We start from the raw sequence: 56,347 nt of genomic DNA on the forward strand, positions 1-56,347 counted from the left end.
GAGAAGTGACCGTTAGTGGCGACGGCCATCGATGTACCGGCACGTCCCCTCCCGCCGGATCCCGGCTGCGGGTGCAGGATCCAGCCCCTCCGGCGTTTGAGGAGCGGGGTCCGGGGCGGAGCCCCAGGGGCCAACCTTTCGGGTGCCGTGCAAGATTTCAGCCCCGGCCGGCAAAAGTTCAGCCCCTCCGGCGTTTGAGGAGCGGGGTCTGGGGCGGAGCCCCGGGTACGGGACGGGTAGGGGCGGAGGGGGCGAAGGAAGGCTGGGGGGTTCGGCGGGTCAGGGCTGGGGGGCCAGGTGGGGTGGGAAGCCGCCGGTGGCCACCGGGCCCCAGCGGGTGGGCGTGACCCGGATGATCGACTTGGCCTGCTTCAGCATCGCCGCGCGATATTCGGCCCAGTCGGGATGCTCCCCGGCGATGTTCCGGTAGTACTCGACAAGGGGCTCGACGGACTCGGGGGAGTCGATCACCTCGGCGGTGCCCTCGACCTGGACCCAGGGCCCGTTCCACTCGTCACTCAGGACGATCAGACTGACCCGCTCGTCCCGCTTGGCGTTCCGCGTCTTGGCACGCTCGGGATACGTCGAGACGACGATGCGTCCCGCGTCGTCGACACCACAGGTCAGCGGAGAGCCCTGCGGACCGCCGTCGGCACGCCGGGTGAGCAGGATCGCCCGGTGGCGGGGGCGCACGAAGTCCAGCAACTCGTCGAGGGAGACAGAGGTGTTCGTCGCGATATTGGGTGCCATGCGATCAGCGTAGGGCGCGTGCCCCGCGAACGCCCGCGGGCCGGGCCGGTGGGCGGCACCCGACCTCGGCAAAGCGGCTAAAGTGCTCTTCGTCCTGTGCTCGCAGTCGGGAATGTGCTGCGGAGCTCTCCTGCGCATGGCCGTATGGCCGTGCATGCCGAAGAGGTTCGTGGTGGCCGCGTCTGATTTTTCTGAATTGTCCCGTTCCGATACGGGTTTTGAGCTTGCCGAGGGTCTCACGGCCGCCGCTCAGCAGCTGCACGAGACATCGAGTCCCCACGCCACCCTGCGCACCGCGGTCCGGCTGGCCGTGCGCATCCTGCCCGGCGTCGAGTACGCCGGCATCTCCGTCATCGAGCCCCCCAAGGCCGACCGGCAGACGCTGGCCTGGACGGACGAGGTCGTCCGCTCCGCCGACGCGCTGAACGCGGGCCAGGAGCATCCCCCGTACTGGAGCCGGCTGTGGACGGCTCCGGTGGCCCGCATCGAGGACAGCGCCGCCGCGGACGGGGACGGGGACCGCGCGCTCTCGGACCTCGGCCTGCGGTCGGTGCTGTCGATGCGGCTGCGTGCCGACCGGCGCCGGCTGACCGTCCTGACCGCGTACGCGCGCGCTCCCCGCGCCTTCGACGAGTCGGCGACCCGGATAGGTCGGCTGTTCACCGCGCACGTCGGCATCGCGCTCGACTCGGCGACCCTGCGCGAACAGCTCACCGAGGCGATGCGCACCCGGGATCTGATCGGGCAGGCCACGGGCATCCTCATGGAGCGGCTCGACATCGACGCGTCCGAGGCGTTCGACAGCCTCGTGCGCACCTCCCAGCGGGAGAACGTCAAGCTCCGTGACCTGGCCCGACGGATCGTCGACACGGGCGAGGGCGAGTGAGCCGGGCTCAGAGGGCCGGCAGCGACTCGCCCTGGACGGCCTGGATGTCGAGCTCCACCCTCAGGGTCGTGCCGATGGCGGAGATGCCCGCCTGGACGATCTGGTTGTAGTGCAGGGCGAAGTCCTCGCGGTGGAGTTCGGCGGTCGCCCGGAACGCGGCGCGGGTGCCGCCCCAGGGATCGCCGCCGGTGCCGAGGTAGGCGAGGTCGAGGTCGACGGGACGTACGACACCGTGCAGGGTGAGCTCGCCGTGCACGGTCCAGCGGTCGGAGCCGGCCGGTGTCAGACCCGTCGAGCGGTACGTGATCACGGGGTACTTCTCGGCGTCCAGGAAGTCCGCCGACCTCAGGTGCCCGTCGCGCATGCCGTTGCCGGTGTCGATGGAGGCCGCCGTGATCGTCGCCTCGACCCGCGAGGCGGTCACGTCACCCGGGGCTATCTCGATGCGGCCCGTGAACTCCGTGAAGCGGCCGTGCACGCTGGAGATCCCCAGGTGCTGGGCGACCGCGCCCACGGAGGAGTGCGCGGGGTCGACGGTCCAGGGACCGGGCGGGGGCAGTTCGGTGCCGCCCCGGCGGGCCAGCGTCACCCGGCCGACCTCGGCACGCCCCGCCGCCGTGACGATGGCCCCGGAGGCGGCGGGCGCGTAGCCGAGCGCGGTCACGATCACCGTGTACGCGCCCGGGGCGAGGCTCGTCGTGTCGCGCACGGCCCCGTCGGTGTCCGCCTCGGCCCGCAGCACCTGCGCGCCGGTCGAGTCGGTCACCGTGACCACCGCGTGCGACACGGCCCATCCGTCCCGTGTGCGGATCTGCGCGGTCAGTCCCATGGCAGTAGCTCCTTGCGATGAACCAGTGAAAAGGGACCGGCCCGTGGGGGCGCACCTCCGCTCAGAGTGCGCGCATCCCACGGGCCGGGGCTCGGACTACTCGCCGGGGTGGGCGAGTTCGATGTCGTGGCCGTCCACTCCACGGCCGCCGACGGTCAGGGCGGTCGCCACCGGCGGGTAGCCCGCCGCGATGACGGTGTACTCGCCGCCGTCCAGATCGGTGAAGGCGTACGCCCCGTCGCCGCCGGTCCTGGCCGTGCCGACCACGTTCCCGGCCGCGTCGACGAGCGTCACGCGGGCGTCCGGCAGCGGGCCGTGCGGGGCCCGTACGACACCCTGGACCTGGGCGCCCGAGTCGAGGTCGACCTCGATGCGGGTGACCCCGGTGCCGCCGACCTCGACGGGCAGCGCCCGCGGCCGGTGGCCCGCGGCGTTCACCGCGACCGTCACGACGCCGGGCACCAGCTCGGCGAAGGCGAACTCGCCCTGCTCACCGGTGGTTCCGGTGGCCAGTACGTCACCGCGCACGTCGGTCACGACGACCATCGCGTCCTTGACCGGGGACGCGCCCTCGGAGGCCCGGACGACGCCGCTGAGCCCGCTGGTGCCGCTCAGCAGGATGTCGTAAGCGAGCGGCTCGTCGTGCACGACGATCGTCGAGGCCTGCGGCTGGAAGCCGTCGGCGGAGGCGATCAGGACGTACGAGCCCACACCGGGCGCGTCGAGGGTGTAGGAGCCGTCGGCCTGCGCGACCGAGCGGCCGAGCTGGCGTCCCGCCGGTGAGATCAGCGTGACTGCGGCCTGCGGGACCGGCGCGCTCTCGGTGCCGCGGACCTGGCCGTGCACCCGGATGCCGCCGGACGCCGGCCGGGGGTCGCCCTCCCGCGTCGCGGTGGCGACGGCGGCGAGCTGCCGGGCGCTTTCGGGCGCGGCTTCGGAGGCGGTGTCGACGGTGCTGACGGCCGGGGCGAGCGCGGCGGTCGCCGCGGCCTCGACGGCCTCGGCGACGGGCGTCTCGGTGACCGGCTCGCCGGACTTCTCCGCGGTGGCCTGGGCCAGCGCGCCGGACGTCCGCAGCGGAACCTCCTTGATGAACAGCACGATGAGGAAGGCGATCAGCGCCATGCCGGCGGCGATCAGGAAGACGTCCGCGATGCCGTGGCCGTACGCGCTCTCCATGACGGTGCGCAGCGGAGCCGGCAGCTTGTCCATGTCCGGGATGCTGGAGCTGGAGTCCGAACCGGAGGCGAGGGCCGCGTACTTGGGGCCGAGGTCGGTCAGCCCGTCCTTCACGTAGTCGGTGATCCGGGTGGCCATGACCGCGCCGAGCGCGGAGACGCCGATCGCACCGCCGAGGGACCGGAAGAACGTCACGGTGGAGCTCGCCGCGCCGAGGTCGGAGGGCGCCACCTGGTTCTGCGTGGAGAGCACCAGGTTCTGCATCATCATGCCGATGCCGAGGCCCAGCAGCGCCATGAAGATCGCGATGTGCCAGTAGGCCGTGTCGTAGCGGATGGTGCCGAGCAGGCCGAGGCCCGCGGTGACCAGGAAGCCGCCGGAGACGAGCCAGTACTTCCACCGGCCGGTCTTGGTGATGATCTGGCCGGAGACCGTGGAGGAGACGAACAGGCCGCCGATCATCGGGATCGTCATGACGCCCGACATCGTGGGGGACTTGTCCCGCGCCAGCTGGAAGTACTGGCTGAAGAAGACGGTGCCGGTGAACATGGCGACGCCGACGAACAGCGACGCGAGGGAGGAGAGGGTGATGGTGCGGTTGCGGAACAGCCGCAGCGGGATGATCGGCTCGCTCGCCCTGGACTCGACCAGGACGAACAGCACACCGAGCAGGATCGCGCCGCCGACCATCGTGTACGTCTGCCACGAGATCCAGTCGTACTTGTCACCCGCGAAGGTGACCCAGAGCAGCAGCAGGGAGACCGCGGCGGAGATGAAGAACGCGCCGCCCCAGTCGACCTTCACGTCCCGCTTCACGACGGGCAGGTGCAGGGTCTTCTGCAGCACGATCAGCGCGATGACCGCGAACGGCACACCGACGTAGAAGCACCAGCGCCAGCCGAGCCAGCTCGTGTCGGTGATGACACCGCCGAGCAGCGGACCGCCCACGGTTGCGACGGCGAACGTCGCACCCAGGTAGCCGGAGTAGCGCCCGCGCTCACGCGGGGAGATCATCGCGGCCATCACGATCTGCGCCAGGGCGGACAGGCCGCCGACGCCGATGCCCTGCACGACACGGCAGGCGATCAGCATGCCGGCGTTCTGCGAGAGGCCGGCCGCGGCCGAGCCCAGCACATAGATGACGAGCGCGATCTGGACGAGCGCCTTCTTGCTGTACAGGTCGGACAGCTTGCCCCACAGGGGCGTGGCCGCGGTCATGGAGAGCAGCGCGGCGGTGACGACCCAGGTGTACGCGGACTGGCCGCCACCCAGGTCCCCGATGATCTCGGGGAGCGCGTTGGAGACGATCGTCGACGACAGGATCGCGACGAACATGCCGAGCAGCAGCCCGGAGAGCGCCTCCATGATCTGCCGGTGCGTCATCGGAGCGCCGTCGGCGCCTCCGTGCTTGGCGTGAGAGCCCCGCACACCGGCTGGTGTGGTCGTTGCCATGGGCTTCCTTTTCTTACGTATTTACGCGGGTGTACGGGTGGTCGGTTCTGATACGTCTGTCGCGTACGGGGGAGGGTGCGCGGGCGTCCGTTGCGGGGAGCGGCAGTCGCCGAAGCTCTCGCGCAGCCGGCCCATGAGATCGATGAGCAGCCCGACCTCGTCGTCGGACCAGTGGCTCAGCCGGTCGGAGAGCAGGCGTGACGTCCGCAGGGACAGCTCGTCGAGCTGGGCGTGCCCGGCCGCGGTGAGGCACAGGATCCGCGAGCGCTTGTCCGCCGGGTCGGGGGACCGTTCGATCCAGCCGCGGTCGGCGACGTGCGCGACATGGCGGCTGGTCACCGACATGTCCACGGACAGCAGCTCCGCGAGCCTGCTCATCCGCATCTCGCCGTACCGGCCGAGCAGGGTGAGCACGGCGGCGGATCCCGCGGGGCAGTCGGGCGGCAGGATCCGTCCCATGCCCCTCTTGACGGCACCGATGGCGCTGAGCTGACGAGCCAGTTCCTCGTACTGCGCCTGCTCGGCCATCACACCCCCTCATTCGTTGCTTAGGGCAACCATAAATAAGTTGGTTGCTGCAGGCAAACGAGTTCGGGGTTTCAAGGCTAAAAAGTTGGCAAAGGCAAGTGTTGGCGAACGGAAACGTGCAGGTAGGAGGGGCGGGTGGGGACGGCGATGCGGACGGGGCGGCCGACGAGGTGAGGAGGCCGAGGTGAGGAGGTCCGGGTGAGGAGGCCGAGGTGAGGAGGTCCAGGTGAGGGGGCCGAGCGGAGGTGGTGTGCGTGCTGGTCGCGGGTGGTGCGCGGTCGCGTCACGATCGGCGTGAAGAGGAACCCGGCACTTGGGCAGCCCGCGCGCATTCGCTAGGGTCCGGCCTATGGCAAACACCCAGGGCCCCGAGGGCAACTACGACCCCGCGGGCAGCACTCAGATGTTCCGTGCGTTCGTCGACGAGGCCCCCCAGGGCCGGCAGCAGCAGGCGGCCGCTCCCGCGGGTCCGCGCGTGGGTCTGATCGTCGGCGTCGTCCTCGCCGTCGCGGTCGTCGCCGCGGTGGCCTGGCTCGCCTTCATGTGATCAGGCCGCACCCCTTGAGCGGTGCGTGAGTGGGGTGGCGTGATCCGGCAGGACCACGCCCCTACTTCCAGTCGACGGACACGTCCTGTGTCTCGACGTGCATGCCCAGCGGCACCCGCCAGGAGTCGACGCACACCGTCCAGGTCCCGCTCTTCCTCGCGCCGGCGGCGATCGGCGCCGGAAGCGGCTCGGTCGACCGGATCGTCGCCCAGTCGATCCCCAGCGCGCCGATGATGTGCGTCCCGAAGGTCACCGTGCCCGAACGGACCGCCGTGCCACCGGTGTTGGTGAAGGAGACGGTCACCTTCTCGCACCACCGCTGATCGGTGGCCGCGCGCGAGGGCTCGCCCACGGAGAGCGCGGCGGGCCGGGCGCTCGCGGTCGGAGCGGGTGCGGGCGGCGTCGGGGAACCTCCCGAACTCCCGCCCGTATGACCGGAGTCACCCCCGGAGGGCGACTCGTGCGGCGGGCCGGAGGGTGAAGTGGCCCCGCTTCCCGTGCTGTTCGCCCCGTTCCCGGAGTCGTTCTCGCCGCCGGCGGCGCCGCCCGGACCGGCCGTCGAACCGCCCGAGGCGTCCGTGTCGCCCGTGCCGTCCGTCGAGGACCCGCCCGGACCGGCGGCCGACGCTCCCTTTCCGGATCCGGAACTCCCGCTGCTGCCGGCGGTGTTGGAGCCCTTGCCCGGCGGGCCATCCAGGGGGGCCAGGGACACCTCTCCCGACGGTGCGGCCACCGCCCCCGACGCTCCCGGGGAGCCGTCCGCGGCCCCGACGGCGGCGTACCCCCCGCCTCCGCCGCTCCCGCACGCGGCCAGCACCCCGCCCAGACACAACGCGGCCGCCGAAGCGCCCAGCAGGGCACCTCGGCGACCGTTGGTCGACCTGTGACGCATCGGCTCGTGACGCATCGGCTCGTGACGCATCGCGTCAGTGTGGCTGACGGTTCGTCAATTATGAACCCCGCGTCGGAGTTCAGTCCGAGATGAGGCCTTCGCGGAGCTGGGCCAGCGTGCGGGTGAGCAGCCGGGAGACGTGCATCTGGGAGATGCCGACCTCCTCGCCGATCTGCGACTGGGTCATGTTCGCGAAGAAGCGGAGCATGATGATCCGACGCTCGCGCGGGGGCAGCTTGGCGAGCAGCGGCTTGAGCGACTCGCGGTACTCCACGCCCTCCAGCGCGGTGTCCTCGTAGCCGAGGCGGTCCGCGAGGGAGCCCTCGCCGCCGTCGTCCTCGGGAGCGGGCGAGTCGAGCGACGACGCCGTGTACGCGTTGCCGACGGCGAGGCCGTCGACCACGTCCTCCTCGGACACCCCGAGGGCCGTGGCGAGTTCGGCGACCGTCGGGGAGCGGTCGAGCTTCTGCGAGAGCTCGTCGCTGGTCTTGGTGAGGGCGAGTCGCAGCTCCTGAAGCCGGCGCGGAACGCGGACCGACCAGGAGGTGTCGCGGAAGAACCGCTTGATCTCGCCGACGACGGTCGGCATCGCGAAGGTCGGGAACTCGACACCGCGCTCGCAGTCGAAGCGGTCGATCGCCTTGATCAGGCCGATGGTGCCGACCTGGACGATGTCCTCCATCGGCTCGTTGCGGGAGCGGAAGCGGGCCGCCGCGTACCGGACGAGCGGGAGGTTGAGCTCGATGAGGGTGTCCCGGACGTAGCCGCGCTCGGGGCTGTCCTCGGCGAGTGCCGCGAGCCGCAGGAAGAGGGAGCGGGACAGGGTCCGGGTGTCGATGGCGCCCGAGGACTCGGGGACCAGAACGGCTTCCGGGGCCTCGGCGGCAGGGACGTCGTGAAGCGCGGCGTGCGCCTCGGGCACTGCGTCGCTCTTCGTGAGCGTGAGCACCTTCGAGCTGCCCTGATCTGCGGACATGCCACCCCCTTTGGGTCGCGGACGGTCGCGGCAGTCGCTCCCGTCGGAGGAACGCAGCCTCCACCTGAATACCGGAGGCGAGGCCGCGGCAAACGCGCTCCCGGAAGAATGTCACATGTCGGCAACACGCTGTAGAGACTTGTCGACATGTAGAGGGTGGATCGGCCCTGGAAAAAGGGGGTCTGACAGGTAATCAGTGCGGAACCGACGTAAAAAACGACCTTGAGCGATTAGCTCTTTCCGGTTACGCCTCGATCCTGTTTGCGGATCGAAGACGCGCGAAGCTGCGGGCGAGGAGCCTTGACACGTGCATCTGGGAAACACCCAGTTCCGCGCTGATCTGTGACTGGGTGAGGTTGCTGTAGTAGCGCAGGAGCAGGATCCGCTGCTCGCGTTCGGGCAGTTGTACGAGCAGATGCCGTACGAGGTCGCGGTGTTCGACTCCGTCGAGCGCGGGGTCCTCGTAGCCGAGCCGGTCGAGGAGTCCCGGCAGTCCGTCGCCCTCCTGGGCCGCTTCGAGGGAGGTCGCGTGGTACGACCGTCCGGCCTCGATGCAGGAGAGCACCTCCTCCTCGGTGATGCGCAGCCGTTCGGCGATCTCCGCGGTGGTGGGCGAGCGCCCGAAGGCGGTCGTCAGGTCCTCGGTGGCGCTGTTGACCTGCACCCACAGCTCGTGCAGCCGGCGCGGTACGTGGACGGTGCGAACGTTGTCGCGGAAGTACCGCTTGATCTCGCCGACCACCGTCGGCATCGCGAACGTCGGGAACTGCACGCCCCGGTCCGGGTCGAAGCGGTCGATCGCGTTGATCAGGCCGATGGTGCCGACCTGGACCACGTCCTCCATCGGCTCGTTGCGGGAGCGGAAGCGGGCCGCCGCGTACCGCACGAGCGGAAGGTTCGCCTCGATCAGGGCGCCGCGGACCCGGTCGTGCTCGGGGGTGCCCGGGTCCAGCACCTTGAGCTCGCCGAAGAGCACCTGCGTGAGGGCCCGGGTGTCGGCGCCGCGGCGCCGCTCCTGCGGGACCTCCTGGACCGGTTCGGGGGCGGTCACGGGGCCCTGGGCGCCCGGTGCGGCGGTCGGTGCCGTGGTCTGCGTCAGGGGCCGTGCCGGGGGTGACGGCGGGGCGGGGGCGACGGCCGTCGCCCGGTGCTCGGCCGGGGCTTCCTCCTGGGGCGGCGCAGTACTGGCCGACACGGTCAACGCCACCTCTTCGTTCGTCAACGATCCGTCGACGTATCCGTCAACTCATCCGTCAAAAGCGGTCATAGCATCACAAGACATGTGCACTGTGTGCAAGCACCGCATAACGCCGTGTTGGAGGTGAGTTGGAGGTGAATCGGGGGTCAAGACGTCGAAAACCCCTGACCGGTTGCGGTCAAGGGCTCGGCAAGCGTGTGCGATCAAAAACGGTCAGAACGGATAGTCGGCGATCACCCAGGTGGCGAACTCCCGCCAGAGCGCGACACCGGCCACATGGGCCGGGTGCTCCAGGTAACCCTTGAGCGCGTCGGTGTCCTCGACGGCGGAGTTGATGGCGAAGTCGTACGCGATGGGCCGGTCGCTGATGTTCCACTCGCACTCCCAGAACCGCAGCTCGGGGATCTGCTCGCCGAGCGCGCGGAAGGCGGCGACGCCCTCGACGACGCGGGGGTCGTCGCGTCGTACACCGTCGTTGAGCTTGAAGAGGACCAGATGGCGGATCACGGGCACTCCCTGGTGGTGAGGTGGTTCTTCGCTCGGTCACGCCCCTGCCGGGACGCGCCTCGCTCCGTCGGGCCTGCTCGGGCGCCGGGTGCGCGAAGTGCCTGCCGCGTCGGCGTCGGTGCCTGACGTCAGTTCTGCGCTCCGTCGGCGATCCAGGTCATGAAGTCGCCTATCGCCCCGGCGGCGTTCGATATGCCCTCGAACGCTATCTGGACGTAGTCGGCCGCCTTGGCCGGATCCGTGATGATCACGTAGAGCACGAAGACCACGAGCACGTAGATGGCGATCTTCTTCGAATTCACCGCCACGGCGGCCTCCCCTGTGACTCCTGCGCCCGTCGGCCCCCTGCTGCCGGCGGTGAGTGTAACTTCACGCCGCCTTTAAGGACCAACGGCCCGCTGGTAGGGGTCCTTTGCGGGGCCTGAGCGGCGCTCTCGCCGTCCAGGATGGAGGGGAGCCCCGGCGGGAACCGTCAGGAGTCCACGGGGCCCGGTGGGGCCCCACTGCGGGGTCCGCGCCGCCCGACTTTCCCCCGAGACGGCGGCGTGGACTTGCGGGTCCCTCCATGGGGGAAGCGGGCGCCCCCGATAGCGCCCCTTCCCCCTCCTCTGTGGGAGCGGAGAACCCTTCACGGGTACAGGGAAGCCCCGGCGACCGAGCGGCGCCGGGGCTCCTCCGCGTTCCGGTTCCCCGCGAGAGCCCCGGCGTCCCGGAACGCAAGAAGGGCCCCGTCTTTCGACGAGGCCCTTCGGAAGCGGTAGCGGAGGGATTTGAACCCTCGGTGACTTGCGCCACACTCGCTTTCGAGGCGAGCTCCTTCGGCCGCTCGGACACGCTACCGAGGGAGACCCTACCCCAAGGTGGCCCGTGGTCTGAAATCCGTTCCGGCGGCCCGGTCAGCGGTCGCGGAAGAAGTCGGTGAGCAGCGCGGCGCAATCGTCGGCGAGGACGCCCTCGATCACCTCGGGCCGGTGGTTGAGCCGCCGGTCGCGGACGACGTCCCAGACGGAGCCGGTCGCGCCCGCCTTCTCGTCGCGGGCGCCGTAGACCACCCGCTCGACACGGGACTGGACGAGCGCGCCCGCGCACATCGTGCAGGGCTCCAGGGTGACGACGAGCGTGCACCCGGACAGCCGCCACTCCCCGAGTCTCGCGGCTGCCCGGCGCAGCGCGAGGATCTCGGCGTGCGCCGTCGGGTCGCCGGTGGCCTCGCGTTCGTTGTGCCCGGCCGCCAGCACGGTCGTCCCGTCCGGGGACAGCACGACGGCACCGACGGGGACGTCCGCGCCCTCGACGGCCAGCCGCGCCTCGTCCAGCGCGAGCCGCATCGGGGCCCGCCACCGGTCGCGTACGGGATCGGGCGGCGGGGGTACCTCACGCGGGGTGCTCACCCGGGGAACCTAGCGGAATCCCGCCGGATCCGATGAGAGGGCAGGCGGGAGGGGCAGGTGGGAGGGGCAGACGAAGGGCCGGCCCGCTGGATCGGGCCGGTTCGCCGGCAGGGGGGCAGGGGCGCGGGGCGCGAGAGGGGCCGGGCCCGCCGTTTCCGGAGGCCCTGGCCCGTTCCGGAGGTCCTAGCGGACGGTCTCCAGGACCTCTGCCGCGCCCAGGGCCTCGGCGATCGTGCCGAGCGCGTCGCCTTCGTCCAGGGCCAGCAGTTCCTTCTCGCTCACTCCGAGGTCCGCGAGGATGTAGCGGTCCCCGACGGGGCTGTGCGAGACGGCGTCGCCGGACACGCTGCCCTGGTCCTCGTCGTCGTCCTCGGAGTCCGCTGGTTCACCGTCCTCGGTGCCGTCCAGGTCGAGGGAGTCCAGGTCGGCGTCGTCGTCGCCGGGCTCCCGTCCTAGTAGTTCGTCCGTGAGCAGGATCTCGCCGTACGAACTGCGGGCGGCAGCGGCGGCGTCCGAGACGTAGATACGAGGATCCTCCTCGCCGTCCACGCGGACGACGCCGAACCACGCGTCCTCCTGCTCGATGAGCACGAGCACCGTGTCCTCGTCCGAGACCTCACGGGCCAGATCGGTCAGATCCGACAGGGTTTCCACATCGTCGAGCTCTGTATCGCTCGCTTCCCACCCGTCTTCGGTGCGCGCGAGCAGTGCGGCGAAGTACACCGTGACTCTCCCACTGGTCATAGGTGTGCCGGTTGGGGTTCCCCCCGGCGGAGGCTGTGGGCGAGGAGTGCTGCTGCTCCGAGTCCCGCCCACTCGGAATCGTGGCAGAAAGACAGCGTTCAGGGGGCGTCTTCGGCCTGCTGTGTCCGCCTCATCTGATCGCTAACAGCGGATCGTACGCGGCTGCCCGCGCCGTGGGGACACCTCCCCGCCCGGCACGTCCGCCACACGGCCCCTCGTGAGGCGGGTGCGGCCCGGTGCCGCGGCGGCCGGGCGGCCGGGTCCGTCGCGTCGCGCGCCGACCGCCGGGCGGGCGCGTTCCCTTGTCGGGGCGGGGGTGCCGCGGGTGGCCGTACGGCTCTGCGGCGGGCGTGGCGGCAAATCTTCCGTGCCGACCCCCTCCGTGGGCGTGTCGGCGCGGGCGACGGCGCGCGGGCCGAGCCCGGCGCGACGGGCGGGCGCGCAGCGCGGTGGGGCCTCGTTACCAGCGGAAGGTGCGCATGCGCATCGCGTGGCGCAGGCGGGCCGTCTTGGCTCGGCGGGGCTGGACCCGGTCGCGCAGCTCGCGTGCCTCGGCCAGGTCGCGCAGGAACTGGGCCCGCCGCCTCCTGCGCTCGGCGTCGCTCTCCAGCTGCTCGGACGACTCCTCTTGCTGGTCCCGCATTGGCACACCACCCCAGGTCCGTCCCTCCCACCTTCCCTCCGATGGATGGTTTGATGCCAGTGGACGGGTGAAGCGGGACCGTGGGCCTTGCCGGACGCGTCAGTGGCGGGTGCCGTCGGCCCCGCTACTGTTGTGGACATGCGTCTTCACGTCGTCGACCACCCCCTGGTCGCCCATAAGCTCACCACCCTGCGCGACCGGCGCACCGACTCCGCGACCTTCCGTCGGCTGGCGGACGAGCTGGTCACCCTCCTGGCCTACGAGGCCACCCGCGACGTGCGCACGGAGCAGGTCGACATCCAGACGCCGGTCTCCCCGACCACGGGCGTCAAGCTCTCCTACCCGCGTCCGCTCGTCGTGCCGATCCTGCGCGCGGGCCTCGGCATGCTCGACGGCATGGTCCGGCTGCTGCCGACCGCCGAGGTGGGCTTCCTGGGCATGGTGCGCGACGAGGAGACGCTGGAGGCCTCCACGTACGCCACCCGGATGCCGGACGACCTCTCCGGCCGTCAGGTGTACGTCCTGGACCCGATGCTGGCCACCGGCGGCACGCTCGTCGCCGCGATCCAGGAGCTGATCAAGCGCGGCGCCGACGACGTCACGGCCGTCGTCCTCCTCGCCGCCCCCGAGGGCGTCGAGCTCATGGAGCGCGAGCTGGCGGGCACCCCGGTCACCGTGGTCACGGCCTCGGTCGACGAGCGCCTGAACGAGCACGGCTACATCGTGCCGGGTCTCGGCGACGCGGGTGACCGGATGTACGGCGCCGCCGAGTAGCACCGGAGATCCGCGGCACGCGGGCAACCCCCGGAACGCCGCCGGGCAGACGGCCGGCGCCTGCTTTCGGGCAGGCGCCGTTCCGGTGCTCCGTATCCGGTGCTCCGCATCCGGTGGTTCCGAAACGAGCGCGACTCCGGAGCCGGCGGCTCGTGTGCGAGCGCGGCTCCGGAGCCGTGGGTGCCTTTTCCGGGACGGGTCCCGGGATCAGCAGTGCTTCTTCGCGTCGGCGGGCGCCGCCTTGGGCTCCGTCAGGAGGGTCAGCGCCTTGTCGGCGTCCTCCTTCTTCGTCAGCTCCTTGAAGCCGGTGCCGATGATCAGGTCGACCGTCGTGGCCTGCGCGCGGCCGTCCGTCTTCAGCGCGGCTCCGGAGAGCTGCGTGTTGAGGACGGGCAGCGCGGCCTGGCCGGCGGCCTTGGCGCCGAGCAGTATCCCGGCGCCCGCGACCTTCTTGTCGTACGCGGCCGTCGCGTTGCCCACGTCGCCGATCTTGAAGCCGCGCTTCTTCAGCTCGTCCGCCGTCTGCTTCGCCAGCCCGCTGCGGGGCGTCGCGTTGAGGACGTTCACGGTGATCTGACCGGGCTTCGGCAGCGTGGACGCGACGGCGGCGGCAGCGGCGGCTGACGCCTTGGCCTCCGGCGTCACCTTCGAGGCGCAGTCCGCCCTGGTGCCGGCCGCCGTGGCCTCGCTGCCGCCCGTGTAGATGTCGATGAGCTGCAGGGACCCCCACCCGATCAGCCCGAGGACGGTGACGGACGTGAGGCTCACGAACACGAACTTGCGACGCCCGCGGGGGCGGCGCATCCGCGGGTACTTGTCCCCCGTGATCCGATACTGGCCACCCATGCCAGGGGGAGTAAGCATGCTCATGGGCGCAGCGTAGTGCGCCGGGGCGCCAATGCCTACTAGATGATCATTGCCCGGCGTTCAGTTCAACCCATTGGGGTCAAGCCGTGGCCATTAGTCCAGTTCAAGAACGCGCGCGTGCAGCACCTGGCGCTGCTGCAGCGCGGCGCGGACGGCGCGGTGCAGGCCGTCCTCCAGGTACAGATCGCCCTGCCACTTGACGACGTGGGCGAAGAGGTCGCCGTAGAAGGTGGAGTCCTCGGCGAGGAGGGTCTCCAGGTCCAGCTGGCCCTTCGTCGTCACGAGCTGATCGAGGCGGACCGGGCGCGGCGCGACGTCCGCCCACTGCCGGGTGCTTTCCCGGCCGTGGTCGGGGTACGGCCGGCCGTTTCCGATGCGCTTGAAGATCACACGGAAAGCCTACCGGTCAAGACCTTCCGGGCGCAGCCATGGCGGGGGAGTGCGACGCTGGAAAAGATGTCGTAAATCCTTGCAAACCGGGAACAGGGGTCTGATATGAGTGACGGTGAGACCGTCCGGTCGGCTGCCGCCGGGACCGCTCCCGAGCGGGTCACCGGTGCTCCCGCGCTCCCGCGGGAGGCCCTGGAGATCGCCGCCGGCTACGCCTTCGCGGGCCCCGCCCTCGACCTCGGCGCGCTGCTCTGGGACGGGACCTGCCTGCCCGACGCGCAGATCCGTGTCCCGCTGACGATGCTCAACCGGCACGGCCTGGTGGCGGGCGCCACCGGCACCGGCAAGACCAAGACGCTCCAGCTCATCGCCGAACAGCTCTCGGCGCAGGGCGTTCCCGTCTTCCTCGCCGACATCAAGGGGGACGTCTCGGGGGTCTCGGCTCCGGGCGAACCCGGGACGAGGGTCCGGGAGCGGGCCGGGGAGGTCGGCCAGGAGTGGACGCCGGGCGGCTGTCCCGCGGAGTTCTACGCGCTCGGCGGCCTCGGCCACGGCATTCCCGTACGCGCCACGGTCACCAGCTTCGGGCCGGTGCTGCTGTCCAAGGTGCTCCAACTCAACCGGACCCAGGAGCAGTCGCTCGGCCTGATCTTCCACTACGCCGACCAGAAGGGCCTGGAGCTGGTCGACCTCAAGGACCTGCGCGCGGTCGTCGCCTTTCTGACCTCGGACGAGGGCAAGCGGGAACTGAGGGGGATCGGCGGGCTGTCCACTGCCACGGCGGGTGTCATCCTGCGCTCGCTGACGGCCTTCGAGGCGCAGGGCATGAGCCCCTTCTTCGGGGAGCCGGAGTTCGACACGGGCGAGCTGACCCGGCAGGCGCCGGACGGCCGGGGCGTGGTCTCGGTCCTCGAACTGCCCGCCGTGCAGGACAGACCGCAGCTCTTCTCGACGTTCCTGATGTGGATGCTGGCCGATCTCTTCCACGACCTCCCGGAGGTGGGCGACGCGGACCGGCCGAAGCTCGTCTTCTTCTTCGACGAGGCCCATCTGCTCTTCAGCGACGCGTCGAAGGCGTTCCTGGACTCGATCACGCAGACCGTCCGCCTCATTCGCTCGAAAGGAGTCGGCGTCTTCTTCGTGACACAGACGCCGAAGGACGTACCCGCGGACGTCCTCGCCCAGCTCGGCAACCGCGTCCAGCACGCGCTGCGGGCCTTCACGCCGGACGACCAGAAGGCGCTGAAGGCCACCGTGAAGACGTTCCCCGACTCTCCCTACGACCTCGAAGAGGTCCTGACGGGACTGGGCACCGGCGAGGCCGTGATCACCGTGCTGAGCGAGAAGGGCGCCCCGACGCCCGTCGCGGCGACCCGGCTGCGCGCGCCGCGGTCGTTGATGGGTCCCGTGGAGGCGGGCGCGCTCGACCGGGCGGTACGGGAGTCGCCGCTGTTCGCGCGGTACGCGCAGGCGGTGGACCGGGAGTCGGCGTACGAGAAGCTGACGGCGGCCGAGGGACAGACCGAGCCTTCCGCGTCTTCCGCGCGGCCGCCCGGCGAGGCCGACACCCGGTCCGGATCCGGGGCCGCCCGCTCCGGCGGACGGAGCCGGCCGAAGGAGGAGCCCTCCGTGGTCGAGCAGGTCGTCGGCAGCGGGCTGTTCAAGTCCCTGGCGCGGTCGGTGGGGACCCAGATCGGGCGGGAGATCACCCGGTCGGTGTTCGGAACGGCCCGCAGACGGCGCTGACGCCGGATTCCTCTCCCGGGCTGACGCTGGATTCCTTTCCGGGCTGACGCCGGATTCTTTCCCCGGGCTTACGCCGGTCCTCCGCTCCCGGGCGGATGCCGGTCTTCCGCTCCCGGGCGGCGGATGCCGGGCTTCTCGTTCTCCCGAGCTGACGCCGGTCCTCCGCTCCCGGGCGGTCGCCGGGCTTCTCGCTCTCCGGCGTGGATGCCGGGCTTCTCGTTCTCCCGGGCTTACGCCGGTCCTCCGCTCCCGGGCGGTCGCCAGGCTTCTCGCTCTCCGGCGTGGATGCTGGGCTTCTCGCTCTCCCGGGCGGTCGCCGGGCGGCCGGGGAGCGGCGGTGGTCCCGGGGAGGGCGACGGGGCCGGGTCAGCCGCGGGCGGCCTTCGCCGCGGCCTTCATCTCCTGCTTGTGGGCGCGGACCTTGGCCAGGGACTCCGGGCCGGTGATGTCGGCGACCGAGCGGAAGGAGCCGGACTCGCCGTACGGGCCCGCGGCCTCGCGCCAGCCCTTCGGCGCGACTCCGAGCTGCTTGCCGAGGAGGGCCACGAAGATCTGGGCCTTCTGCGGACCGAAACCGGGGAGCTCCTTGAGCCGGCGCAGCAGCTCCGCGCCGCTTCCGGCGTCCTTCCAGACGGCGGAGGCGTCTCCGTCGTAGTGCTCGACGAGGTACTGGCAGAGCTGATGGATGCGCTTGCCCATCGAGCCGGGATAGCGGTGCACGGCGGGCTTGGCCGAGAGCAGCCCGGCGAACTTCTCCGGATCGTACGAGGCGATCTCGTGCGCGTCGAGATCGTCCGCCCCCATGCGCCGGGCGATCGTGTACGGGCCCGCGAAGGCCCATTCCATCGGTACCTGCTGGTCCAGCAGCATGCCGACCAGGGCCGCGAGGGGGCTGCGGCCGAGCAGTTCGTCGGCCTCGGGCTGCTGGGCGAGGTGAAGCGTGACGTCCATGGACCGATGATCCCGCGTACGGGGGCGGGCCGCGCGGTCGCGGCCCCGATGCCCGCCCGGCTTCACCGGGTCCTCACGAGCGGCGTACGATCCCAAGATTAAATTAGGTTAGCCTAACCTGACATGACTGGGGATGGACCGTGACCGCCGAGACCTACCGTGACGCCTGGGGCATCCCGCACCTGCGGGCCGGCAGCGCCCTGGAACTCGCCCGCGCGCAGGGCCGGGTCACCGCCCGGGACCGCGCCTGGCAGCTCGAGGTCGAGCGGCACCGCTCGCAGGGCACCTCGGCGGCGTTCCTCGGCGCGGAGTCCGTCGGCTGGGACCGGTTCGCCCGGCAGGCCCGGCTCGACGACACCGCGCGACGCTGTTTCGCCGCCCTGGAGAAGCACGATCCCGAGACCGCCGCGTGGGTCGTCGCGTACGTCGACGGCGTCAACGCCGGGCTGGCCGAAGGGGCCGCGCGGGCGCCCGAGTTCGCGGCGAGCGGGCTCACGCCGGGGCGCTGGGAGCCCTGGAGCCCGCTGGGGGTCTGGCTCGGCACGCACATCCTCTTCGCCGGGTTCCCCGCCAAGCTGTGGCGCGAGGAGGTCGTCCGGCGTCTCGGCGCGGACGCGGTCGGCCTGTTCGCCATGGACGGGCCGGGCACGGCCGGGAGCAACGGATGGCTGGTGAGCGGCGAACGAACCGTCACCGGGCGGGCGTTGATCGCCGGTGACCCGCACCGCTTCATCGAGGACCCCGGCGTCTACCAGCAGATCCGCCTGTCCTGCCCGGAGTTCGACGTCGTCGGCATCGCCGTCCCCGGTGTCCCAGGCATCGCCCACTTCGCCCACACCGGAACCGTCGCCTGGGCGATCACCAACGCGATGGCCGACTACCAGGACCTCTACCGGGAGCGGCTGCGGCACGGCGACGACGGGTCCGTCGAGGCCCTCGACCCCGACGGCGTGTGGCGGGGCGCGGCACGGCACACCGAGCGGGTGGAGGTCGCCGGCGGCGAGAGCGTCGAGGTCGAGGTGATCGAGACGGCCCGCGGACCCGTGGTGATCGGGGGCACCGGCGCAGAGGAGTCCATCAGCCTGCGCTACCCGCCCCGGGTGACGGCGGACCTCGGCTTCGGCGCCCTCCTGCCGCTGCTGCGGGCCCGCCGCGTCGCCGACGTGGACCGGGCCTTCGACGCCTGGGCGGAGCCGGTGAACGTCGTGCAGGCCGCCGACACCGAGGGCGGGACGCTGCACCGGGTCGCGGGCCGGGTCCCGCTGCGCGCCACGGCCAACCGCGTCCGGGTGGTGCCCGCGTGGGAGGCCGGCCACGAGTGGACCGGCTGGCACGAGATGCCGTACGGCCCGGTCGAGGACGGACTCGCCGTCATGGCGAACCAGCGCGGCCCCGCCACCCCGCTCGGGGTCGAGTTCGCGCCGCCGCACCGCGCCGACCGCATCCGCCGCCTGCTCGACACGGGACGGCCGTTGTCGGCGGCGGACATGCCGGCCGTCCACATGGACACGCGGCTCGGCTCCGCGGCGGCCCTGCTGGACCCGCTGGAAGCGCTCGAACTCTCCGGCGCGGCGGCGGAACTCCGGGACCGGCTCCTGCGCTGGGACCGGCACATGGACGCCGGCAGCCGCACGGCCGCGCTGTTCGCGCAGGTGCGCGACGCGGTCGTACGCCGGCTCGTCGCGCACCCGGCGCTCGCCGTCCTGGCCGACCCGCCCGCCCGTCCGGCCGTCTTCCTGCCCTGGCTCGCGCTCACCCCGCGCGTCGCCTTCGCCCTGGAGAACCTGCTGACGGCGGGGGAGCCGTACGGCATCGACCGCGACGCCGTGATCCGCGCGGCCGTCGAGGAGGTGGCCGCCGCGCCCGTCTCCCGCACCTGGGGCGACACCCACCGCCTCGCCCCCTGGCGGGCACTCGCCGGCACCCCGTACGACGAACCGGCCCTGTCCGGCGACAACGACTGCGTCCTGTCCACCTCCTCGCTCCCCGGACTGACCGACCTCAGCGCCCGCGGCCCCGCGGCCCGCTACGTCTGGGACCTCGCCGACCGGGACGGCAGCCGCTGGGTGGTCCCCTTCGGAGCCGACGGCGTTCCCGGCGCGGCCCACCACCGCGACCAACTCCCCTCGTGGCTCGCTGGAGATCTCGTCCCGGTGACCACCGACTGGAACACGCTGACCAAGGAGAGCGATGACCACTGAGACGTACGCCGGCACCCGCGAGGCCGTCCACGAGCAGCGGATCGACGGGTTCGGCACCGTCCGCGTGCTGCCCGTGGACCCGCACGCCGACCTCGACGTGCTGCACGGCTGGGTCGGTGAGGAGCGGGCCGCGTACTGGGGGATGACCGGGTTCACCAGGGAGCAGGTGCTGGAGACCTACGCGCACCTCGACTCGCTCGACACCCACCACGCCTTCCTCGCCCTCAAGGACGGCGTCCCGGCCGCCCTCTTCCAGACCTACGAGCCCGAGGCCGACCGCGTCTCCGAGTGCTACGAGGTCCGGCCCGGCGACATCGGCGTCCACCTGCTCATCGGACCCCCCGCACCCGGCGCAGGCCGACGCCCCGGGTGGTCGTCCACGCTGCTCTCGGCGTTCCTCTCGTACGCGCTGACCGGACTCGGCCGGCGACGGGCCGTCGTCGAACCCGACGCCCGCAACGGCAGGGCCATCGCCCGGCTGACCCGGCAGGGCTTCGTCCCCGCCGGAGACATCGTGCTCCCCCGGATCGACCTGCCCGAGGTCCGTCTGCCCGAGAAGCACGCGCGGCTCGCCTTCCTCACCCGCGAGGCCTTCGAGAAGGGCCCGACGGCCCCGAGGTGAGCCGGACGCAGCCCCGATCCGTACATGACCGAGACTCTGGACATGCGGATACGGAGACGGCGTGTGAACGGAAGCGGGCAGCGAGAGCGACGGCTTTACGCCAGGGCCCTGGCCCTGCTGGGCGGCGTCCTGGTCCTGGTGCTCTTCGGCGGGGTGAGCGGCGCGTCCGCCCACGCCGCCCTGACGGGCACCGATCCGCAGGAGGGCAGCGTCCTGAAGTCGGCGCCCCGCCGGGTGACGCTGACGTTCAGCGAGTCGATCGGCCTGTTCGACGACTCCTTCCGCGTGCTCGACCCGGAGAACCGCCGGGTCCGCACCGGCGAACCCGAGCACGCGGACGGCCGTGCCGACACCGCCGGCGTCACGCTGCCGCGCGGCCTCCGTGACGGCACGTACACCGTGGCCTGGCGGGTCGTCTCGGCGGACAGCCACCCCGTCTCCGGCGCCTTCACCTTCTCCGTCGGCAAACCCTCCGCGACCCCCGCTCCGCTGCCGCCCACCGCCGGCGACCCCGTCTCCTCCGCCCTCTACGACATCGCCCGCTACGCCGCGTACAGCGGCCTCGCCCTGCTCATCGGCGCGGTCACGTTCGTGCTCGCCTGCGGCTTCCCGGGGTCCCTGCGGCGGCTCCTGGTGACCGGCTGGTGGATCCTGCTCGGCTCCACGTTCGCGCTGCTCCTGCTGCGCGGCCCCTACGAGCGCGGCACCGGCGTGTCGGAGGTATTCGACCCGGACGGCCTCAGCGACACCCTGGCGAGCCGGCCCGGCATCGTCCTGGTGACGCGGCTGGCGCTGCTCGCCGCCGTCGCCTTCGTGCCCCCGCGGGTGTTCGCCGGGGGCCGCAGAGCCGGCCGCGGGGCCGTCGCGCTCGGCGTGCTGTTCTCGCTGGCCCTGGCGGTCACCTGGGCCGCCGCAGAACACGCGTCCGCCGGGATCCAGGTGCCCGCCGCGATGGTCTCCACCGTGCTGCACCTGCTCGCCATGGCCGTGTGGCTCGGTGGGCTGGCCGCCCTGCTGACCGCCCTGCACCGCCCCGCCGAGCCGGTCCCCCCGGCCGTCGTCACCCGCTTCTCCCGGCTCGCCCTCACCTCGGTCGCCGTCCTCGCGGTCACCGGCGTCTACCAGTCCTGGCGCGGCCTCGGCTCCTGGGACGCCCTGACCTCGACGGCGTACGGCAGGCTCCTGGTCCTGAAGGTCGTCCTGGTGGCGCTGCTCCTGGCGGGCGCCGCGATCTCACGGCGCTGGACGGCCCGGCTGGCGGCGACGAAGACCCCCGCCGCCGTCCCGGCCGACCGCGTCGCGGTCCCGGTCGCGGTCCCGGCGGGGGCGGCCACGGGTGCCGTCTCCGGGGACGTGCGCGAGGAGCCCGCGGACGTGCGCGTGGAGCCCGCGGACGGGGAGGACCCGGACGTCCGGAAGGCCGTGGCGGGAGACGGGCCGGCGACGGCGGGACCGGCCTCGGACGTGCAGGCGGACTCGGAGGAGTCGGCGGGAGACGGGACCGTGGGCGACGGACCGGGTGACACCGAACACCACCGGGGGCTGCGCCGCTCGGTGCTCGCCGAGGTCGCCATCGGCATCCTGGTGCTGGTGATCACGACGATGCTGACCGGGACCCAGCCGGGCCGCGCCGCCTCGGAGAGCGCCGACGCGGTCGCGGCCGTGCGCCGGGTGACCTCGACGACGACCCAGGTGCCCTTCGACGTCGGCACCCCGGGCGGGCACGGCACGGCCCAGGTCGAGCTGACGCCCGGCCAGGTCGGCGAGAACTCCGTGCAGGTCGTGGTCTTCGGCCCCGACGGCGGCCTCGTGACCGTCCCCGAGGTCCGTCTCAGCTTCACCCTGGAATCCCAGAAGGTCGGCCCGATCGACGCGGGGATCACCGACAAGGGCGGCTACTGGACCTCGGACGGCCTCGTCCTGCCCCTGCCCGGCACCTGGACGATGAAGGTCACGGTCCGCACCAGCGAACTCGACGAGGTCACCGTCTCGAAGAAGGTGACGATCGACTGACGCGGGATGCGCGAAGGCCCCGGCCACGAGGGGTGGCCGGGGCCTTCGCCCGCCCGATGGGGCGGGACAACGTCGAAGGGCCCCGCTGCGAGCAGCGGGGCCCTTCGACATCGTGCCCGGTGAGGCACTGGCGGAGGATACGAGATTCGAACTCGTGAGGGGTTGCCCCCAACACGCTTTCCAAGCGTGCGCCCTAGGCCTCTAGGCGAATCCTCCGCGGCAAACAATACAAGACGTTGAGGAGTGCTCGCGAACTCGTTCCCCGCCCCGCCGATCCTGTACTCTTTGCGGAGCCCCTCACGTGGCGCTATCTGACTGAACTCCCCCAGGGCCGGAAGGCAGCAAGGGTAGGTCGGCTCTGGCGGGTGCGTGGGGGGCGCTTGCGTTTCCGGGGCGGTCGCCCGGACGGCCGCCGGGCCGGCGGCCGTGTCCGCGGGGGCCGTGCCCGCCGGGACCGGATGCGACCTGATGCCGCCGGGGCCGCGGCCGGGATCCGCAGGGCGGTCCTTGATGTCAGTGGGCGCCTATAACCTCGTAGACGTGTCGTCTCTCGCGCTGTACCGCCGCTATCGCCCGGAGTCGTTCGCCGAGGTCATCGGGCAGGAGCATGTCACCGACCCGTTGTCGCAGGCGCTGCGGAACAACCGGGTCAATCACGCGTACCTGTTCAGCGGCCCGCGCGGGTGCGGCAAGACGACGAGCGCGCGCATCCTGGCCCGCTGCCTGAACTGCGAGCAGGGCCCCACCCCGACCCCGTGCGGCGTGTGCCAGTCCTGTGAGGACCTCTCCCGCGGCGGCCGGGGGTCCATCGACGTCATCGAGATCGACGCGGCCTCGCACGGCGGCGTGGACGACGCCCGTGACCTGCGGGAAAAGGCCTTCTTCGGGCCCGCGAGCAGCCGCTACAAGATCTACATCATCGACGAGGCCCACATGGTCACGTCGGCCGGTTTCAACGCCCTGCTGAAGGTCGTCGAGGAGCCCCCGGAGCACCTCAAGTTCATCTTCGCCACGACCGAGCCCGAGAAGGTCATCGGGACGATCCGGTCGCGGACCCACCACTACCCGTTCCGGCTGGTGCCGCCGGGCACCCTGCGCGAATACCTGGGCGAGGTCTGCACCCAGGAGGGGATTCCCGTCGCGGACGGAGTCCTGCCTCTGGTCGTACGGGCGGGCGCGGGGTCCGTGCGTGACTCCATGTCCGTGATGGACCAGCTCCTCGCGGGCGCCGCCGACGACGGTGTGACGTACGCCATGGCGACCTCGCTCCTCGGGTACACGGACGGCTCCCTGCTGGACGCCGTCGTCGAGGCGTTCGCGGCGGGGGACGGCGCGGCCGCCTTCGAGGTGGTGGACACCGTCATCGAGGGCGGCAACGACCCGCGGCGCTTCGTGGCCGACCTGCTGGAGCGGCTGCGGGACCTGGTGATCCTGGCGGCCGTCCCGGACGCGGCGGAGAAGGGGCTCATCGACGCCCCGGTCGACGTCGTGGAGCGCATGCAGGCGCAGGCCGGGGTGTTCGGTGCCGCCGAGCTGAGCCGTGCCGCCGACCTCGTCAACGAAGGGCTGACGGAGATGCGCGGGGCCACCTCGCCGCGCCTCCAGCTCGAACTCATCTGCGCCCGCGTCCTGCTGCCCGCGGCCTACGGGGACGAGCGGTCACTGATGGCCCGCCTCGACCGGATCGAGCGCGGGGTGAACTTCTCCGGCGGTGCGTCCGCCCCGGCCATGGGGTACGTGCCCGGACCCGAGGCGCACGGCCCGGTGCCGGTCCCGCAGGGCGGTCCCGCGGCTCCCCCGGTTCCTCCCGGGGGCGGCCTCGCGGCGGCCCGTGCGGCGGCCAGGGGAGCGGGACAGGGCGTTCCGCAGGGCGCGGGGCAGGGTGCCGGGCACGGGGGTGCCGGGGACGGCGCCGGTGCCGTGCCGGGCGCGATGCCCGCGGCGTCCGCGCCCGTGGCCCCCGTCGCACCGGCGGTGCCCGTCGCTCCCGCCGCGTCCTCCACTGCCCCGGCTCCGGCGGGGGCGCCGTCACCGGCCCCCTCCGCCCCCGAGCAGGCCCCGGCCCCGGCCGGTGCGCCCGCGGGGGCCGCGCCCGGTGCCTGGCCCACCGCCACGGCGGCCGGAGGCGGCCGGCGGCCCGGCGGCTGGCCCACGGCGGCCCCCGCGGGAAGCGGCCGCCCTCCGGCGCCGTCCGCAGCGGGGCCCGGCGCCGCACCCTCGGCTCCGGCCGCCGCCGCTCCGGGAGCGCCCCAGGCCGCCGCTCCGGCCGCGGGCGGTCTCGACCCGCGCACGCTGTGGCCGAACATCCTGGAGGCGGTGAAGAACCGCCGCCGCTTCACCTGGATCCTGCTCAGCCAGAACGCGCAGGTCACGGCCTTCGACGGAACGACCCTGCAGATCGGCTTCGTCAACGCCGGGGCGCGGGACAACTTCGCGAGCAGCGGCAGCGAGGACGTGCTGCGCCAGGCGCTCGCGGAGCAGTTCAACGTGCAGTGGAAGGTCGAGGCGATCGTGGACGCCTCGGGCGGCCCGGCACCGCAGGCCCCTGCCGGAGGGGGCTACGGCGGCGGAGGGGGCGGCTATGGCGGCGGGTCCGGTGCGGGTGCCGGTTCCGGTGGGTACGGCGGTTCGGGTGCCGGTGGGTACGGCGGAGCTCCGGCCGGCCAGCGCCCCGCGCCGGCCCAGCAGCCGTCGGCCCCGGCCCCCGGGCCCGCGGCCCCGCAGTCCGGCCCCTCCGCCGGCCGTCCGCAGGCCACGGGCATGTCCGCGCCCGCGCCGGCCCCGGCGTACGAGCCGCCGCCGGTCGCCCCGGAGGACGACACCCCGGAGGACGACGACCCCGACCTGGACGAGTCCGCCCTCTCGGGCCACGAACTGATCGTCCGCGAACTGGGCGCGACGGTGATCGAGGAATTCACCAACGAGTAACCCCGGTCCCCCACCGGGCACCGCCCCGACCCCTGCCTCCCAGCCCCCCGACCCCGCCCTCCGGGGCCTGTCCCGGTCTCCGGCCCGGTCTCCGACTCCCGGTCTCCGGCTCGGTCTCCGACTCCCGGCCGCCATCCCCCAGCCCCGGCTCCCCGGGCCCAGCCCCGGCTCCAGGTCCCCGGCCGCGGCTTTCGGCCCCGGTCTCTGCCCCCGGGGCCGAAGCCTCCGGCCCCTCTGGGCCCCGGAACTCGCCTCCCCCACTCGCCTCCCCCACCATCCGGCGTCGCGCTCCAGTAACCCCTTTCCTGGAGGATTGCACCAGCCCTCTGGCGTCCGTGTCTCGGAAGCCCCTACAAGGGTGGGGGTGGGGGGCGGCTAGGCTGGGCGCTGTGAAGGTCCTTGTCATCGGTGGTGGCGCCCGCGAACACGCCCTGTGCCGCTCCCTGTCCCTCGACCCCGACGTCACCGCCCTGCACTGCGCCCCCGGCAACGCCGGGATCGCGGAGGTGGCGGAGCTGCACGCGGTCGACGCCCTCGACGGCGCCGCCGTGGCCGCGCTGGCCACGGAGCTCGGCGCCGAGCTGGTGATCGTGGGCCCGGAGGCCCCGCTCGTCGCCGGTGTCGCCGACGCCGTGCGCGCGGCGGGCATCCCCTGCTTCGGCCCCTCGGAGGAAGCCGCGCAGCTGGAGGGCTCCAAGGCGTTCGCGAAGGACGTGATGGCGGGTGCCGGCGTCCCCACGGCACGCTCCTACGTCTGCGCGACGCCGGAGGAGATCGAGGAGGCGCTCGACGCCTTCGGGGCGCCGTACGTCGTGAAGGACGACGGACTGGCGGCCGGCAAGGGCGTCGTCGTGACCGACGACCTGGAGACGGCACGGGCGCACGCGAACGCCTGCGACCGCGTGGTCATCGAGGAGTTCCTCGACGGCCCCGAGGTCTCGCTCTTCGCGATCACCGACGGCACGACCGTCGTCCCGCTCCAGCCCGCCCAGGACTTCAAGCGCGCGCTGGACGGCGACGAGGGCCCGAACACCGGCGGCATGGGCGCGTACTCCCCGCTGCCGTGGGCCGACCCGAAGCTCGTCGAGGAGGTCATGGAGACCGTCCTCCAGCCGACCGTCGACGAACTGCGCCGCCGGGGCACCCCCTTCTCCGGACTCCTGTACGCCGGTCTGGCGATCACCAGCCGTGGCGTGCGGGTCATCGAGTTCAACGCCCGCTTCGGCGACCCCGAGACCCAGGTGGTCCTCGCCCGGCTGAAGACCCCGCTCGCCGGTGTCCTGCTGGCCTCCGCGAACGGCACCCTCGCCGATCTGGAGCCCCTGCGCTGGAGCGACGACGCGGCGGTCACCGTCGTCGTGGCCTCGCACAACTACCCGGACACCCCGCGCACCGGCGAACCGATCACCGGGCTCGACGAGGTGGCCGCGAAGGACGCCCCGCACGCGTACGTGCTGCACGCCGGCACCCGCCACGAGGACGGCGCGGTCGTGAGCGCGGGCGGCCGTGTGCTGTCCGTCACAGCGATCGGATCCGGTCTCACCGAGGCCCGCGAGCGCGCCTACGCGGCCGTCGCGCGCATCGGCCTGGAGGGCTCGCAGCACCGCACGGACATCGCCGCGAAGGCGGCCGCCGAGGCATAGCCCACGGCCCCCGGCCGAGGCACGGCCCACGGCCTCCATAGCAGCACCCGGCCCCGGACTCCGTAAGGAATCCGGGGCTTTGTCCTGTCGCGTCCGGGCCCCTCCGCCTGCGGGTTTCTGTACGAAACCGGAAGCCCGTCCGGTTCCCGCCGTCATCCACCTTTCCCCAGAGCCATTCCATCGAGTGACCGATGCCCTATCCGGCTGACGAGGGCCGGGGCCCCAACTAGGGTGCGGCGAAGGCATTCCGGCACTTGGCCCACCGGCATTGCGATGTCGGCGGCGGGTGCCACAGTGGGGGAGTGACCAACGCCAGGGCATCCGTCGGCGCCGGCTGCGACACGGCCGGGGCCAGGCGGACAAGAGGGGGTGACGTCCGGTCGTGACCGGTATGGGTGTGGAGGTGGGCGCGCAGGCAGCGCGCTCCCGGGCTCTCGCCGTGCTGCGCGTCCGCAGCAGGGCGCTGGCCGTCGCCCTGCTGCCCGCGGCCGTGGCCGTCGTGCTGCTCGTCGGCGCGGCCACCGGCCGTGTCAGCGGCAGGCCCTGGGGGATCGCGGGATGGATCGTGACGGTGTTCGCCGTCCTCGTCCTGGTCGGGGCGGCGGGCATCGCGCTCGTCGTGGCCCGCGCCCGGCCCGCCGTGAGCCCCACGGTCCCGATCCCCGAGGCGTCGGCCCCCGATCTCTACCGCATGGTCCGTGACCTGGCCGACCGTCTGGACGTCCCGGCCCCCTCGGCGATAGCGCTCACCCCGGACTGCGACAGCTGGCTGGAGGACCGCACCCACCGGGCGCACGGCCGGTTCACCCCGGGCGGCAGGGACGAGCAGGACGCCCGGCGCGCAGGTCCGGCCGGAAGCGGCTCGGTGACGACCGCGCTGACGGACCGCGCCGCCCGGGCCACCACCGCCCCCGTCCTCGTGATCGGCTCCCCGTTCCTGTGGTGGATGCGGGTCGGCGAGCTGCGGGCGGTCCTCGCCCCCGTCGTCGCCGGTACGGGCCCCTCGGCGCACCCGGACATAGCCGCGGCCCGCCGCTTCGTCCGCGGCCTGGACGCGGCCGTGGCCGTGGCCTCGGCGCCCGGCCGCGGCCCACTGTCCCGCACGGTCCTCGGCGTCGTCGGCCGGGTCACCCGGCTCCTGCTGCGCGGCTGCCGGGGGCACGCGGCCGAGATGGAGCGGGCCGTGGCGTCCGCGGCGGCCGAGCGCGCACAGGCCGTGGACTACGGCGTGCGGATCGTCGCCCAGGAGCAGGTGGGCCTGGCGTACGCGGGCTGGGACCGTCTGCTGACCCGTGTCGCGCTGCCCGCCTGGCGGATGGGCCGCTGGCCCTCCCGGCTGGACGTGGGTGTCGTCGCCGCCCTGACCGAGCTGTCCCGCCGCGACCGCCTCGCCGAGGGCTTCGCCTCCCGGCTCGGCGAGCGCCCCGCCTGCGACCTGCTGGAAGAGCCCGGCACAGTGGACGAGGCCGCCTCGCTGCTGGCCGCCCGTCTCTTCCACGGCGGTCCCGCCGAGGCCGGCCCGGACTGGGCGCCGGTCGACTGGCAGGACTATCCGGACGAGGTCGTCGACCGCAAGTGGCGCACCGATGCCGCCCGGCTCCACCGGGTCCTGGACGCGCTCGGCGTCCGCCACCCCGCCGACCCCGCACTGCCCGAGGCGGACGGACCGACCCTGGCACGCGTGCTGGACCATCTGTCCGTGCCGTCGGGGGCCGCGCCCGCCGTGGACGCGGACCCGGCGGCCGTCCTCGCCGAGCACCGGACCGAGGCGTACGGGGAGATGGGGATCGCCGAGAGCGACGACCCCGACCTCGCCGTGGGCAACGAGCGGTCCGCGGCCCTCGCCGCCCGGCTCACCGCGGAACTGGCCCGCGAGGAGGCGTCCGCCCCGGCGACGCCCCGGCCCGCCGGGAGCGCCGGACAGCAGGACATCGACCACGGCCTGTGGGACGACCGGATGCTGCCGCTGTTCCCCCTCCAGCCGCCGAGGACCGGCCGCGAGCTGCTGGCCGACCACGTCACGGCTATGGTCTGCTGCTCCGCCATGGACACCGCCGGGGCGGTCCCCGGACTCGACTGGCTGGACGGCCCGTCCCTCCTCGTCGGCGGTGAACGCGCCGCCGACATCGGCCCCCGCGTCCTCACCCTCATAGAGACCGGGGACCCCGCGCCCCTGCGGGACTGGCTGCGCCATCTCGGCGTCCGTCCGGAGAAACCGGTCCGCCTGGTCTGACGGCGGCCCGCCCCGCGCCGCCCCACCGTCGCGGTCCCCGGCCCTGCACCCACCCCACCGTTCGCAGGCGCCCCGGACCAGGCGGAGCAACCCGTTCCACTCACGCCAATTCGCGACGAACGGTGACGGACTGCGTGCGTAATGTGATGTGCTGGGACCGATCGAGCACGGAGCAAGGGCTTGCCGGTACGACGGGGGCACGAGAAGGGGGTGCGGGCATGGGATCCGAGCAGATCCGCCGCTGGGAGTCGGGAGCGCTCGCGCACGCCGTCACGGATCCCTTCGGCCTGGGACCCGTTCCCTGGCTCCGCGGCAGCGAGACCTATTTCGACGACACCGGCCACGTCGTCCCCTGGTACGTGGACACCGAGACGCCCCAGCCGCCCCAGCCCGCGGCCAGTGCCTCCCGGATCCCGGCCCCGCGCTCCACCTCCCGCGCCCGCCCGCGCACGGGCCCCGGAGGCCCCCGCTCGGCCGACGACGTCCACCGCCAGATCAAGGGCTTCACCAGTACGGGGGCCGCCGCACCCGGCGAGTCCATCGACTTCCACGTGACGGTCGACCCGCCGCAGGAGTTCAGCGTCGACATCTACCGCATCGGCCACTACGGCGGTGACGGCGCCAGCAAGATCACCACGAGTCCCCGGCTCTCCGGCATCGTCCAGCCGCCGCCGCTGACGGCCGACCGCACGGTCTCCTGCCACCACTGGTGGCTGTCCTGGCGCCTGCAGATCCCGTCCTACTGGAGCGTCGGCGCGTACGTCGCCGTCCTGACCACCCTCGACGGCTACCGCTCGCACGTCCCCTTCACCGTCCGCAACCACCAGACGGCCGACCTGCTCCTGCTGCTCCCGGACATCACCTGGCAGGCGTACAACCTGTATCCGGAGGACGGCCACACCGGCGCCAGCCTCTACCACGCGTGGGACGAGAACGGCCGGCTCCTCGGCGAGGCGAACGCCGCGACGACCGTCTCCTTCGACCGTCCCTACGCGGGCGCGGGCCTGCCCCTCCACGTCGGCCACGCCTACGACTTCATCCGCTGGGCGGAACGCTACGGCTACGACCTCGCCTACGCCGACGCCCGTGATCTGCACGCCGGCCGCGTCGACCCCACCCGCTACCGAGGGCTGGTCTTCCCCGGCCACGACGAGTACTGGTCGCCGCAGATGCGCCGCACCACGGAACTCGCCCGCGAGCACGGCACCTCGCTCGTCTTCCTCTCCGCCAACACCATGTACTGGCAGGTGGAGCTCGGGCCGTCCCCCTCAGGTGTCGCCGACCGGCTGCTGACCTGCCGGAAGCGCAGGGGCCCCGGCAAGCCCGTCCTGTGGCGCGAGATCGACCGCCCGGAGCAGCAGCTCATCGGCATCCAGTACGCGGGGCGCGTCCCCGAGCCGCAGCCGCTGATCGTCCGCAACGCCGACCACTGGCTGTGGGAGGCCACCGGGGCGCACGACGGCGACGAGGTGGAGGGCATGGTCGCCGGTGAGGCGGACCGTTACTTCCCGCGCACCCCACTGCCCGAGCACCAGGACAGGATCCTGCTGGCGCACTCCCCGTACCCGGACAGCGAGGGCGTCCTGCGCCACCAGGAGACCTCGCTCTACCGCGCCCCGTCCGGCGCCCTGGTCTTCGCGTCCGGGACGTTCGCGTGGTCCCCGGCCCTCGACCGCCCCGGCCACGTGGACCCCCGTATCCAGCGGGCGACCGCCAATCTCCTCGACCGCATCTGCAAACACGACTGAGAAAGCCCCGCCGGACGCCCCGTGACGCACCCGCGCCACGGGGCGTCCGCACCCGCCGGGCACGCCCCCTGTCCACACCCGCTCGCCCCATACGGGAGAATCGAGCCACTTGGACAGAACCACGGGGAGGAACCGTGTCCGGATTCGTCGAAAAGCCCGAGCCCCTCCAGGTGCCGGGTCTGGTACATCTGCACACCGGCAAGGTGCGCGACCTGTACCAGAACGAGGCGGGCGACCTCGTGATGGTCGCCAGCGACCGCATCTCCGCCTACGACTGGGTTCTCCCCACCGAGATCCCCGACAAGGGCCGCACGCTCACCCAGCTCTCCCTGTGGTGGTTCGACCAGCTCTCCGAGCTGGCGCCCAACCACGTGCTGAGCACCGAACTCCCGCCGGGCGCCCCGGCCGACTGGGCCGGCCGCACCCTGATCTGCAAGTCCCTGCGGATGGCCCCGGTCGAGTGCGTCGCCCGCGGCTATCTGACCGGCTCGGGGCTCGTCGAGTACAACGACACCCGCACGGTCTGCGGCCTCGCGCTTCCCGAGGGGCTCGTCGACGGCTCGGAACTTCCCGCGCCGATCTTCACCCCGGCCACCAAGGCCGCGGTCGGCGAGCACGACGAGAACGTCTCGTACGAGGAGGTCGTCCGTCAGGTCGGCGCCGACACCGCCGCCGAGCTGCGCCAGGCGACCCTCGCGATCTACGGCCGGGCCCGTGACATCGCCCGGGACCGGGGCATCATCCTCGCGGACACCAAGTTCGAGTTCGGCTACGACGGCGAGACGCTCGTCCTGGCCGACGAGGTGCTGACCCCGGACTCCTCGCGCTTCTGGCCCGCCGACGTGTGGGAGCCGGGCCACGCGCAGCCGTCCTTCGACAAGCAGTACGTCCGCGACTGGCTGACCTCCGCCGAGTCGGGCTGGGACCGCAAGAGCGAGCAGCCGCCGCCCGCCCTGCCCGAGCGTGTCGTGGAGGCCACCCGCGCCAAGTACATCGAGGCGTACGAGCGTCTGACGGGCGTCAGCTGGTCCTGACCCCGTCCACGGGCCCGGCCGCCGGCCGGGCCCGTACCCGCTCCGTCCTCGGCGGGTGCACACGAAGAAGCCCCCGACCGGAGTCGGGGGCTTCTTTTCCTGAGCGGACGACCAGGTTCGAACTGGCGACCTCAACCTTGGCAAGGTTGCGCTCTACCAACTGAGCTACGTCCGCATGCGCCGTGGCGCGAGAGCAACTATACCCAACCTCGCTCCCGTGCGAGACGCACCGCCGCATGCCGGTTCTCCGCGCCCAGTTTGGAAGCGGCCGAGGACAGATAGTTCCGTACCGTCCCCTGGGACAGCGCGGCCCGCTCCGCGATCTCCGCCACGGGTGCCCCGTCTGCGGCGAATTCGAGCACCTCGGCCTCGCGCGCGGTCAGTGGCGAGTCCCCGGCGGAGATCGCGTCGGCCGCCAACTCCGGGTCCACGTAACGGTTTCCCGCGTGCACGGTACGGATGATCTCGGCGAGCCGCCGCGCGCTGACCGTCTTCGGGACGAACCCCCGCACACCCGCCGCGAGTGCCCGTTTCAGATGCCCGGGCCGCCCGTGGCTCGTCACGATCAGCACCTGGCAGCCGGGCAGTTCGGCCCGCAGGGATGTGGCCACGCTCACACCGTCGGCCCCCGGCATCTGAAGATCCAGCACGGCGACATCGGGCGCGTGCGCCCTTGCCATGGCCAGCGCCTCCGGTCCGGTCGCGGCCTCGGCCACCACGACGAGGTCGTCCTCCAGCCCGAGCAGCGCGGCCAGCGCCCCCCGGATCAGATGCTCGTCGTCCGCGAGCAGCAGCCGTACGGGGATCTCGCGCGCCGGCGCGCCGGACTCCGGTGATGTCATGAGGTGCCCTCTCTCGCGTCCCGCGCGACCGACGACGCCAGCGATTCCCCCGACGTCTCACGGCCCGCGCGAGCCGGACCGCCGGGGGCGGCTGTGCGCGTGTCCGGGGCGGCGTCGTTCACAGCGGCCGTACCGACGTCCGGGGACGGCGCGCCGGAAGCCGCTGCGCGTGTGCCCCGGACCCGGTTCCCCGGAGTCGCTGTGCGGGCGACCTGTGCCGCGGCGCCGGGAGCGGCTGTGTCGGTGGCCGGGGACGGGTTGCCGGGAGTTGTTGTTCCCGCGTCCGGGGCCGGGTCGCCGGGAGCGGCTGTGTCGGCAGCCGGGGCCGGGTCGCCGGGTGTCGCTGTGCGGGTTCTCGGGATCGTGTCTCCGATGGGGGCCGGGCGTGAGTCCGGGGAGGGGTGCAGCGGTACGTCCGCCGTCAGGAGGAACACTCCTCCGTCGGCGCCGGCCCGCAGCACCCCGTCCACCTCCTCCAGCCGCTCCCGCAGTCCCACGAGCCCGCTGCCCCTGCCCGGTCCCGGGCCGCCGTCGGGCCGGGGGCCCGGTTCCGCCCGGTCGGGCACGCCGTCGTTCTCGACGGTGAGCGTCACCCGCTCCCGCGTCACCCGCAGGGACAGCGCGCACGTCCTGGCGTTCCCGTGCCGCAGCACGTTGGTCGTCGCCTCCCGCACCACCCAGCCGAGCGCCGACTGGACCTGCGCCGGCAGCCCCGCGGCCGTGCCGGTGACGGAGCAGTCGATGCCCGCGGCCGTCAACACGCCCTGGGAGCCGGCCAGTTCGGTCGCCAGATCGGCGTCGCGATAGCCCCGTACGACCTCGCGCACCTCCCGCTGGGACTCCCGTGCGATCCGCTGCACCTCGGTCATCTGGTCCACGGCCTCGGACCGCCCGCGCCGGGCGAGCTGGACGGCGAGTTCGCTCTTGAGGGCGATCACCGCGAGGTTGCGGCCCATCACGTCGTGCAGATCGCGGCCGAAGCGCAGCCGTTCCTCGGCGACGGCGAGCCGCGCGCGGGTCTCGCGGGCCGCGTCGAGTTCGTACACGGCGTTGAGCAGCCAGACGGAGAAGGCCGCGGTGAACGTCAGGAAACCGGAGGTCAGCAGCACCAGGACGGCGGTGATCAGCGCGGCGGGGCCCGCGAAACCGAGGGGCAGGGAGAGCACCCCGGTACCCGCGGCCGCGCCGAGCACCACGTACGTCATATGGCGCCGGTCACGGGTCCCGAGCGCGACCGTGCCGGCGCCGAACGCGGTGACACCGACGAGCAGCGAGGAGGTGACGAGGACCGCGTCCTCGTTCGCCGGGTGCCAGGGGCTGCCCGAGAGGACGGCCCCCGCGACGCCGGTCACGCAGGTGCTCGCGGCCAGGGCCAGCAGGGTCCGCCGGGGCTGTTCCCGGGTGCCGCGCGTCCAGTCCAGCGCCCGCGAGGCGCTCACCGCGCACAACACCGAGTGTCCGCACACCAGCAGGAACACCGCCCAGGCGCGGAGCGCCGGAAGGTTCCCGAAGACGGGCAGCCCGATCGAGGCGGCTTCGAGCAGGGAGAAGAAGTGGAACGACCAGCGGGTGTACGTCTCGACCTTCGCCGGTGTGCTCTTGCCCCGCCACCAGCCGGACGGCCTGCCCATGCCCACCCCCGTGTCCGTGGTCACCGCCGCGGTTCCCAGCGGAACCACCGGCGTACAGCAAACACCGCGATCACGGTCCAGGCCACCGCCGTGACGAGGGCGCCGACGGTGTCGTGCGCGGACAGGTGCCCGGTCCAGCCGCCCCGGATCAGGGTGATCACCGGGGTCAGCGGCAGCAGTTCGCAGAACGGGGCCAGGCGGTCCGGCAGCAGTTCGAGGGGGATGAAGGTCCCCGAGCCGAGCAGCGACACCAGGGTCAGCGGGCCGGCCGCGATCTGGGCGCCCTCGACGCTCCTGCTGAAGCTCGCGGTGACGGCCGCGAGCGCCGGCCAGGTGACGAACGCCGACAGCAGCCCCAGCAGGACGAGTTGGGGCTCCTTCGGCGCTCCGACGCCGAGCATCACCTGGTAGGCGGCCGTCAGGACCAGGCACTGGGCGAGACCGATGGCCACCGAGGGCAGCGCGGCGCCCGCGAGGATCTCCAGGTCCCGCAGTTCCCCGGTGCGCAGCCGTTTGAGGACGAGTTCCTCCCGGCGCGCCGCGTACACGCTCACCAGGGAGCCGTAGACGGCGAAGAGGAGCGCGAAGCCGACGGAGGAGGGGAGCAGGACGGAGCCGGCGGTGAGTCCGGTGCCTTTCAGGCGCATCGACTCGAGGTTCGAGCGGAGCATGAGCGGCATGACCAGGGGGACGAACACCGCCGCGGCGAGAGTCGCCCTGGTGCGGCCCAGCAAGGTCAGTTCGGCGCGTGCCAGTGCTCTCGTCCGGCCGGCCGCCGTGGTCCGGACCGGTCCGGTGCCGGTGCCGGTGCCGGTGGTGATCGCCGTTCCGCTCATGCCGCCGTCCCCCTCGTACGCGCCTTCCGCGTGCCCGCGGTCTTCCCTTGACCGTCCGGGCCGTCCGGGCCGTCCGGGCCCTGTGCCGCCGCCTCCCGCGAGATCCGCAGGAACGCCTCCTCCAGCGAGGCCGGGCGCACGTCGAGCCCCCGCAGTTCGACGCGCGCCCGCTCGGCCCACACCAGCAGGGCGGTGGCCGTCCGCTGGAGTTCGCCGGTGCGCAGCCGGATCGTCCGGCCCGCAGTCTCGTGGCCGCTGACGCCGAGTTCAGGCAGCGGGGGCAGGTCGCCGGGGAGATAGCCGTCGGGCAGTTCGAAGGACACGTGCGAGGGCTGGGAGGCGGTCACCTCGGCCGGGGTGCCGATGGCCGCGACGCGTCCCTCGTGCAGGATCGCCAGCCGGTCGGCGAGCGCTTCCGCCTCTTCCAGATAGTGCGTGGTCAGCAGGACCGTGGTCCCGCCGTCGCGCAGTTCGCGCACCAACTGCCAGGTGGCCCGGCGGCCTTCCACGTCGAGTCCGGTGGTGGGTTCGTCGAGGAAGAGGACCTCGGGGTCGCCGAGGAGCGCGAGCGCCAGGTCCAGGCGCCGCTTCTCGCCGCCGGACAACTGTTTGACCCGCACGTCCGAGCGGTGCGCCAGTCCGACCCGGTCCAGGACCTGTCCGGCCGGCCCGGCCCCGCTGGTGCACGCCGCCCACATCCGGGTGGTCTCGGCGACCGTCAGCTCGGAGGGGAAGCCGCCTTCCTGGAGCATCACGCCGACACGGGGCCGCACGGCGGCCCGTTCCGCGAGGGGATCGTGTCCGAGGACCCGTACGTTCCCGCCGGCCGGGGCCGCCAGGCCCTCGATCAGTTCGACGGTGGAGGTCTTGCCCGCGCCGTTGGTGCCGAGGAGCGCGAAGATCTCACCGCGGCGCACGGAGAAGGTGACTCCGCGTACCGCCTCGAAATCCTTTCCGCCGCCCCCGTACACGCGCCGCAGATCCGTGACCACGATCACGTCGTCGTGCTCGTTCGTGTTCATGGAATCAGCGTCGGCGCGGACGGGTCCCGGCGGCAGTGCGCGTTGTCATCACTCGGCATGACAAATGTCAGACGGTTTCGGCGGCGGGCCGCGGGGACACCGGTGCGGAGAGGACGGACGCCGGTGCGGACGGAGATATGAGAAAGGCCCCGGTCTACTGACCGGGGCCTTCTTCGCTGAGCGGACGACGAGGCTCGAACTCGCGACCTCAACCTTGGCAAGGTTGCGCTCTACCAACTGAGCTACGTCCGCATTGCCTCCGAACGGCTTCCACCGATCGGCGCGAGCACTACCCTACCTGATCGACATGCGTGATCGGTAAGAAGTGCGGAGCGGGTGACAGGAATTGCACACTGCGCCTTCCCCCTGGAAGGGGGATGTTCTACTACTGAACTACACCCGCACGACCTTCGGGTTCCGGCTTTTCGTCCGTGCCCCTCGGCGTGTTCCAGACTCTAGCTGATCAGGCGGGGGTCAGCGCAAGTCGGTTCTCCCGGGGCCGGTGGAGGGCTCCGGCGGGCACCCCGGGCGGGGTGCCCGGCTCGGTCCGGGCCGGGTGCCGGCTCAGTGCGACTCGGCGAACGCCTCGTAGACCTTCTTGGGGATCCGGCCGCGCGGCGGGACGTCCATCTTGTTGGAACGGGCCCAGGCGCGGACCGCCGCGGGGTCGGGCGTCAGCGCGGTGTGCGTGTACGCCTTCCCGGACTTCGACCGCTTGCGGCCGGCCTCGACGTACGGCTCGAGCGCCTTACGCAGTTCCTCGGCGTTGGTTGGATTGAGGTCGATCTCGTACGACTTGCCGTCGAGTCCGAAGGCGATCGTCTCCGCCGCTTCCGAGCCGTCGATGTCGTCAAAGAGAGTGACCACGACACGCTGCGCCACGAATATCGGTCCCTTCGTGCGACACCTTCGCGATCAACGGTCATGACGTGCGCGGACGTCACGGAGTTGTCGGGGAGATGTCGACTGTCCGGCTGTTATCGAGCAAAGTATCGGCTATTGCCAATTCATTTGTACAGTGCCCGGCATTGCATTGTGAAGCCCGACTAAAACTCTCCGCGTGTCCGATGGCAATGGGGTCCTGCCGTTCTTCTGCGGTTTTTCCCAGGATTTTCCGTGGATGGCCCCGTGCCGATGCGTGATCGTGATCGGGGTCACGTAGGATTCTACGAATCTACGCGAGTAGAAATTTTGTACGGGTAGTCTGAAGGGACCTGCTCAGCACCACACACCGGGAGTGCCAGTGGCACGCGTCGTAGTCGACGTCATGCTCAAGCCGGAGATCCTCGACCCCCAGGGCCAGGCGGTGCAGCGTGCACTGCCGCGCCTCGGTTTCGAAGGTGTCTCCGACGTCCGTCAGGGAAAGCGATTCGAACTGGAAGTGGACGGACCGGTGGACGACGCCGCGCTCGCCCGCATCCATGAACTGGCGGAATCCTTCCTCGCCAACACCGTGATCGAGGACTTCACCGTCAAGGTCGAGGAAGTCGCGGAGGCCGGAAAGTGACCGCTCGTATTGGAGTCGTCACCTTTCCGGGCAGCCTGGACGACCGCGACACGCAGCGCGCGATCAGGCTCGCGGGTGCCGAACCCGTAGCCCTCTGGCACAAGGACAAGGACCTCAAGCAGGTCGACGCCGTTGTGCTGCCCGGCGGTTTCTCGTACGGCGACTATCTGCGGGCGGGCGCCATCTCGCGCTTCTCGCCGGTGATGGAGACCGTCATCGAGCAGGCGAAGTCCGGAATGCCGGTTCTCGGCATCTGCAACGGCTTCCAGGTCCTCACGGAGGCGCACCTCCTCCCCGGCGCGATGCTCGGCAACAACCACCTCCACTTCATCTGCCGCGACCAGAAGCTGCGGGTGGAGAACGCGGGGACCGCCTGGACCGCCGACTACACGGCCGGCCAGGAGATCCACATCCCGCTGAAGAACATGGACGGGCGGTACGTCGCCGACGAGCACACGCTCGACATGCTGGAGGCGGAGGGCCGGGTGGCGTTCCGTTACGTCGACTTCAACCCGAACGGCTCGCTGCGGGACATCGCCGGCATCACGAACGAGGCCGGGAACGTGGTCGGTCTCATGCCGCACCCCGAGCACGCCGTCGAGCCCCTGATCGGGTCCGGCCGCACCGACGGACTCCCCTTCTTCACCTCGATCCTCAAGAAGCTGGTCAACGCATGAGCCGCACGCCTCTGGACACGGTCGAGCACGCGGCCGCGACCCCCGACGTCGAGCTGCCCTGGGCCGAACTGGGCCTGAAGAAGGACGAGTACGAGCGGGTCGTGGAGATCCTCGGCCGCCGGCCCACCGGCGCCGAGCTCGCCATGTACTCCGTCATGTGGTCCGAGCACTGCTCGTACAAGTCCTCGAAGGTCCACCTCCGCCAGTTCGGCGAGAAGGCCCCGCAGTCGGACGCCCTCCTCGTCGGCATCGGCGAGAACGCCGGTGTCGTCGACGTCGGCCAGGGCTACGCGGTCACCTTCAAGGTCGAGTCGCACAACCACCCGTCGTACGTCGAGCCCTACCAGGGCGCGGCGACCGGCGTCGGCGGCATCGTCCGCGACATCATCGCGATGGGCGCCCGCCCGGTCGCGGTCGTGGACCCGCTGCGCTTCGGCGCGGCCGACCACCCCGACACCAAGCGCGTCCTGCCGGGCGTCGTCGCGGGCATCGGCGGCTACGGCAACTGCCTGGGCCTGCCGAACATCGGCGGCGAGGTCGTCTTCGACGCCTGCTACCAGGGCAACCCGCTGGTCAACGCCGGTGCCATCGGCGTCATGCGGCACGAGGACATCCACCTCGCCAAGGCGTCCGGCACGGGCAACAAGGTCATCCTGTACGGGGCCCGCACGGGCGGCGACGGCATCGGCGGCGCCTCCATCCTCGCCTCCGAGACCTTCGACGACGCCAAGCCGTCGAAGCGTCCGGCCGTCCAGGTCGGCGACCCCTTCCAGGAGAAGCTCCTCATCGAGTGCACCCTGGAGGCCTTCGCCGAGAAGCTGGTCGTCGGCATCCAGGACCTCGGCGCGGCCGGTCTGTCCTGCGCCACCAGCGAGCTCGCGTCCAACGGCTCCGGCGGCATGCGGGTCACCCTGGACGACGTACCGCTGCGCGACTCCACGCTCTCGCCCGAGGAGATCCTCATGAGCGAGTCGCAGGAACGCATGTGCGCGGTCGTCGAGCCGGAGAAGGTCGACCGGTTCCTCGAGATCTGCGACAAGTGGGACGTCATCGCCACCGTCATCGGTGAGGTCACCGACGGCGACCGGCTGGAGATCTTCTGGCACGGCGGCAAGATCGTCGACGTTGACCCGCGCACGGTCGCGCACGACGGCCCGGTCTACGAGCGCCCCTACGCCCGCCCCGAGTGGCAGGACGCGCTCCAGGCCGACGACGCCGGCAAGCTGCCCCGCCCGGCGACCGGCGAGGAGCTGAAGGACCAGGTCCTGAAGCTGGTCTCCTCCCCGAACCAGGCCTCCAAGTCCTGGATCACCTCCCAGTACGACCACTTCGTGCAGGGCAACACGGTGCTGGCGCAGCCCGAGGACTCGGGCATGATCCGCATCGACGAGGAGTCCGGGCTCGGCGTCGCCATCGCCACCGACGGCAACGGCCGTTACGCCAAGCTCGACCCGTACACGGGCGCCCAGCTCGCGCTGGCCGAGGCCTACCGCAACGTCGCGACGACCGGTGCCAAGCCGCTCGCCGTGTCCGACTGCCTGAACTTCGGCTCGCCCGAGGACCCGGCCGTCATGTGGCAGTTCGCCGAGGCGATCCGCGGTCTGGCGGACGCCTGCCAGCAGCTCGGCACCCCGGTGACCGGCGGCAACGTCTCGCTGTACAACCAGACCGGCGAGGTGGCCATCCACCCCACCCCGGTCGTGGCCGTGCTGGGCGTCATCGACGACGTCGCCCGGCGCACCCCGGTCGCCTTCCAGGAAGAGGGCCAGCTCCTCTACCTGCTCGGCGACACCCGTGAGGAGTTCGGCGGTTCGGCCTGGTCGCAGGTCGTCCACGACCACCTGGGCGGTCTGCCGCCGAAGGTCGACCTGGAGCGCGAGCGGCTGCTCGGCGAGATCCTCATCTCGGCCTCCCGCGACGGCATGATCGACTCCGCGCACGACCTGTCCGACGGCGGCCTCGTCCAGGCAGTGGTCGAGTCGGCGCTGCTCGGCGGCAAGGGCGCGCGCCTGGTCGTGCCCGACGGTCTCGACGCGTTCACCTTCCTGTTCTCGGAGTCGGCGGGCCGCGCGGTCGTCGCCGTCCCGCGTTCGGAGGAGCTCCGCTTCAACGACATGTGCGGTGCCCGGGGTCTGCCCGTCACCCGCATCGGTGTCGTCGACGGCGACGCGGTGGACGTCCAGGGCGAGTTCGCGCTCTCGCTGGACGAACTGCGCACGGCCCACGAGGGGACCATCCCCGCCCTGCTGGCGTAACCCGCCCGCGCTCGAAGGCCCCGAGGCCCCGCCCGTTCCGACGGGCGGGGCCTTCGCCGTGCCCGCGGCCTCCCGCCTGCATCCCGGCGCCGCTTCCCGGCGCCTGCTTCCCGGCGCCTGCTTCCCGGTGTGCTCCCCCGTGCCCTCGTCGCACCGGACTCCCCCGGCCTCCCAGGGGGGCGCCGGGGCAGAACCCGCACGCGCCGTACGGGCCTTCGCGCCGGCGGAGCGCGGCCTCGCGGACACGCCCGCGGACCGTGGAGCCCGGAAGTAGGCTCCCCCTATGACCTCGGCCCGGAAGCGCGCGCGTACCTATGACCCCGCCAAGATCCGTGCGGCGGTGCTCGCCCAGTTCGGGCACGTACGGGAGGGTGTACGTGCCCTGGACGAGGAGCGGTTGGCGCGGCCGGCGGGGCTCGGGGACTGGAGTGTGCGGGAGTTGGCCGCGCACATGACGATGTCCCTCGACGTCGTGAGCCGGCAGCTCGGCCTGCCCGCGCCCGCCGCGAAGGAACTCGCGCTGCTGGACTGGCCGTTCGGGACGGCCTCCCGTGCGGGGGCCATCGCCGACGGCACGCGCGCGGTCGCCGCCGCCCACCCCGACCTCGACGCGCTCTACGCCGCCGTCGGCGCCCGCGTCACCGAGCAGCTGGCCACGGCCCCCGACGACCGGCTGCTCGACGTGCCCGCCGGGGCGATGACCCTCGCCGACTTCCTCGTCACCCGCACCGTCGAACTCGTCGTCCACACCGACGACCTGAACCGCGCCGCCGGTACGGACATCCCCTTCGACCGCCAGGCCCTCGCCGCCTGCACCCGGCTGCTCGCCGACACCCTCGCCGTGAAGGCGCCCGGCGCCTCGACCGAGGTCAGGATCCCGCCGTACGCCGTCGTGCAGTGCGTGGAGGGGCCCCGGCACACCCGGGGCACCCCGCCGAACGTCGTCGAGACCGACCCGCTGACCTGGATCCGGCTCGCCACGGGACGCACCGAGTGGAAGGCGGCGCTGGAGGAGGCGAAGGTCAGCGCGAGCGGCGAGCGCGCCGACCTCGGCGGCCTGCTCCCGCTGATGGGATGACCGTCCCGCGCACCGCCCCCGAGCGGCCCCGCGGAGGCACATGAACCACCTTCGGGGCGCCCCGCCCGGCCCCCGGGGACCTGGCGCGCGGCACCCCGGAGGGGAACCGGTCCCCCGGCCCTCCCGTCCCATCGGCATGGACAAGCAGCGAACGACCCTCGGAGTCCTGACCCTGCTGCCCCTCGCCGCCGCCTGCGGCGGTGCCCAGGCGGACAACGGCTCCGCCCGGACGGAGACCGTGCCGCTGACCGGCGTGCACTGGACGGTCGACAGCCTCACCGCGGACGGGAGGACCACGCGGGCGCCCTCGGGGGCGTACCTGCGGATCGGGAACGACGGTCGCGTCGACGGCAACCTCGGCTGCAACGGGTTCGGCTCGAAGGCCACCTTCACGGGTGACCGTGTGGACTTCGGCGGACTCCGCACGACGGCCATGGCCTGCGCGAAGGGCCCGACGGACTTCGAGCGGAGTCTGAGCCGCGCCTTCGCGGACAAGGGGCCGCTCACGGCGAGGGCCATCGACGGCCGGCTGACGCTCACCGCCGACGACGGCGACCGGATCGCTCTCACCCGGGAAGAGGACGCCCCGCTGCGGGGGACGAGGTGGAAGGTCACGGCACTGGGTGACCGCGAGGTCTCCCAGCCGCTCCCGAAAGGGGCGAACGCGTACTTCGTGCTCCGCGACGACGGCACCTTCGAGGGCCGCCTCGGCTGCAACCACGCCTCAGGCCGGGCCGCCGTCGGCGACGGACATATCACCCTGGGGCCGGCCCGGACGACCCGCATGATGTGCCAAGACTCACTCATGAGGGCCGAGAAGACGCTCCTTGGAGCCTTCGACGGCAAGGTCGCCTACGCATTGGATCATCGCGGCATCGCGCTGACCAGCAAGAACGGCACGGTCGTCCGCGCGGTGGCCGACGAGTGATCCACTCGGGGCCCGTATCCCCAATTCGGACCAGTGGTCGATCTCGCCTACACTCGGTGCCGTGCCACGTGGTGACGGTCGACTCAATCATGATCTGCTCCCCGGTGAGAAAGGCCCCCAGGACGCTTGCGGCGTCTTCGGTGTCTGGGCTCCGGGCGAAGAGGTCGCCAAGCTCACTTACTTCGGGCTCTACGCCCTCCAGCATCGGGGTCAGGAATCCGCGGGAATCGCGGTCAGCAACGGCTCCCAGATCCTCGTCTTCAAGGACATGGGCCTCGTGTCCCAGGTCTTCGACGAGACCTCTCTCGGTTCGCTCCAGGGTCATATCGCGGTCGGTCACGCCCGCTACTCGACCACCGGTGCCTCCGTGTGGGAGAACGCCCAGCCGACGTTCCGTGCGACCGCGCACGGCTCCATCGCGCTCGGCCACAACGGCAACCTCGTCAACACGGCGCAGCTCGCCGAGATGGTCGCCGACCTGCCCAAGCAGGAAGGCCGGACCACCCGGGTGGCGGCCACCAACGACACCGACCTGCTCACCGCGCTCCTCGCGGCCCAGGTCGACGACGACGGCAAGCCGCTGACCATAGAAGAGGCTTCCGCCAAGATCCTCCCGCAGGTCAAGGGCGCCTTCTCGCTCGTCTTCATGAACGAGCACACCCTGTACGCCGCCCGTGACCCGCAGGGCATCCGCCCGCTGGTCCTCGGCCGCCTGGAGCGCGGCTGGGTGGTGGCCTCCGAGTCCGCGGCCCTCGACATCTGCGGCGCCAGCTATGTGCGCGAGATCGAGCCGGGCGAGTTCGTCGCCATCGACGAGAACGGTCTGCGGACCTCGCGATTCGCGGAAGCGAAGCCCAAGGGCTGTGTCTTCGAGTACGTCTACCTGGCCCGTCCCGACACGGACATCGCCGGCCGGAACGTGTACCTCTCGCGTGTCGAGATGGGCCGCAAACTCGCCGCGGAAGCTCCGGTCGAAGCCGATCTGGTGATAGCGACCCCGGAGTCCGGGACGCCCGCCGCGATCGGTTACGCGGAGGCCTCCGGCATCCCGTTCGGGGCCGGCCTGGTCAAGAACGCCTATGTCGGCCGGACCTTCATCCAGCCCTCGCAGACGATCCGCCAGCTCGGAATCCGCCTGAAGCTGAATCCGCTCAAGGAAGTCATCAAGGGCAAGCGCCTGGTCGTCGTCGACGACTCGATCGTGCGCGGCAACACCCAGCGCGCCCTGGTGCGCATGCTCCGCGAGGCGGGCGCCGCCGAGGTCCACATCCGGATCTCCTCCCCGCCCGTGAAGTGGCCCTGTTTCTTCGGCATCGACTTCGCGACCCGCGCCGAGCTGATCGCGAACGGCATGACCATCGAAGAGATCGGCACCTCGCTCGGCGCCGACTCGCTCTCGTACATCTCCCTGGACGGGATGATCGAGGCGACGACGATCGACAAGCCGAACCTGTGCCGTGCCTGCTTCGACGGCGAGTACCCGATGGAGCTTCCGGACCCCGAACTGCTCGGCAAGCAGCTCCTTGAGACCGAGCTGGCCGCGGGTCCCGCGGCCACGGCCGCGGCTGACGCCATCCGTCGCCCGTAGCGCCGCAGAGCCCCGTTTCACCAACCCGAAAGATCCCAGGCAATGTCTGCTGTATCTGATCAGTCGACTTCGTCGACGGGCACCGCTTCCGGAGCGTCCTACGCGGGCGCCGGAGTCGACATCGAGGCGGGCGACCGCGCCGTCGAGCTGATGAAGGAGTGGGTGAAGAAGACGCAGCGCCCCGAGGTCCTCGGCGGCCTCGGCGGCTTCGCCGGTCTCTTCGACGCCTCCGCGCTCAAGCGTTTCGAGCGCCCGCTGCTCGCCTCCGCCACCGACGGTGTGGGCACCAAGGTCGACATCGCCCGGCAGCTCGGCGTGTACGACACCATCGGCCACGACCTCGTGGCGATGGTCATGGACGACATCGTGGTGTGCGGCGCCGAGCCGCTCTTCATGACCGACTACATCTGTGTGGGCAAGGTCCACCCGGAGCGGGTCGCGGCCATCGTGAAGGGCATCGCCGAGGGCTGTGTGCTCGCCGGCTGCGCCCTGGTGGGCGGCGAGACGGCCGAGCACCCCGGCCTGCTCGGCCCGGACGACTTCGACGTCGCGGGCGCCGGTACGGGCGCTGTCGAGGCCGACCAGCTGCTCGGCCCGGATCGCATCCGTACGGGTGACGCGGTCATCGCCATGGCGGCCTCCGGTCTTCACTCGAACGGGTACTCGCTCGTCCGGCACGTCCTCTTCGACCGGGCGAACCTGCGCCTGGACCAGCACGTCGAGGAGTTCGGCCGCACGCTCGGCGAGGAGCTCCTGGAGCCCACCAAGATCTACTCCCTGGACTGCCTGACGCTGACGAAGAGCACCGAGGTGCACGCGTTCAGCCACATCACCGGCGGCGGTCTGGCGGCCAACCTGGCCCGTGTTGTCCCGGACGGCCTGCACGCGGTCGTCGACCGCGGCACGTGGACCCCGGCGCCGGTCTTCGACCTGGTCGGCAGGACCGGCGGTGTCGAGCGTCTGGAGCTGGAGAAGACGCTGAACATGGGCGTCGGCATGATGGCGATCGTTCCCGAGGAGTCCGCCGAGGTCGCCCTCGCCGTCCTCGCGGACCGCGGAGTGGAAGCCTGGGTCGCCGGCGAGATCACCGAGCGCGGGGACCACACGACGGGCGCAGCGCTCGTCGGCGACTACGCGAGCTGAGACGGGTGACGGGAGCCGAGGTCCGCGGTCACGCGGGCCGAAGCTCCCGAAGCAGCACGAAACCCGGTCCGGCGTTGAAGCCCCGGACCGGGTGAAGTGCAGTCGCTACGGGAAAACCGCCAGGCGGGATCTCCCGGAAACCCACGCCAGGAGATCCGCCACCAGAAGAGATCGCGGAAACTGCGAGGGACGCTGTTGCGTCAAGCGCCGCGACGTTGCGACTGAGGACCGGACTGATCGTCCTCGTCCTCATCGTCGTCGTTGTAGAGATCCGCGTACTGTGCGTACGGGTCCTCTTCCTCGTCGTCGTCCTCGAACGGCTCGCCATTCGGCGGCTGGCTCGAAGTCGAAGCGCCCAGCTCATTGGCCAGACGCGAGAGGTCAGTCCCGCCGCTGCTGTACTTCAGCTGGCGGGCGACCTTCGTCTGCTTGGCCTTTGCCCGGCCGCGCCCCATGGCTCGACCCCCTCGGATACGGGGCTCGACGGCCCCAGAGTCTTGACACGCGTTCATGATCTGGAACGGACTCTCCGTGGAGAGACCGGTCCGTAGGGCTTCCACGGTACCTGAGCCCGCGCCCATACGGTACGTCGCCCGCAGCACGCGCCTTCGCCCAGCACCAACGAGGTGCCCTGTCCTCGCTGGTCAACCGCGATTTTAACCTCTTCTTGGCGCCCGACCCGCCGACAGACGTGAGAGTTCTCTCCCAACCCCCCGTCGGCGGGTCCCTGACAAGCGCTGACGGCCCCGGAAGGCGTCAGTGGCCCCGTGCCTCCGCCATCCGCTGCTCGGCGATCCGGTCGGCCGCCGCGGCCGGCGGGATCCCGTCCTGCTTCGCACGTGCGAATATGGCCAGCGTGGTGTCGAAGATCTTCGTGGCCTTCGCCTTGCACCGGTCGAAGTCGAAGCCGTTGAGCTCGTCGGCCACCTGGATGACACCGCCCGCGTTCACGACGTAGTCGGGGGCGTACAGGATCCCGCGGTCCGCGAGGTCCTTCTCCACACCCGGGTGCGCGAGCTGGTTGTTGGCCGCGCCGCACACGATCCGGGCCGTGAGCACCGGCACGGTCTCGTCGTTGAGCGCGCCGCCCAGCGCGCAGGGCGCGTAGATGTCGAGGCCCTCGGTGCGGATGAGCGTCTCGGTGTCCGCGACGGCCGTGACGCCCGAGGGGTGCCGGTCGAGGATCCGCTGCACGGACTCGGCCCGCACGTCCGTGATCACGACCTCGGCGCCGTCCGCGCGCAAGTGGTCGACCAGGTGGTGGCCGACCTTGCCGACGCCGGAGACGCCGACCTTGCGGCCGCGCAGCGTCGGGTCGCCCCACAGGTGCTGTGCGGAGGCCCGCATGCCCTGGAAGACGCCGAACGAGGTCAGGACCGACGAGTCGCCGGCGCCGCCGTTCTCCGGGGAGCGTCCGGTCGTCCAGCGGCACTCGCGCGCCACGACGTCCATGTCGGCGACGAAGGTGCCGACGTCGCACGCGGTGACGTACCGGCCGCCGAGCGAGGCGACGAACCGGCCGTAGGCGAGGAGCAGCTCCTCGGACTTGATCTGCTCCGGGTCGCCGATGATGACGGCCTTGCCGCCGCCGTGGTCGAGCCCGGCCAGGGCGTTCTTGTACGACATCCCGCGCGCGAGGTTGAGGGCGTCGGCGACGGCCTCCTGCTCGCTCGCGTACGGGTAGAAGCGCGTACCGCCGAGGGCGGGGCCCAGGGCGGTGGAGTGGATGGCGATGACGGCCTTCAGGCCGCTGGCGCGGTCCTGGCAGAGCACGACTTGCTCATGACCGCCCTGATCCGAGTGGAACAGGGTGTGCAGTACATCAGCAGGCGCGCCGGTTACGTCGGTCACTGTGGTGACTCCCAGGTAAAAAGCGGCGGTTGGGTGCGGGGCCCGTGCGGATGGCGGGCTCCGTGGGAATGAGACTAGAGCCTGCGCCGACCCGCCCTCGGCGCAGTGGTCAGGATCACCCGCGGGCGGGGCACGGCCATGGTTCGATTTGCATAGATTTCTCTTCAGGTTCCGATCGGTTCTCGCTGGTTTTCCCGGTGCTCGGCGGGGGAGGGAGCAGGAGTGCCCAAGGTGTCCGCGGTGATCGTCCCGTACACGTCGTACCTGCGGGTGTACGAGCCTCTGGCCGCGTTCCCCGAGTCGGAGCGCGCCCACTGGACGCGCTACGCCCGGCGCACCGAGCGCCCCTCGTACCAGGACGAACTGCGCCGCTCGCTGGCCGACCTGCTGCCCACCCCGCCGATCCCCGTGCCGGTGCACGAGAGCGGTGACGCGTTCGTCGCCGAGGTCGACGGGGTGGTCTGCGTCTGTCCCTGGCGCACCCGGCTGCGCGGCTGGCAGGCCCTGGACGAACTGGGCGAGGAGCTCCCCGCCTCGGTCCTGGACGCGGTGCTGCCGCCGCTGGTGCGCCGTCAGGCCGCCCTCGACTACGAGCGCTGGCTGGCGCGCAATCCCGACGCCCGCCCGTGGATCCGCACCTCGACGTGGCAGGTGCCGCTGAACTGGTTCGTCCTCGTCACGGACGAGGAGCGGGAGTACGAGAAGGGGACGGGCCCGGCCGGGGCGGCGCCGGTGCTGCGCTACCGGACGCCGATGGTGCAGGCACGGCGGCGAACGGCCCGGGCTCTGCGGACACTCAGGGACGCGCTGGACGAAGGGCCGCTCATCGAGGGCCTGGTGGACGTGGGCCGCTGGCTGGAGGAGTTCCATCCGCGCTCGCTGGTCGAGCTGGACTACGGCGGGCTCGTGCACACGCTGCCGGCCGGTGACCTGGAGGGCGACCACTCCGCGGCGGACGTCGCCGAGGGCATCGAGGCGCTGCGCACCGGGGACGGGGCCGCGGCGGGCGAGGCGTACGGCCGGCTGGTGGAGCGCTGGCGGTCGGTCAGGGACCGGCGTTCGTCGAACTGAGCGAAGAAGCCGCGCGGTCCGTACATGCTGGTGCGGACCGGGCGGGTGGGAGCGGTTCCGCGTCGGCCGCGTCAGTGTGATCTGCTTCTCACAGGTTCGGGGTCGAACTCGCGTATGGTCCTCACACGCTGAAGAACCCTCACGTCCAGGACGTAGGCCCCGATCCGGGCGTTTACGTCAACGGGTGTCAAGCGTGACGGACGGCACTTACCCGGCTCTTGCATCGCTTCCCCCTCCTCGTGTCAAAATAGGACAAGGAGCCCGGGGGAGGGCTCCCTCCGCCCGCTTTTGGGGGGGAATCTCGGCATTGCACGCTTTTAGGACGTCTGGTGACTCCTGATCGCCCTGTGACTGATCGTCACAGTGGCGTGACTGTCCGCTATGGCATGGTCCATCGGCTTCCGTCGCTGATGAACACCTGGGAGGGCAATTCCATCGGTTTGGCCGACGCGGCTGGACGGATGGTGTAGTTGTAGTGCCGAGGACAAGCCGTTCGTCCTATAACCGACTCGACTCGCGTCCGCCATTTCGGGCAACGCGGGTCAAGGTGCAGAATTTAGAGGAAAGAACCGAGAAGGTTCGGTTCTCCCGAGGAGGCCGCTCATGACCGCTCGCACCCCTGATGCCGAGCCGCTGCTGACCCCCGCTGAGGTCGCCACGATGTTCCGCGTCGACCCCAAGACGGTCACGCGGTGGGCGAAGGCCGGCAAGCTCACGTCCATCCGCACGCTCGGAGGGCACCGTCGTTACCGCGAGGCTGAGGTCCGCGCACTGCTCGCGGGTATCCCGCAGCAGCGCAGCGAAGCCTGAGTCACCGCATAACCGGACAAGTCGACGGATCCCCCAACCTGTCGAGGCGTCCACACCACAGCTCCAAGCGACGCGGGTTCTGCCCCAACAGAGCTCTCGCCCAAGCATTTTTGCCAGATGAACAGGGTGCGTCGTAGATCGCGCTGGACTCCGCCGGGTCCAGCGCGATTTTTTTTGTGCGTTCCACGCGCGGTGACGGGAGGCCTGTGAGCGGCCTTGTCGGAGTCTGGGGGCGGGTGTCGGATCAGCTGTGGAAGCCCTCGATCAGTGGTGCAATTGCACATATTAAATTGACTGGTTGTAGGAGGGGGGTAAGTTCCACAGTTCTGAAAACATATGCGGTGACTCCCGTCACATGCCACAGTCCTTGTCCCCCGAGAGGCTTCTGCGCTAGGGGAGTTGGGGCCGTGAGGAGTCGTGTCGCACCTGGTCGCGCACGGGGCGGCGGGCGCGGAGGCGGTCCCGGATCACGCCGGCGGGGGGCTCTCGTCCTCGGGGCCGCTCTCGGGGTCCTGCTCGTCGTTCGGGGCGGCCTCCATGGCCAGCCGGGCGAGCTGATGACAGATCGGGCAGTGCCGCGTCAGATGGCGGTACCCGGAGGCGGCCGCCAGGTGGGCTCGGAGCAGAGCCCGGGTCTCGTGCCGTGCGGACACCGCCATACGCACCTCCAGGGGGCCGTCAGGGCGAGGGCCCTGGATTCCGGGGTACCGGCGGAATGTGACGCCGTCAAGGGACGGGAACGGGCCCCGAAGGCGGCTCTGGAGGCGATGAGCCCCGGGGCGCCGAGGCCGAAGGCCGTGCGCGATCGTGCGGCCGGGCCTGGCCGGGCGGGGTGGCAGTGGGTGCCGGTGCGGGTGCGAGTGCGGGCAAACGAAAAGGCCCGGAGCCGTGGCTCCGGGCCTTTCTTCGTGCGGTCCTGACGGGATTTGAACCCGCGGCCTCCACCTTGACAGGGTGGCGAGCACTCCAAACTGCTCCACAGGACCTTGATTCGCAGCGACTTGTTCTTGCGCCGTGCTGCGAAACAGACTGTACATGAGGTCAGACCCCCGGGTCGAACTCACCGCCCGTCCGGACGCCGTTACGGCACCGCGGCGTCGATCGCCTTCACGATCCGCTTGTCGGAGACCGGGTACGCCGTGCCCAGCGCGTGGGCGAAATAGCTGACCCGGAGCTCCTCGATCATCCAGCGGATGTCCAGGACCGACGAGGGCACCGGACGGCCCTGCGGCAGCTGCTCCAGGAGCCAGGCGTACTCGTCCTGCATCTCGTGGACCTTCTCCATGCGGCTGGTGTCCCGCTGGGCACCGGTCGGCATCTGCTGGAGACGGCGGTCCGCGGCGACCAGATACCGCATCAGGTCCGGCAGCCGCCGCAGCCCCGTCGCCGTGACGAAACCGGGCTTCACGAGGGCGTCGAGCTGCTTGCGCACGTCCGCCAGGTTCGCGAGCAGGACCGGGCTCCTGACGCCCTTCAGGCGGCGCTCGCAGGCCTGCCAGGCGGCGAGCACTTGCTGCACCTGCCCGACCGTGCGCACGGTCGTGTCGACGATCTCGGCACGCACCTTGTCGTACAGCTTGCGGTAGGACTCCTCGTCCCACGCGGGGCCGCCGAAGTCCGCGATCAGCTTGTCCGCCGCGGCCATCGCGCAGTCGTCGAAGAGCGCCTGCACCGAGCCGTGCGGGTTCGCGGACAGCGCCAGCTTCTGGGCGTTGGTCAGCTTGTCCGAGGCGAACTTGCCCGGATTCACCGGGATGTTCCGCAGGATCAGCCGGCGGGTGCCCTTCCACATCGCCTCGGCCTGCTCGGCCTCGGTGTCGAAGAGCCGCACGGAGACGGTGTTGGCCGCCGGGCCGTCGTCGACCAGCGCCGGGTACGCCTTCACCGGCTGGCCGGCCCGGCGCGTCTCGAAGACCCGCCGGAGCGAGCCGATCGTCCAGTCCGTCAGCCCCGAGCGTTCCAGGGACTCCCCGCCCTCGCGCTCCGCCGTCGCCGCGGCGGCCTGCGAGATCGCCTGGCGGGCCTTCGGCTTCAGCCGGAGCTTGAGGGCTTCCAGGTCCTTGTCCTCGGCGAGCTTGCGGCGCCGCTCGTCGACGATGCGGAACGTGACCTTCAGGTGGTCGGGGAGCCGCGACCAGTCGAAGTCGTCGGCCGTCAGAGGCACGCCGACCATGCGCTTGAGCTCGCGCGCCATGGTCAGCGTCAGCGGCTCCTGGAGGGGTACGGCCCGCTCCAGGAACTTCTGGGCGAAGTTCGGGGCGGGAACGTAGTTCCGGCGGATCGGCTTGGGCAGCGAACGGATCAGCTCCGTCACCACCTCCTCCCGCAGCCCCGGGATCTGCCAGTCGAAGCCCTCGTCCGTGACCTGGTTCAGGACCTGGAGGGGGATGTGGACGGTCACGCCGTCCGCGTCCGCGCCCGGCTCGAACTGGTAGGTCACCCGGAACTTCAGCCGCCCCTGGAGCCAGGAGTCGGGGTAGTCGTCCTTCGAGACCGCGCCGGCCCGGTCGTTGATGAGCATCGAGCGCTCGAAGTCGAGGAGTTCGGGCTCCTCGTGCCGCTTGTGCTTCCACCAGGAGTCGAAGTGCGCCCCGGACACGACGTGTTCGGGCACCCGCTGGTCGTAGAAGTCGTACAGGGTCTCGTCGTCGACCAGGATGTCCCGGCGGCGGGCCCGGTGTTCCAGCTCCTCGACCTCGGTGAGCAGCTTGCGGTTGTCGGCGAAGAACTTGTGGTGCGTACGCCAGTCGCCCTCGACGAGCGCGTTGCGGATGAACAGTTCGCGGCTGACCTCCGGGTCGATCCGCCCGTAGTTCACCTTCCGCTGCGCGACGAGCGGTACGCCGTACAGCGTGACCTTCTCGTACGCCATCACCGCGGCCTGGTCCTTCTCCCAGTGCGGTTCGCTGTACGTCCGCTTGAGGAGATGGCCGGCCAGCGGTTCCACCCACTCCGGCTCGATGCGGGCGTTGACACGGGCCCAGAGCCGCGAGGTCTCGACGAGCTCGGCGGACATCACGAAACGCGGGGGCTTCTTGAACAGCGCCGAGCCGGGGAAGATCGCGAACTTGGCGTTGCGCGCGCCCAGGTACTCGTTCTTCCCCGTGCTCCGGCCGCTCTCGGCGCCGGTCTCCTTCACGTCCTTCATGCCGATGTGGGAGAGCAGACCGGCGAGCAGGGACACGTGGACGCTCTGCTCGGGGGCGTCCTCCTCGTTCAGATGGATGCCCATCTGCTTGGCGACGGTCCTCAGCTGGCTGTAGATGTCCTGCCACTCGCGGATGCGCAGGAAGTTCAGGTACTCCTGCTTGCACATCCGGCGGAACGCGGACGAGCCCCGCTCCTTCTGCTGCTCGCGGAGGTAACGCCACAGGTTGAGGAAGGCCAGGAAGTCGGAGGTCTCGTCCTTGAAGCGGGCGTGCTGCTGGTCGGCCTGCGCCTGCTTCTCGGAGGGCCGCTCGCGGGGGTCCTGGATGGACAGGGCGGCCGCGATCACCATGACCTCGCGGGCACAGCCGTTCTTGTCCGCCTCCAGGACCATGCGGGCGAGCCGGGGGTCGACGGGGAGCTGGGCGAGCTTGCGGCCGGTCTGCGTGAGCCGCTTGCGTACGTCCTTCTCCGTCGGGTCCAGCGCGTTCAGCTCCTGGAGGAGCTGGACACCGTCGCGGATGTTGCGGTGGTCCGGCGGGTCGATGAAGGGGAACCTCTCGATGTCGCCGAGGCCGGCCGCGGTCATCTGGAGGATGACGGAGGCGAGGTTCGTACGGAGGATCTCGGCGTCGGTGAACTCCGGCCGGGCGAGGAAGTCGTCCTCGGAGTACAGCCGGATGCAGATGCCGTCGGACGTACGGCCGCAGCGGCCCTTGCGCTGGTTGGCGCTGGCCTGCGAGACCGGCTCGATGGGCAGCCGCTGCACCTTCGTGCGGTGGCTGTACCGCGAGATGCGCGCGGTGCCGGGATCGATCACGTACTTGATGCCCGGGACGGTCAGGGAGGTCTCGGCGACGTTGGTCGCCAGAACGATCCTGCGCCCGGTGTGCGGCTGGAAGACGCGGTGCTGCTCGGCGTGCGAGAGCCGGGCGTACAGGGGCAGCACCTCGGTGAACCGATAGTTCTTCTTCACCAGCGCGTCGGCGGTGTCGCGGATCTCGCGCTCGCCGGAGAGGAAGACGAGGATGTCGCCCTTGCCCTCGGCCTGGAGCTCCTCGACGGCGTCGCAGATCGCGGTGATCTGGTCGCGGTCCGCGTCCTCGGAGTCCTCTTCGAGGAGCGGGCGGTAGCGCACCTCGACGGGATACGTCCGGCCGCTGACCTCGACGATCGGGGCGTCGCCGAAGTGCCGGGAGAAGCGCTCCGGGTCGATCGTCGCGGAGGTGATCACGACCTTGAGGTCCGGCCGCTTGGGCAGGAGCTGGGCGAGATAGCCGAGCAGGAAGTCGATGTTGAGGGACCGCTCGTGGGCCTCGTCGATGATGATCGTGTCGTACGCGCGCAGCTCGCGGTCCGTCTGGATCTCGGCGAGCAGGATGCCGTCCGTCATGAGCTTGACGAAGGTGGCGTCCGGGTTCACCTGGTCGGTGAAGCGGACCTTCCAGCCGACCGCCTCGCCGAGCGGGGTGTCCAGCTCGTCCGCGACCCGCTCCGCCACCGTACGGGCGGCGATACGGCGGGGCTGCGTGTGCCCGATCATGCCGCGCACGCCACGGCCCAGCTCCATGCAGATCTTCGGGATCTGCGTGGTCTTGCCGGAGCCGGTCTCACCGGCGACGATCACGACCTGGTGATCACGGATGGCGTCCGCGATCACGTCCTTCTTCTGGCTGACCGGCAGCTGCTCGGGATACGTGATCGCGGGAACGCGGGCGCGGCGCTCGGCCATGCGGGTCCGGCCCTTGGCCACCTCCGCCTCGATCTCGGCGAACACGGCGGCGCGGGCCTCGGGCTTGCGGATCTTGCGCGCGCCTTCGAGCCTGCGCCCGAGCCGGTGCGCGTCGCGCAGGGACAGCTCGGCCAGGCGGGCGGCGAGATCGCCGAGGGCGGGGGCAGGGTGCGTAGACATACGCGATCCAGGATCTCATCCCGGGGAAATCCGTGGCGAACGCTTTTGCCGCGGCAGGAGGGGCCGGCTCAGGGGGCGCGCTGCGCGGGCGGCGCGGGTGCCTCGGTGGCGGGCGCGGCGGGAGTGGGGGTCCCGGCGTCGGGTGCGGGCGTTCTGGGGGCGGTGTGCCCGGGCTCGCGCCGGGGCGGTGATCCCAGGGCGATGGACCGGGCGGTGTTGGAGATGGCCTTGATGCCCAGGTAGGCGGTGGTCATGCTGCTCACGGCGGTGAAGGCGGCGGTGAGCACGCCGACGATCACGGCCTTGTCGCCGTCGAGCCGCCAGACGCCGAAGATCGCGACGCCGGCGATGGCGAGGTTGCTCATGACGACCGCGATCAGTCCGTACCGCGCCCGGTCCTTCTCCAGCTCGGTGTCCCGCGCCACCGCGGTCTCGTCCCGGCTCATGTCATCCCCCCCGAAAAGCCTGATCGATCAGCCAGAAGCTAGCGCCGACCGGGCACGGTGCCAAGCGGATCTCCGCTTCCCGGAACCCCGGTTCCGAACCGCCGAGGTGCCGGAAACGAAGAGAACCCCCTCCGGTCGACCCGGAGGGGGTTCTCTTTCTTGTGGCTGGGGCCGGGGTCGAACCGGCGACCTATCGCTTTTCAGGCGATCGCTCGTACCAACTGAGCTACCCAGCCACGAGGCTTCCGGAGAAACCTCAGCGGTCCTGACGGGATTTGAACCCGCGGCCTCCACCTTGACAGGGTGGCGAGCACTCCAAACTGCTCCACAGGACCAAGCTGTTGTGTGCGAAACAGGCTAAGCAAGTGTCGCACACGGTGTTACGTGCCCCCAACGGGATTCGAACCCGTGCTACCGCCTTGAAAGGGCGGCGTCCTAGGCCGCTAGACGATGAGGGCTATCGGCCCGCCTGCGCGCTTCTCAGCGCGTCGGGGACGTGAGAAGCATATGGGATGGCGGGAGGTATCGCCAAAACGGTTTACGGGGAGGTCCCGGAGGGGCTCCCCGACGGTGTCGGCGAGGGGGTGGCGCCGGGCCGGTTCTCCTGCGCCAGATGGCGGCTGACCTCGGCCGTCGTGAGGCCGAGACCGCCCAGCCGGATCTCGTCCCAGGCCTGGAGCCGGCGGGTGTCACGGTCCACGTAGAGGACCGAGGCCTCGATCGGGGCGGGGTACTCGCGCTCGACGGCCCGCAGCCCGCTTCCGCCCGTCGAGCCCTCGACGCGCAGCCGGGTGCCGTACTTCATGACCTCCATCTCCTCGTGGTGCAGATGGCCGGCGAGCACCAGGGGCACCGCGCCGTCCGTCCCGCGGGCGGCGAGCGGTTCGTGGGCGACGGCGATGTCGACCGGGGTGCCCGCGGCGCGCTGGTCGCGCAGGGCCGAGGCCAGGCGGGCGCCCGCGAGGTCCTCCGCCGCGTCGCCGCCCGGAGCGGTCGAGCGGTCGGGGGTGAACTGGGGGTCGCCGATGCCGGCGAAGCGCAGGCCCGCGACCGAGACCGCGCGGCCGTCGTCGAGGACGTGCACGTTCCTCAGGCGTTCGAGGTAGCGCTGCGTCTCGCGCGAGTCGTGGTTGCCGCGGACCCAGACGTAGGGGGCGCCGAGGTCGGGGATCGGGTCCAGGAAGCCGTTCTCGGCCGCCGAGCCGTGGTCCATGGTGTCGCCGGAGTCGACGATCACGTCGACCGCGTACTGCTTCACAAGCGAGGCGATGATCTTCCAGCTCGCGGGGTTCAGATGGATGTCGGAGACGTGGAGCACCCGGATCGTGGTCGGGTCGGGTTCGTAGGCGGGGAGCGTGGAGGTGGCGTCGTACAGCTTCGTCACGTTGGTGACCAGGCGCGCCAACTCCTTCTGGTAGACGTCGAATTCGCTGACGATGCTGCGGGCGTCGCCGACCAGGGACGGGGCGGAGGCGAGCAGTCCCGAGTACTTGGGCTCCAGCACCGACTCGGGGTTCCAGGTGGCGAAGGCGGCCGCTCCGGAGGCGGTCAGCAGGCAGAGGGCGAGACCGCCGGCGGCGAGGGCGCGGCGCGGGCGGCGGTAGACGGCGAGACCGAGGGCTCCGGCGCCGGCGACGACGGCTATGCAGGAGCGGACGGCCAGGTCGAGGGTGCCGTGCTCGACGTCCCGTACGACCTCGTCCTGGAGTCCGGCGAGGCGCTCCGGGTGCTCGACGAGGGCCTGGGAGCGTTCGGGGTCGAGCCGGTCGACGTCCACGTCGAGGCGCAGCGGGGCCTGGTGGCTGCGCAGCTCCAGCGCGCCGAGGGGGGAGATGTTGATCTTCGTGCCGCCGGTCAGGGAGGGGCGCAGGGTCATCGTGGTGTTCATCGGGCCCACCGGGACGCGGACGTCGCCCACGGTCAGCAGCCCC

The 56,347-nt window shown here is 71.6% G+C and carries 46 protein-coding genes, 9 tRNA genes, 1 other RNA gene and 1 pseudogene (1 of these 57 cut by a window edge); 22 read left to right on the plus strand and 35 right to left on the minus strand.

Features of this window, described 5'->3' with window-relative positions; genetic code table 11:
* Window positions 1-279: 279 nt before the first annotated feature.
* Window positions 280-750, minus strand: a complete 471-nt coding sequence (locus tag ACFYYF_RS38245; protein WP_388783289.1) for a PPOX class F420-dependent oxidoreductase — start codon at window positions 748-750, stop codon at window positions 280-282.
* Between the two features lie 154 nt (window positions 751-904).
* Here ACFYYF_RS38245 and ACFYYF_RS38250 point away from each other — a divergent pair, with 154 nt between their 5' ends.
* Complete coding sequence (locus tag ACFYYF_RS38250; RefSeq protein ID WP_388783409.1) at window positions 905-1,636, plus strand: GAF and ANTAR domain-containing protein; 732 nt, start codon at window positions 905-907, stop codon at window positions 1,634-1,636.
* Between the two features lie 7 nt (window positions 1,637-1,643).
* On the opposite strand, the gene ACFYYF_RS38255 is transcribed toward ACFYYF_RS38250, so the two are convergent.
* From ACFYYF_RS38255 to ACFYYF_RS38265, 3 genes are all read right to left on the minus strand, one after another.
* Entirely contained in the window at window positions 1,644-2,465 is an 822-nt protein-coding gene (locus tag ACFYYF_RS38255) for a YceI family protein (protein WP_388783292.1), read from the minus strand.
* A gap of 96 nt (window positions 2,466-2,561) precedes the next feature.
* The gene (locus ACFYYF_RS38260) at window positions 2,562-5,096 is read right to left on the minus strand and encodes an MFS transporter (protein ID WP_388783295.1); all 2,535 of its coding nucleotides are present in this window, start codon (window positions 5,094-5,096) and stop codon (window positions 2,562-2,564) included.
* 21 nt (window positions 5,097-5,117) lie between these two features.
* Entirely contained in the window at window positions 5,118-5,624 is a 507-nt protein-coding gene (locus ACFYYF_RS38265) for a MarR family winged helix-turn-helix transcriptional regulator (protein WP_388783298.1), read from the minus strand.
* A gap of 349 nt (window positions 5,625-5,973) precedes the next feature.
* Here ACFYYF_RS38265 and ACFYYF_RS38270 point away from each other — a divergent pair, with 349 nt between their 5' ends.
* Window positions 5,974-6,171 carry a hypothetical protein gene (locus ACFYYF_RS38270; protein ID WP_037615166.1) on the plus strand — a complete coding sequence of 66 codons (198 nt, stop codon included), beginning with the start codon at window positions 5,974-5,976 and terminating at the stop codon, window positions 6,169-6,171.
* Window positions 6,172-6,232: 61 nt separating this feature from the next.
* On the opposite strand, the gene ACFYYF_RS38275 is transcribed toward ACFYYF_RS38270, so the two are convergent.
* The 9 genes from ACFYYF_RS38275 to ACFYYF_RS38315 all read right to left on the minus strand — a co-directional run bounded on the left by ACFYYF_RS38275 (window position 6,233) and on the right by ACFYYF_RS38315 (window position 12,522).
* The gene (locus ACFYYF_RS38275) at window positions 6,233-7,093 is read right to left on the minus strand and encodes a hypothetical protein (RefSeq protein WP_388783301.1); all 861 of its coding nucleotides are present in this window, start codon (window positions 7,091-7,093) and stop codon (window positions 6,233-6,235) included.
* 49 nt (window positions 7,094-7,142) lie between these two features.
* A complete protein-coding gene (locus tag ACFYYF_RS38280; protein WP_361682774.1) occupies window positions 7,143-8,039 on the minus strand; it encodes an RNA polymerase sigma factor SigF in 897 nt (298 codons plus the stop codon).
* 244 nt (window positions 8,040-8,283) lie between these two features.
* Window positions 8,284-9,240 (minus strand): RNA polymerase sigma factor SigF, encoded by a 957-nt coding sequence (locus ACFYYF_RS38285; RefSeq protein ID WP_388783411.1) that lies wholly within the window; start codon window positions 9,238-9,240, stop codon window positions 8,284-8,286.
* A 210-nt stretch (window positions 9,241-9,450) separates the two neighbouring features.
* Window positions 9,451-9,744: a Dabb family protein gene (locus ACFYYF_RS38290; protein ID WP_361682772.1), complete on the minus strand. Its 294-nt coding sequence runs from the start codon at window positions 9,742-9,744 to the stop codon at window positions 9,451-9,453.
* A 128-nt stretch (window positions 9,745-9,872) separates the two neighbouring features.
* Window positions 9,873-10,052, minus strand: a complete 180-nt coding sequence (locus tag ACFYYF_RS38295; RefSeq protein WP_361682770.1) for a hypothetical protein — start codon at window positions 10,050-10,052, stop codon at window positions 9,873-9,875.
* Between the two features lie 447 nt (window positions 10,053-10,499).
* A tRNA-Ser gene (locus ACFYYF_RS38300) sits at window positions 10,500-10,584 on the minus strand.
* 56 nt (window positions 10,585-10,640) lie between these two features.
* Window positions 10,641-11,072 (minus strand): tRNA adenosine(34) deaminase TadA, encoded by a 432-nt coding sequence (tadA, locus tag ACFYYF_RS38305; protein WP_388783413.1) that lies wholly within the window; start codon window positions 11,070-11,072, stop codon window positions 10,641-10,643.
* A gap of 246 nt (window positions 11,073-11,318) precedes the next feature.
* Window positions 11,319-11,858, minus strand: a complete 540-nt coding sequence (locus ACFYYF_RS38310) for a hypothetical protein (protein WP_361682945.1) — start codon at window positions 11,856-11,858, stop codon at window positions 11,319-11,321.
* Window positions 11,859-12,339: 481 nt separating this feature from the next.
* Window positions 12,340-12,522, minus strand: a complete 183-nt coding sequence (locus ACFYYF_RS38315) for a hypothetical protein (protein WP_388783305.1) — start codon at window positions 12,520-12,522, stop codon at window positions 12,340-12,342.
* A gap of 138 nt (window positions 12,523-12,660) precedes the next feature.
* On the opposite strand from ACFYYF_RS38315, the gene upp reads away from it, so the two are divergent.
* Entirely contained in the window at window positions 12,661-13,296 is a 636-nt protein-coding gene (gene upp, locus ACFYYF_RS38320) for a uracil phosphoribosyltransferase (protein WP_361682766.1), read from the plus strand.
* A gap of 207 nt (window positions 13,297-13,503) precedes the next feature.
* Here the strand turns inward: upp and ACFYYF_RS38325 are convergent, their stop codons facing one another.
* Both ACFYYF_RS38325 and ACFYYF_RS38330 read right to left on the minus strand, forming a co-directional pair.
* Window positions 13,504-14,166 (minus strand): LytR C-terminal domain-containing protein, encoded by a 663-nt coding sequence (locus ACFYYF_RS38325; RefSeq protein WP_361682764.1) that lies wholly within the window; start codon window positions 14,164-14,166, stop codon window positions 13,504-13,506.
* Window positions 14,167-14,256: 90 nt separating this feature from the next.
* Window positions 14,257-14,553, minus strand: coding sequence for a type II toxin-antitoxin system VapB family antitoxin (locus tag ACFYYF_RS38330; protein ID WP_003999914.1), 297 nt, complete (start codon window positions 14,551-14,553; stop codon window positions 14,257-14,259).
* 105 nt (window positions 14,554-14,658) lie between these two features.
* Here ACFYYF_RS38330 and ACFYYF_RS38335 point away from each other — a divergent pair, with 105 nt between their 5' ends.
* Entirely contained in the window at window positions 14,659-16,299 is a 1,641-nt protein-coding gene (locus tag ACFYYF_RS38335; protein WP_388783309.1) for a helicase HerA-like domain-containing protein, read from the plus strand.
* A gap of 366 nt (window positions 16,300-16,665) precedes the next feature.
* Here ACFYYF_RS38335 and ACFYYF_RS38340 read toward each other — a convergent pair whose 3' ends face one another.
* Window positions 16,666-17,250, minus strand: a complete 585-nt coding sequence (locus ACFYYF_RS38340; protein WP_388783311.1) for an HhH-GPD-type base excision DNA repair protein — start codon at window positions 17,248-17,250, stop codon at window positions 16,666-16,668.
* 140 nt (window positions 17,251-17,390) lie between these two features.
* Here ACFYYF_RS38340 and ACFYYF_RS38345 point away from each other — a divergent pair, with 140 nt between their 5' ends.
* From ACFYYF_RS38345 to ACFYYF_RS38355, 3 genes are all read left to right on the plus strand, one after another.
* A complete protein-coding gene (locus ACFYYF_RS38345; RefSeq protein ID WP_388783313.1) occupies window positions 17,391-19,451 on the plus strand; it encodes a penicillin acylase family protein in 2,061 nt (686 codons plus the stop codon).
* Window positions 19,441-20,073: a GNAT family N-acetyltransferase gene (locus ACFYYF_RS38350; RefSeq protein ID WP_388783316.1), complete on the plus strand. Its 633-nt coding sequence runs from the start codon at window positions 19,441-19,443 to the stop codon at window positions 20,071-20,073. The genes ACFYYF_RS38345 and ACFYYF_RS38350 overlap by 11 nt, the downstream gene beginning before the upstream one ends.
* Window positions 20,074-20,136: 63 nt before the next feature.
* Window positions 20,137-22,086 (plus strand): copper resistance protein CopC, encoded by a 1,950-nt coding sequence (locus ACFYYF_RS38355; protein WP_388783318.1) that lies wholly within the window; start codon window positions 20,137-20,139, stop codon window positions 22,084-22,086.
* A gap of 128 nt (window positions 22,087-22,214) precedes the next feature.
* Here ACFYYF_RS38355 and ACFYYF_RS38360 read toward each other — a convergent pair.
* Window positions 22,215-22,302, minus strand: a tRNA-Ser gene (locus ACFYYF_RS38360).
* 72 nt (window positions 22,303-22,374) lie between these two features.
* Here ACFYYF_RS38360 and ffs point away from each other — a divergent pair.
* The 6 genes from ffs (at window position 22,375) to ACFYYF_RS38390 (ending at window position 31,672) form a co-directional block, all read left to right on the plus strand.
* Window positions 22,375-22,473, plus strand: an RNA gene (gene ffs / locus ACFYYF_RS38365) — signal recognition particle sRNA small type.
* Window positions 22,474-22,626: 153 nt separating this feature from the next.
* The gene (locus ACFYYF_RS38370) at window positions 22,627-25,014 is read left to right on the plus strand and encodes a DNA polymerase III subunit gamma and tau (RefSeq protein ID WP_388783321.1); all 2,388 of its coding nucleotides are present in this window, start codon (window positions 22,627-22,629) and stop codon (window positions 25,012-25,014) included.
* Between the two features lie 389 nt (window positions 25,015-25,403).
* Complete coding sequence (gene purD, locus ACFYYF_RS38375) at window positions 25,404-26,657, plus strand: phosphoribosylamine--glycine ligase (RefSeq protein ID WP_388783323.1); 1,254 nt, start codon at window positions 25,404-25,406, stop codon at window positions 26,655-26,657.
* Window positions 26,658-27,048: 391 nt separating this feature from the next.
* Window positions 27,049-28,890: a hypothetical protein gene (locus ACFYYF_RS38380; protein ID WP_388783417.1), complete on the plus strand. Its 1,842-nt coding sequence runs from the start codon at window positions 27,049-27,051 to the stop codon at window positions 28,888-28,890.
* A 218-nt stretch (window positions 28,891-29,108) separates the two neighbouring features.
* Entirely contained in the window at window positions 29,109-30,638 is a 1,530-nt protein-coding gene (locus ACFYYF_RS38385) for a N,N-dimethylformamidase beta subunit family domain-containing protein (protein ID WP_388783326.1), read from the plus strand.
* A 134-nt stretch (window positions 30,639-30,772) separates the two neighbouring features.
* Window positions 30,773-31,672, plus strand: a complete 900-nt coding sequence (locus ACFYYF_RS38390; protein WP_388783327.1) for a phosphoribosylaminoimidazolesuccinocarboxamide synthase — start codon at window positions 30,773-30,775, stop codon at window positions 31,670-31,672.
* Between the two features lie 102 nt (window positions 31,673-31,774).
* On the opposite strand, the gene ACFYYF_RS38395 is transcribed toward ACFYYF_RS38390, so the two are convergent.
* The 8 genes and pseudogenes from ACFYYF_RS38395 to ACFYYF_RS38430 form a co-directional block, all read right to left on the minus strand.
* Window positions 31,775-31,847 (minus strand) — tRNA-Gly (locus tag ACFYYF_RS38395).
* 22 nt (window positions 31,848-31,869) lie between these two features.
* Window positions 31,870-32,514 (minus strand): response regulator, encoded by a 645-nt coding sequence (locus ACFYYF_RS38400; RefSeq protein WP_388783329.1) that lies wholly within the window; start codon window positions 32,512-32,514, stop codon window positions 31,870-31,872.
* Between the two features lie 404 nt (window positions 32,515-32,918).
* Window positions 32,919-34,145: pseudogene (locus tag ACFYYF_RS38405) on the minus strand (sensor histidine kinase); the annotation flags it as partial.
* 20 nt (window positions 34,146-34,165) lie between these two features.
* Complete coding sequence (locus tag ACFYYF_RS38410) at window positions 34,166-34,981, minus strand: ABC transporter permease (protein ID WP_388783331.1); 816 nt, start codon at window positions 34,979-34,981, stop codon at window positions 34,166-34,168.
* A complete protein-coding gene (locus tag ACFYYF_RS38415; protein WP_388783333.1) occupies window positions 34,978-36,003 on the minus strand; it encodes an ABC transporter ATP-binding protein in 1,026 nt (341 codons plus the stop codon). Before ACFYYF_RS38415 ends, ACFYYF_RS38410 begins: the two co-directional genes overlap by 4 nt.
* A 179-nt stretch (window positions 36,004-36,182) precedes the next feature.
* A tRNA-Gly gene (locus ACFYYF_RS38420) sits at window positions 36,183-36,255 on the minus strand.
* Between the two features lie 79 nt (window positions 36,256-36,334).
* Window positions 36,335-36,406 (minus strand) — tRNA-Gly (locus ACFYYF_RS38425).
* A gap of 161 nt (window positions 36,407-36,567) precedes the next feature.
* Window positions 36,568-36,885, minus strand: coding sequence for an Lsr2 family protein (locus ACFYYF_RS38430; RefSeq protein ID WP_355764587.1), 318 nt, complete (start codon window positions 36,883-36,885; stop codon window positions 36,568-36,570).
* Between the two features lie 361 nt (window positions 36,886-37,246).
* On the opposite strand from ACFYYF_RS38430, the gene purS reads away from it, so the two are divergent.
* The 7 genes from purS (at window position 37,247) to purM (ending at window position 45,179) form a co-directional block, all read left to right on the plus strand.
* Window positions 37,247-37,510 carry a phosphoribosylformylglycinamidine synthase subunit PurS gene (purS, locus tag ACFYYF_RS38435; protein WP_005482678.1) on the plus strand — a complete coding sequence of 88 codons (264 nt, stop codon included), beginning with the start codon at window positions 37,247-37,249 and terminating at the stop codon, window positions 37,508-37,510.
* On the plus strand, window positions 37,507-38,187 hold the full coding sequence (purQ, locus tag ACFYYF_RS38440; RefSeq protein WP_361682737.1) for a phosphoribosylformylglycinamidine synthase subunit PurQ: 681 nt from the start codon (window positions 37,507-37,509) through the stop codon (window positions 38,185-38,187). Before purS ends, purQ begins: the two co-directional genes overlap by 4 nt.
* The gene (gene purL / locus ACFYYF_RS38445; protein ID WP_388783337.1) at window positions 38,184-40,442 is read left to right on the plus strand and encodes a phosphoribosylformylglycinamidine synthase subunit PurL; all 2,259 of its coding nucleotides are present in this window, start codon (window positions 38,184-38,186) and stop codon (window positions 40,440-40,442) included. Before purQ ends, purL begins: the two co-directional genes overlap by 4 nt.
* Window positions 40,443-40,725: 283 nt before the next feature.
* The gene (locus ACFYYF_RS38450; protein ID WP_388783340.1) at window positions 40,726-41,520 is read left to right on the plus strand and encodes a sterol carrier family protein; all 795 of its coding nucleotides are present in this window, start codon (window positions 40,726-40,728) and stop codon (window positions 41,518-41,520) included.
* A gap of 136 nt (window positions 41,521-41,656) precedes the next feature.
* Complete coding sequence (locus tag ACFYYF_RS38455; protein ID WP_388783343.1) at window positions 41,657-42,448, plus strand: META domain-containing protein; 792 nt, start codon at window positions 41,657-41,659, stop codon at window positions 42,446-42,448.
* Window positions 42,449-42,509: 61 nt separating this feature from the next.
* Window positions 42,510-44,036, plus strand: a complete 1,527-nt coding sequence (gene purF / locus ACFYYF_RS38460) for an amidophosphoribosyltransferase (protein WP_361682729.1) — start codon at window positions 42,510-42,512, stop codon at window positions 44,034-44,036.
* Between the two features lie 42 nt (window positions 44,037-44,078).
* Window positions 44,079-45,179 (plus strand): phosphoribosylformylglycinamidine cyclo-ligase, encoded by a 1,101-nt coding sequence (gene purM / locus ACFYYF_RS38465; protein ID WP_361682727.1) that lies wholly within the window; start codon window positions 44,079-44,081, stop codon window positions 45,177-45,179.
* A gap of 200 nt (window positions 45,180-45,379) precedes the next feature.
* Here purM and ACFYYF_RS38470 read toward each other — a convergent pair whose 3' ends face one another.
* Window positions 45,380-45,634 carry a DUF3073 domain-containing protein gene (locus ACFYYF_RS38470; RefSeq protein ID WP_361682725.1) on the minus strand — a complete coding sequence of 85 codons (255 nt, stop codon included), beginning with the start codon at window positions 45,632-45,634 and terminating at the stop codon, window positions 45,380-45,382.
* Between the two features lie 301 nt (window positions 45,635-45,935).
* Window positions 45,936-47,030, minus strand: coding sequence for a Glu/Leu/Phe/Val dehydrogenase dimerization domain-containing protein (locus tag ACFYYF_RS38475; protein ID WP_365478648.1), 1,095 nt, complete (start codon window positions 47,028-47,030; stop codon window positions 45,936-45,938).
* Window positions 47,031-47,252: 222 nt separating this feature from the next.
* Between ACFYYF_RS38475 and ACFYYF_RS38480 the strand changes: the two genes are divergently transcribed.
* Together ACFYYF_RS38480 and bldC are read left to right on the plus strand one after the other, a co-directional pair.
* Window positions 47,253-48,101 carry a hypothetical protein gene (locus ACFYYF_RS38480; RefSeq protein WP_361682721.1) on the plus strand — a complete coding sequence of 283 codons (849 nt, stop codon included), beginning with the start codon at window positions 47,253-47,255 and terminating at the stop codon, window positions 48,099-48,101.
* A 603-nt stretch (window positions 48,102-48,704) separates the two neighbouring features.
* Complete coding sequence (gene bldC, locus ACFYYF_RS38485) at window positions 48,705-48,911, plus strand: developmental transcriptional regulator BldC (protein ID WP_003949541.1); 207 nt, start codon at window positions 48,705-48,707, stop codon at window positions 48,909-48,911.
* A 467-nt stretch (window positions 48,912-49,378) separates the two neighbouring features.
* Here the strand turns inward: bldC and ACFYYF_RS38490 are convergent, their stop codons facing one another.
* From ACFYYF_RS38490 to ACFYYF_RS38525, 8 genes are all read right to left on the minus strand, one after another.
* Window positions 49,379-49,570: a DUF6274 family protein gene (locus tag ACFYYF_RS38490; RefSeq protein WP_361682719.1), complete on the minus strand. Its 192-nt coding sequence runs from the start codon at window positions 49,568-49,570 to the stop codon at window positions 49,379-49,381.
* Between the two features lie 252 nt (window positions 49,571-49,822).
* Window positions 49,823-49,897, minus strand: a tRNA-Asp gene (locus ACFYYF_RS38495).
* A 95-nt stretch (window positions 49,898-49,992) separates the two neighbouring features.
* Complete coding sequence (gene hrpA / locus ACFYYF_RS38500) at window positions 49,993-53,970, minus strand: ATP-dependent RNA helicase HrpA (RefSeq protein WP_388783349.1); 3,978 nt, start codon at window positions 53,968-53,970, stop codon at window positions 49,993-49,995.
* A gap of 68 nt (window positions 53,971-54,038) precedes the next feature.
* Window positions 54,039-54,416, minus strand: coding sequence for a hypothetical protein (locus tag ACFYYF_RS38505; RefSeq protein WP_388783352.1), 378 nt, complete (start codon window positions 54,414-54,416; stop codon window positions 54,039-54,041).
* Window positions 54,417-54,578: 162 nt separating this feature from the next.
* Window positions 54,579-54,652 (minus strand) — tRNA-Phe (locus ACFYYF_RS38510).
* Window positions 54,653-54,676: 24 nt separating this feature from the next.
* A tRNA-Asp gene (locus ACFYYF_RS38515) sits at window positions 54,677-54,751 on the minus strand.
* 50 nt (window positions 54,752-54,801) lie between these two features.
* Window positions 54,802-54,874: transfer RNA gene (locus ACFYYF_RS38520), tRNA-Glu, on the minus strand.
* An 80-nt stretch (window positions 54,875-54,954) separates the two neighbouring features.
* Window positions 54,955-56,347 carry the 3' portion of a metallophosphoesterase gene (locus tag ACFYYF_RS38525; RefSeq protein ID WP_361682713.1) on the minus strand. 188 nt of this gene lie beyond the right edge of the window, so only the last 1,393 of its 1,581 coding nucleotides appear in the window; its start codon lies off the right edge, out of view — the gene reads right to left on this strand; its stop codon occupies window positions 54,955-54,957.

This window comes from Streptomyces sp. NPDC001914 (assembly GCF_042891215.1).
Taxonomy (GTDB): domain Bacteria; phylum Actinomycetota; class Actinomycetes; order Streptomycetales; family Streptomycetaceae; genus Streptomyces.

What these genes read in the sequence shown, in the direction of transcription:
- ACFYYF_RS38245 (WP_388783289.1), bottom strand. Translation starts at nt 750, where the DNA reads ATGGCACCCAATATCGCGACGAACACCTCTGTCTCCCTCGACGAGTTG.
- ACFYYF_RS38250 (WP_388783409.1), top strand. Translation starts at nt 905, where the DNA reads ATGCCGAAGAGGTTCGTGGTGGCCGCGTCTGATTTTTCTGAATTGTCC.
- ACFYYF_RS38255 (WP_388783292.1), bottom strand. Translation starts at nt 2,465, where the DNA reads ATGGGACTGACCGCGCAGATCCGCACACGGGACGGATGGGCCGTGTCG.
- ACFYYF_RS38260 (WP_388783295.1), bottom strand. Translation starts at nt 5,096, where the DNA reads ATGGCAACGACCACACCAGCCGGTGTGCGGGGCTCTCACGCCAAGCAC.
- ACFYYF_RS38265 (WP_388783298.1), bottom strand. Translation starts at nt 5,624, where the DNA reads ATGGCCGAGCAGGCGCAGTACGAGGAACTGGCTCGTCAGCTCAGCGCC.
- ACFYYF_RS38270 (WP_037615166.1), top strand. Translation starts at nt 5,974, where the DNA reads ATGGCAAACACCCAGGGCCCCGAGGGCAACTACGACCCCGCGGGCAGC.
- ACFYYF_RS38275 (WP_388783301.1), bottom strand. Translation starts at nt 7,093, where the DNA reads ATGCGTCACGAGCCGATGCGTCACGAGCCGATGCGTCACAGGTCGACC.
- ACFYYF_RS38280 (WP_361682774.1), bottom strand. Translation starts at nt 8,039, where the DNA reads ATGTCCGCAGATCAGGGCAGCTCGAAGGTGCTCACGCTCACGAAGAGC.
- tadA (WP_388783413.1), bottom strand. Translation starts at nt 11,072, where the DNA reads ATGCGGCTCGCGCTGGACGAGGCGCGGCTGGCCGTCGAGGGCGCGGAC.
- ACFYYF_RS38315 (WP_388783305.1), bottom strand. Translation starts at nt 12,522, where the DNA reads ATGCGGGACCAGCAAGAGGAGTCGTCCGAGCAGCTGGAGAGCGACGCC.
- upp (WP_361682766.1), top strand. Translation starts at nt 12,661, where the DNA reads ATGCGTCTTCACGTCGTCGACCACCCCCTGGTCGCCCATAAGCTCACC.
- ACFYYF_RS38325 (WP_361682764.1), bottom strand. Translation starts at nt 14,166, where the DNA reads ATGAGCATGCTTACTCCCCCTGGCATGGGTGGCCAGTATCGGATCACG.
- ACFYYF_RS38335 (WP_388783309.1), top strand. Translation starts at nt 14,659, where the DNA reads ATGAGTGACGGTGAGACCGTCCGGTCGGCTGCCGCCGGGACCGCTCCC.
- ACFYYF_RS38340 (WP_388783311.1), bottom strand. Translation starts at nt 17,250, where the DNA reads ATGGACGTCACGCTTCACCTCGCCCAGCAGCCCGAGGCCGACGAACTG.
- ACFYYF_RS38350 (WP_388783316.1), top strand. Translation starts at nt 19,441, where the DNA reads ATGACCACTGAGACGTACGCCGGCACCCGCGAGGCCGTCCACGAGCAG.
- ACFYYF_RS38380 (WP_388783417.1), top strand. Translation starts at nt 27,049, where the DNA reads ATGGGTGTGGAGGTGGGCGCGCAGGCAGCGCGCTCCCGGGCTCTCGCC.
- ACFYYF_RS38385 (WP_388783326.1), top strand. Translation starts at nt 29,109, where the DNA reads ATGGGATCCGAGCAGATCCGCCGCTGGGAGTCGGGAGCGCTCGCGCAC.
- ACFYYF_RS38400 (WP_388783329.1), bottom strand. Translation starts at nt 32,514, where the DNA reads ATGACATCACCGGAGTCCGGCGCGCCGGCGCGCGAGATCCCCGTACGG.
- ACFYYF_RS38410 (WP_388783331.1), bottom strand. Translation starts at nt 34,981, where the DNA reads ATGAGCGGAACGGCGATCACCACCGGCACCGGCACCGGCACCGGACCG.
- ACFYYF_RS38415 (WP_388783333.1), bottom strand. Translation starts at nt 36,003, where the DNA reads ATGAACACGAACGAGCACGACGACGTGATCGTGGTCACGGATCTGCGG.
- purL (WP_388783337.1), top strand. Translation starts at nt 38,184, where the DNA reads ATGAGCCGCACGCCTCTGGACACGGTCGAGCACGCGGCCGCGACCCCC.
- ACFYYF_RS38450 (WP_388783340.1), top strand. Translation starts at nt 40,726, where the DNA reads ATGACCTCGGCCCGGAAGCGCGCGCGTACCTATGACCCCGCCAAGATC.
- ACFYYF_RS38455 (WP_388783343.1), top strand. Translation starts at nt 41,657, where the DNA reads ATGGACAAGCAGCGAACGACCCTCGGAGTCCTGACCCTGCTGCCCCTC.
- purM (WP_361682727.1), top strand. Translation starts at nt 44,079, where the DNA reads ATGTCTGCTGTATCTGATCAGTCGACTTCGTCGACGGGCACCGCTTCC.
- ACFYYF_RS38470 (WP_361682725.1), bottom strand. Translation starts at nt 45,634, where the DNA reads ATGGGGCGCGGCCGGGCAAAGGCCAAGCAGACGAAGGTCGCCCGCCAG.
- bldC (WP_003949541.1), top strand. Translation starts at nt 48,705, where the DNA reads ATGACCGCTCGCACCCCTGATGCCGAGCCGCTGCTGACCCCCGCTGAG.
- ACFYYF_RS38490 (WP_361682719.1), bottom strand. Translation starts at nt 49,570, where the DNA reads ATGGCGGTGTCCGCACGGCACGAGACCCGGGCTCTGCTCCGAGCCCAC.
- hrpA (WP_388783349.1), bottom strand. Translation starts at nt 53,970, where the DNA reads ATGTCTACGCACCCTGCCCCCGCCCTCGGCGATCTCGCCGCCCGCCTG.
- ACFYYF_RS38505 (WP_388783352.1), bottom strand. Translation starts at nt 54,416, where the DNA reads ATGAGCCGGGACGAGACCGCGGTGGCGCGGGACACCGAGCTGGAGAAG.